Below are 57671 nucleotides of genomic sequence, written 5' to 3'. Positions count from 1 at the left end.
GGGCGAGCCTTACACGGAAGGGCAAGAAGTTGAGGTCGATCGGCTGGCCCCAGTTCTCACAGCAATACTGAGAGAAAGGATTTGGTGCAAGCTGAAATCGCCAGTCTGTGAGTTTCATTTTGGCTATGACTACTACATGTATTTAGTCTCGAGAATTGATGCAGACGTTTGCTTTCCGAGAGGAAACAGCAAACTGTATTTTGAGTTGTTTCAATCTCCATATCTGGATAGCCCTAACTAAGGGAAATATCATCGTCTGAATATCTCACCGAGACCTCGTGCCAACGTAACATCAGTACGATGCCAAGCAGGACGTGGACGCCATTTACCCTCACAACCAGTTCTGCAGAGGTACCGAGCGCATTTATCAATATCAGTTAGGGCTGGTCGTGCTCGGTTCTCGCCAACTGCTTGCCCTGAGTTACGTAAAGGCCCAGCCCATGGGCAATGTCGAAAACGCGCAGTGGGCGGCCCTGAAAAACACGCGGGTCTTTAACCAACACGCCTGAAGCCGTTCCTCCCTGCCTGACGCACATTTGACTGTGCGCCTGGGCGGTGTGTTGGAAGTGGCGCCCCCCCCCCAACTTGGAACGATTTCAGCCGTAGTGCTTCTGCCCCCACGCCAGAAAACCGTCCAACAACTGCTTCAACACCCCCCGCGTCGGCCCCGCCAAATCCTCGCGATAACGAAACGGCTCGAACTCCTCCATATACGTGCTCTGGCACAACTCCAACTGCACGGCATGGATATCCTGCGCCGGATTGCCGTAATGCCGGGTGATGTGGCCGCCCTTGAAGCGCCCGTTGAGTACATGGGTGTACTGCGGATGCGCGGCGCAGATGGTTTCCAATTGGTTGGCCAGTTCAGGAGCGCACGCGGCGCCGTTGAAGGTGCCGAGGTTGAAGTCCGGCAGCTTGCCGTCGAACAGGTGCGGGATCACCGAGCGGATCGAATGTGCATCGAACAACAGCGCGTAGCCGAATTCGGCCTTGAGCCGTGCCAGTTCGTCTTGCAGGGTGCGGTGGTATGGCGTCCAGATGTGTTCCAAGTAGGTGGCGCGCTCTTCCTTGGACGGCTCCAGGCCGTCGCGGAACAACGGCACGCCGTCGAACAGGATCGCGGGGTACAGGCCGGTGGTGGCGCCGACGTACAAGGGTTTATCGTCGGACGGCCGGTTCAGGTCGATGACAAACCGCGAGTACTCCGCTGCCAGGGTGCTGGCGCCGAGTTCTTCGGCAAAGTCATACAGCGCGGGGATGTGCCAGTCGGTGTCCGGCAGGCTTTGCGCCTCGAGGATCAACCCGGCCTGAACCGCAGGCGTCAGGCGCAGGCCGGCGTGGGGCATGCTGATCAGCAGCGGTACGCGGCCTTGTTTGAAGTTCAGAACCTTATCCACAGCGCGACTCCTTAAACAGTGACATCGACGCCGTGGCGCACGACGCGTTTTTCAAGCTCGCCGCCCAGCCAGTAGGCCAGGTCGGCGGGACGATCGATCTGCCAGGCGACAAAGTCGGCGACCTTGCCCACTTCCAGCGACCCATGGGTGGCGCCCATGCCCAGCGCGGTGGCGGCATGTTGGGTGGCGCCAGCCAGGGCTTCTTCCGGGGTCATGCGGAACAGGGTGCAGGCCATGTTCAGCATCAGGCGCACCGACAAGGCCGGCGAGGTGCCGGGGTTGAGGTCGCTGGCGATGGCGATCTTCACGCCGTGCTTGCGCAGGGCGTCCATCGGCGGCAATTGGGTTTCGCGCAGGAAGTAGAACGCGCCCGGCAGCAATACCGCGACGGTGCCGGCAGCGGCCATGGCGATGGCGTCTTCTTCGGTCATGAATTCCAGGTGATCCGCCGACAGCGCATGGTAACGCGCGGCCAGGCTGGAACCGTGCAGCGACGACAGTTGCTCGGCGTGCAGCTTCACCGGCAGGCCGAGTTGCCGGGCGACTTTAAACACGCGCTCCACCTGTTCGGGCGAGAACGCCAGGTATTCGCAGAACGCATCCACCGCATCCACCAGCCCTTCCGCGGCCAGGGCCGGGAGCATTTCGCTGCAGATGTGATCGATGTAGGCGTCGGCGCGGTCCTTGTACTCCGGCGGCAAGGCGTGGGCGGCCAGGCACGTGGCGCGCACGCTGACCGGCAGCGCGTCACCGAGGCGACGAATCACCCGCAGCAACTTGCGCTCGCTGGCCAGGTCGAGGCCGTAGCCGGATTTGATCTCCACCGTGGTCACGCCGTCGCGCAGCAAACTGCGCAGGCGCTTGTGGGCACTTTCGAACAGTTCATCCTCGCTGGCGGCGCGGGTGGCGCGCACGGTGCTGGCAATACCGCCGCCCTGGGCGGCGATGTCGGCGTAGCTGACGCCTTCGAGGCGTTGTTCAAACTCACCGCTGCGATTGCCGCCGAACACCGTGTGGGTGTGGCAATCGATCAGCCCGGGGGTGACCCACGCACCCTGCAGGTCATGCACCTGGGCGTAATCCGCCGTCGGCACTTCGTTGCCCGGACCGATCCACTCAATGAACTGACCGGCGGTGACCATGGCGGCGTCCTCGATGATCGAGTAGTTGCCGTGCGCCATGGTTGCGATGTGGCAGTGTTGCCAAAGGGCTTTCATCCCAGATTCCTCGGGTTACAGGCTCGGCAGCAACTTGGCCGGCACCAGCTCGTTCAGACAGCGGCTGGCGAGCAGTTCGGTGGCGGCGATGATGTCCGGGGCGAAGAAGCGGTCCTTGTCGTAGAACGCTACTTTGCCGCGCAGGATGGCGCGTGCTTTTTCCAGCTTCGGCGAGGTCTTCAGGCCTTCGCGCAGGTCCAGGCCCTGGCACGCCGCCAGCCATTCCACGGCCAAAATGCCGCGAACGTTTTCAGCCATTTCCCACAAGCGCTTGCCCGCAGCCGGCGCCATGGACACATGGTCTTCCTGGTTGGCCGAGGTCGGCAGGCTGTCGACGCTATGGGGATGGGCCAGCGCCTTGTTTTCGCTGGCGAGTGCCGCAGCCGTGACCTGCGCGATCATGAAGCCGGAGTTCACCCCGCCATTGCCCACCAGGAACGGCGGCAGTTGCGACATGTGCTTGTCCATCATCAGCGAAATACGCCGCTCGCTCAGGGAGCCGATTTCGGCGATGGCCAGCGCCATGTTGTCGGCAGCCATGGCCACCGGCTCGGCGTGGAAGTTGCCGCCGGAGATCACGTCACCTTCGGCGGCGAATACCAGCGGGTTATCCGACACCGCGTTGGCCTCGATCACCAGCACCTCGGCGGCCTGGCGGAACTGGGTCAGGCAGGCGCCCATGACTTGTGGCTGGCAGCGCAGGGAATAAGGGTCTTGCACCTTGTCGCAGTTCTGGTGCGACTGCGACACCTGGCTGCTTTCGCCCAGCAGGTCGCGATAAGCCGCCGCCGAATCGATCTGCCCACGCTGGCCGCGCGCGGCGTGAATGCGCGGATCGAACGGCGAGCGCGAGCCCAGCACCGCTTCCACGGTGAGGCTGCCGCACGCGAGGGCGCCGGCGAACAAATCCTCACCCTCGAACAGGCCACGCAGGGCATACGCCGTGGACACCTGGGTGCCGTTGAGCAGCGCCAGGCCTTCCTTGGCGGCCAGGGTCAGCGGCGTGAGGCCGGCGATTTTCAGCGCGGCGCTCGCCTCCAGCCATTCACCTTTGTAGCGCGCCTTGCCTTCGCCGAGCAGCACCAGGGACATATGGGCCAAGGGCGCCAAGTCACCGGAGGCACCGACCGAGCCTTTGAGCGGAATGTGCGGGTACACCTCGGCGTTGATCAGCGCGATCAGCGCGTCGATCACCTGGCGGCGAATCCCGGAAAACCCACGGCTCAGGCTATTGACCTTGAGCACCATGACCAGCCGCACCAGCGCATCGCTGATCGGCTCACCGACACCGGCGGCGTGGGACAGCACCAGGGAACGCTGGAGGTTTTCCAGGTCTTCGCTGGCGATGCGGGTCGAGGCCAGCAGGCCGAAACCGGTGTTGATGCCATAGGCGGTGCGGTTCTCGGCGAGAATCTGCTCTACACAGGCGACACTGGCCTCGATCTGCGCCGTGGCGCTGTCATCCAGGCTGAGGGTTACCGGCTGCTGGTAGATGGCCCGCAGTTGGGCAAGGGTCAGTTGGCCTGGAATCAGAGTTAGCGCAGTCACATTCATGCTCCTTGGAAATTATTGTTCAGTGCAATTCGGGAAACGTCTGGTGCAGCGCAGTGCTGTGCTTGAGCAGCGCGGCGGCGGTCGCGATGTCCGGCGCCAGCCAGCGGTCCTGCGCGTAAGGCGCGACCTGCTCACGCAGCAGGCGCCAGGCACGGTCGGTGCCCGCGCCGAAACGCTGGCCCTTGAGAAACTCGAAGGCCTGGGCCGCGAGCAGGTACTCGATGGCGAGGATCTGGGTCACGTTGGCCAACAATTGGTGCAGCTTGAGCGCGGCGTTGGTGCCCATGCTCAGGTGGTCTTCCTGCAGGCCCGAGGTGACGAAGTTGTCGAGCACCGCCGGTTGCGCCAACTGGCGGTTCTGCGCGCATAAGGAAGCGGCAACGTATTGCACGATCATCATCCCGGAGTTGACTCCCGGGTTGCTCACCAGGAACGCCGGCAAGCCGCTGACGTGGGGGTTGATCAGGCGGTCCAGGCGGCGCTCGGCGACGGCGCCGATCTCGGCCATGGCAATCGCCAGCATATCAGCGGCCAACGCCACGGACTGCCCGTGCGGGTTGGCCTGGGACACCACGCGGTAGCGGTCCGGCGTGCCGAGCAGCAGCGGGTTGTCGGTGGCGCTGTTGAGTTCGGTCTCGACCTGCCGGGTCGCATGTTCCACTTGGTCGCGGGCCGCGCCGTGGATCTGCGGGATCGAACGCAGGCTCAAGGCATCCTGGGTGCGGACGCCTTTACTGCTCGCGATCACTTCACTGCCGTCGAGCAACGCCCGCAGGTTGATGCCGACCTGCTGCATGCCGGGGTGCGGTTTGAGGGCGAGGATTTCGGCGTCGAACGCATCGATCTGGCCGCGCTGGGCCTCGAAACTCATGGCGCCGATCACGTCGGCCCATTGCAACAGGTGATGGGCATCGGCCAAGGCCAGGCAGCTCAGGCCGGTCATGCACGGCGTGCCGTTGACCAGGCACAGGCCGTCCTTGGCGCCGAGCACCACCGGCTGCAACCCTTCTGCGCTCAGGGCCTGTTGCGCCGCGACGATTTGGCCCCGGTAGCTCACGTCGCCAATACCCAGCAACGCTACGCCGACATGGGCCATGTGAGTCAGATAGCCCACCGAACCCTGGGACGGCACTTGCGGCGTGATGCCGTGATTGAGCAGCGCCAGCAGCGCATGCACCACCTGCGGATGCAGGCCGGATTTGCCCTGGCTGTAGTTGACGATCGCCGCGCAGATGATTGCGCGGGTCTGTTCGTCGTTGAGCACCGGGCCGACACCACAGGCGTGGCTCAACAGGGTGTTGCGCGACAACTGGCTGAGTTGCTCGCCCTCCAGCGACACATTGCACAGCGCGCCCAGGCCGGTGTTCACGCCATAAGCGCGCTCGCCGCGGCTGACAATGCGCTGCACGATGGCCTGGGCATTGTCGATGCGTGCCCAGGCCTGGCCCGAGAGTTCGAGCACCGCGCCGTGACAGGCCACGGCGACCACGTCCTGCCAGCGCAGGGGGGCGTTGGTGATGATGACTTTTGCTGCCTGGGACATCTTCATACCTTCTTCAGTTCTTGAGCAGCCTTACCGGCCCTATCGGGAGCACGCCCCCTCCCACAGGGGAATGCATTCCAAAGGTGGGAGGGGGCTTGCTCCCGATGAGGCCAGCAGCCGCCCCACATAATCCGGATCAGACCACCGCCGCCCGCCGCTGAACGAACCGGTTCACATACTCATCCGCCGGCGAATGCAGGATCTCACGGGGCGTGCCGACCTGGATCAGCTTGCCGTCCTTGAGGATTGCAATGCGGTTGCCAAGACGCACCGCCTCGTCGAGGTCGTGGGTGATGAACACGATGGTCTTGTGCAGGGTCTTTTGCAGTTCGAGCAACTGGTCCTGCATCTCGGCGCGGATCAGCGGGTCGAGAGCACTGAAGGCTTCGTCCATCAGGATGATCTCGGTGTCCGCCGCGAGTGCGCGGGCCAGGCCGACCCGTTGGCGCATGCCGCCGGAGAGCTGGTGCGGGTATTTGTTTTCGTAGCCTTTGAGGCCCACGGTGTCGATCCAGTGCAGCGCGCGCTCGGCGCAGACCTGCTGGGTTTCGCCGCGCACTTTCAGGCCGTAGGCGACGTTGTCGAGCACGTTCTTGTGGGGTAGCAGGCCGAAGCTCTGGAACACCATGCTGATCTTGTGCCGACGGAATTCGCGCAGGGCATCCATGTCCAGCTGCAGGATATCTTCGCCGTCGACCAGGATCGCGCCGCTGGTGGGGTCGATCAGGCGGTTGAAGTGGCGCACCAGGGTGGACTTGCCCGAGCCCGACAGGCCCATGATCACGAAGATCTCGCCGGTGCCGATGCTCAGGGACAGGTCGTTGACGCCGACCACGCAACCGGTCTCGGCCAGCACCTGATCCTTGGTCTTGCCCTGGCCGATCAGCCCCAGCGCGTCCTTGGCGCGGTTGCCGAAGATCTTGAAGACGTTTTTCACTTCGATTTTGCTGACAGTCGTCATTTGCTCGCCTCATGCCGTGGACGGCCGTAGGCCTGGGTAATGCGGTCGATGACCACGGCGAGAATCACGATGGCCAGCCCGGCTTCCAGGCCGCGCCCGACGTTGAGGGTCTGGATGCCGACAAGTACGTCTTCGCCCAGGCCACGGGCGCCGATCATCGAGGCGATCACCACCATCGACAACGCCATCATGGTGGTCTGGTTGATGCCGGCCATGATGCTCGGCAGCGCCAGCGGCAGTTGCACGCCGAACAGCTGTTGCCAGCGGTTGGCGCCGAAGGCGTTGATGGCTTCCATGACTTCGCCGTCGACCTGGCGAATCCCCAGGTCGGTCAGGCGGATCAGCGGCGGCGCGGCGTAGATCACCGTGGCGAAAATCGCCGGCACCTTGCCCAGGCCGAACAGCATCAGCACCGGGATCAAATACACGAAGCTGGGCATGGTTTGCATGATGTCGAGCAGCGGCATCAGCACCGACCGCAGGCGATTGCTGCGCGCCGACAAGATGCCCAGCGGAATGCCGATCAGCACCGAGATCAGCGTGGCGACCAGCATCAGGGCCAGGGTCTGCATCAGTTTGTCCCACAGGCCGACCGCGCCGACCAGGAACAACAGGCCGACGATCACTGCCGTGGTCACCACCTTGCGCGTGGCATGCCAGGCCACGGCGCCGACGATGGCCAGCATCAGCCACCAGGGCGCGGCGCGCAGCAGGCCTTCCAGGTTGACGATGGCCCATAGCAGGGTGTCGGAGATGTGCCGGAACACATCGCCGTAGTTGGTCACCAGCGAATCCACCCAACCGTTGACCCAGTTGGCAATGGAAAACGTAAAACTCTCAGGAAACATAGCGTGCTCTCGATCCAGTGGGTTGTGGCCAGGCGCCCGGCTGCCCCTCAGGGTAGCCGGGTACGCATGACCTACAAGGCCGCGTCGATTTTCTTGGCAGCGTCGTCGCTCACCCAGGCGTGCCAGACTTCAGGGTGTTCCTTGAGGAATAGCTGCGCCAATTTCGGTGATTCGATACGCTCTTTGGCCATGCGACCGAGGTTCTGGTTCAGCAGATCGATCGGCAGGTTGACCTTTTCCAGCATGGCCACCAGTTCCGGCGCTTGCTCGTGGAAGGTCTTGGACAGGCCGACCTTGATGCTCACGCTTTTATCCACGCCGGGTTTTTCTTCCAGCTTGACCAAATCGACCTGGCCCATCAGCGGCGTTGGCGACCAGTAGTAGAACAGGATCGGCTCGCCGCGCTTGTAGCTCGACAGCACAGCCGCATCCAGCGCCGGGCCGGTGCCGGGGCGGAAGTTGGTGTAGGTGCTTTCCAGGCCGTAGCTCTTGAGCATCGCGCTGTTGTCCAGCTCGCAGGTCCAACCGGCCGGGCAGTTATAGAAACGGCCTTTGGACGGTTCTTCCTGGTCCTTGAAAACGGCGGCGTACTTGGCCAGGTCGGCGATGTTCTTCAGTTCCGGCGCCTTGGGCTCCAGCTTGCGCTTGGCATCGCCTTCGATCACGTAACGCGGCACGTACCAACCTTCGATCGCACCCACCACCGGCGCGCCGACGCCGACGACCTTGCCGGCCTTCTCGGCCTTGTTCCACACCTCGCTGCGACCGACCCACTCTTCGGCAAACACTTGAATGTCGTTGCTGCTCAGGGCGTTTTCCATGGTGATGGAATTGCCCGGCAGGCTGTCGGTTTTGCAGTCGTAGCCCTTTTCCAGAACGGTTTGCAGGATGTCGGTGAGCAACATGCCGCTTTCCCAGTTCAGGCCGGCGAATTTCACCGGTTTACCGGACTCGCACCAACCGGCCGCCTGGGCGCCGGTGCTTGCCAGCAAGCCCAGGGAAAGCAATGTGGTCAGCAGGGTCTTGTTCGATTTCATTGTGTGACGCTCCTAATCATGAATTGGCTTACGGCAGTCAAGAGGCATCCTGCCCGGTGCACATCCAATCAGGCCTGCGCCGCAGCGCGACCGGCCCCGCTCGTTGCAGGTGGTACTGCACTGTTCTGCTCGAGCGGCAGAATCAGTTGATCGGGCACGGCGCCGTGCCATTTTTTCGCACACACGTAGTACATGGCTGCCGGAAGTATCAGACCGATGATCCAGGAAATATCCACATCACCCAGGGCGGCCACCAGTGGACCGGTGTAGAACTTGGTGGAGATGAACGGCAATTGCACCAGCACGCCGAACACATAGACGCTGATACCGAGCGGGTTCCAACGCCCGTAGCGCCCGTTCGGATCGGCCAGCGCGGTCACGTCATAACGCTCGCGGGTGATGCAGTAGTAGTCCACCAGGTTGATCGCGCTCCAGGGCGTAAAGAACGCCAGCAGGAACAGGATGAAAGACTTGAACGCACCGAGGAACGAGTGCTGACCGAGCAACGCGATCAGGGTCGCGGTACCGACGATGGCCAGCACGAAAGCCAGGCGCTGCAAGCGCGTGACTTCCAGGCGACCCCGGAAGCCGCTGATGATGGTCGCAATGCACATGAAGCTGCCGTAGGAGTTCAGCGTGGAGATGGTGACCTTGCCGAACGCGATGCTGAAGTACAGCAGCGCAGCGGTGGCCCCCGTACCGCCCAGGCCCACGATGTAGGCCACTTCGTGACCGGCGAATTGCCCGTTGGACAGGGCGGCGGCAAACACACCGAGGACCATCGCCACCTGTGCGCCAATCACTGAACCCGCGCCAGCGGCCAGAAAGGTTTTCACCGAGGACGTCTTGCTCGGCAGGTAGCGTGAATAGTCCGCCACGTAGGGGCCGAAGGCGATTTGCCAGGAGGCCGCGAGCGACACCGCGAGCAGGAAACTGCTCCAACTGAAGTGGCGGATTTGCAGGAGTGCGCCAATGTCGGCCTGGCTCATCAGGCGACTGAACAGGTAGGCAAAGGCAATCACACCAATGACGCTGGCGACCCGGCCGATGAAGTGGATCACCCGGTAGCCGAGCACCGTGACCAGCACGATGACACTGGCAAAGATAAGGATACCGACGCTGTCGCTGACACCGAACAACTGGCCCAGCGCCTGACCGGAAAGCACGGTGCCGGTGGCGGTGAAACCCAGGTACATCAAACACACCAGCACGATCGGGATGGCCGCACCATAAACCCCGAACTGTACCCGGCTGGAGATCATCTGCGGCAGGCCAAGTTTCGGCCCTTGCGCCGCATGCAACGCCATAACGCCGCCGCCGAGCAGTTGGCCGATCAACAGACCGATCAACGACCAGAACACATCACCGCCGAGCACCACGGCCAGGGCCCCGGTGACAATCGCGGTGATTTGCAGGTTGGCGCCCATCCATAGGGTGAACTGGCTAAACAGACGACCGTGTCTTTCCGCTTCCGGGATGTAGTCGATCGAACGCCTTTCGATCAACGGGGTGGTGCTTGCACGCGCGTCATTTGCAGCCATGGGTGTTCAACCTCTGATGGATTGTTTACAGGTTCAGTGTGGGAGGGACGGTGCGACGATTCGACTTGCTCCCGATGGCGGTGTGACAGCCGGAACATCTGGCACTGACCCACCGCTATCGGGAGCAAGCCCCCTCCCACATTTGTTACTTGATCATTGGGAGATTGAGGCCCTGCTCTTTGGCGCAATCGATCGCGATCTGGTAACCCGCATCGGCGTGACGCATCACCCCGGTGGCCGGGTCGTTGTGCAGCACGCGGGCAATGCGCTCGGCCGCTTCGTCGGTGCCGTCGCAGACAATCACCATCCCGGAGTGCTGCGAGAAGCCCATGCCCACGCCGCCGCCGTGATGCAGCGAAACCCAGGTCGCACCGCTGGCGGTGTTGAGCAAGGCGTTGAGCAGCGGCCAGTCGGACACGGCGTCGGAGCCGTCCTGCATCGATTCGGTTTCGCGGTTGGGGCTGGCCACCGAGCCGGAGTCGAGGTGGTCGCGGCCGATCACCACCGGCGCGGACAGCTCGCCGCTACGCACCATTTCGTTGAACGCCAGGCCCAGCTTGGCGCGCTGGCCCAGGCCGACCCAGCAGATACGCGCCGGCAGGCCCTGGAAGCTGATGCGTTCGCGGGCCATGTCCAGCCAGTTGTGCAGGTGCGCGTCGTCGGGGATCAGCTCTTTGACTTTGGCGTCGGTCTTGTAGATGTCTTGCGGGTCGCCCGACAGCGCGGCCCAACGGAACGGGCCGATGCCACGGCAGAACAGCGGGCGGATGTAAGCCGGTACGAAACCCGGGAAGTCGAACGCGTTTTCCACGCCTTCTTCCTGCGCCATCTGACGGATGTTGTTGCCGTAGTCGAAGGTCGGAATGCCTTGTTTCTGGAAGGCCAGCATCGCTTTGACGTGAACGGCCATCGACTGCTTGGCGGCCTTGATCACGGCAGCCGGTTCGGTCTTGGCACGGGCGCGGTATTCGTCCCAGGTCCAGCCGGCCGGCAGGTAACCGTTGAGGGGGTCGTGGGCGCTGGTCTGGTCGGTGACCATGTCCGGGCGCACGCCGCGCTTGACCAGTTCCGGCAGGATTTCGGCGGCGTTGCCCAGCAGGGCGATGGAGATCGCTTTGCCTTCCTGGGTGTACTTGGCGATGCGCGCCAGCGCGTCGTCGAGGTCGCTGGCTTGTTCGTCGACATAGCGGCTGTTCAGGCGCAAATCGATGCTGACCTGCTGGCATTCAATGTTCAGCGAGCACGCGCCGGCCAGGGTCGCGGCCAACGGTTGCGCGCCGCCCATGCCGCCGAGGCCGGCGGTCAGTACCCAACGGCCTTTGAGGTTGTTGTCGTAATGCTGGCGGCCGGCCTCGACGAAGGTTTCGTAAGTGCCCTGGACAATGCCCTGGCTGCCGATGTAGATCCAGCTGCCGGCGGTCATCTGGCCGTACATGGCCAGGCCCTTGGCGTCCAGTTCGTTGAAGTGTTCCCAACTGGCCCAGTGCGGCACCAGGTTGGAGTTGGCGATCAGTACACGCGGGGCGTTGCTGTGGGTCTTGAACACGCCGACCGGCTTGCCGGACTGCACCAGCAGGGTTTCGTCGTCGTTCAAATGGGTGAGGCTCTCGACGATCTGGTCGTAGCACTCCCAGTTGCGCGCCGCACGACCGATGCCGCCGTACACCACCAGCTCTTTCGGGTTTTCGGCCACTTGCGGGTCAAGGTTGTTCATCAGCATGCGCAGCGGCGCTTCGGTCAGCCAGCTTTTGGCGGTGAGCGTGTTGCCGCGAGCGGCGCGGATTTCGACGTCACGGTATTTTGTAGGCTTAGCGTTAGAAAAATCGGTCACAACCAGAACTCCTCAGCGATCGATGCGCGAACTGGATGCGTGCGAAGTTGACTCTTACGCACACACCTTTACTTGTACATACAAGCATATGCAATCGAGCGGCCAACTTGATGAGTGAGTCGTGGGGATTTTTTTTGCGAACACGTGGGAGCCTTGGAAATTAAGGCTTCGAGGCTTGATGAAATTTCTTGCGAGGGCGGTTTGCAGCGAGGAGGTTTGACAGCAACGCTGCGGGTTTGCGCCACGCTGGGGCGTTCGGTAACAAAGTGGTGCGGGGTGCTGGAAACAGATCGCAAAAACAGTGGGAAACAATGTGGGAGGGGGCTTGCCCCCGATTGCAGTGGGTCAGCTACAGATAAGCTGACTGGTCCACCGCTATCGGGGGCAAGTCGAATCGTCGCACCGCCCCTCCCACATTTTTTAACCGAGTCGAGTCAGTTCGATCAGGCAGCAGCGGCCCGTGACCGAGATATCCAGCAAGCCGGTATTACCGTCCACCTGCAGGCAGTCATGATGGCCCAACACCTGGCCGAGCACCTTCACTTCATCGGCCACGCTGAACACCAGCACAGTCTGCGCCGTGCTGAAAAACCGCTGCACCCCATCGATCCACTGCAACCGCGCCTGGAAACGCTGGGGCGAATAGATCAGGTTGAAATCGCGGATCGGCCCGCTGATCAGACGGCACGACACCTGGCTGTCACCCTTGAACGCGAACGGTTGCAGCGGCAACAACCCACGCTGTTCCTCGCCGTCCACGGTCAGGACCATGCCCGCGCCGTTGATCACCGTGATCACGCGCTGGTAACCGGCGAAGGTGGAAAACCCGCCCGACTCGCCAATATCGGCAATCGACAGGCGCCAGCCAAAGCCCTCCAGGCCGTGGCCGGCATCGCGGCTGATTTCTTCGGTGCTGCCGCCACCGTTTTTCCATGGCATGCGCACATAATTCGCGGCGCGCCAGACGGTCACGGCACTCATTTACTGAAACGTCCTTCCAGGCTATGACGCGAACCTGGGTGGATCAGGCGCGCGGCGGTCACCGGCTGGCGACCGGACCAGGTGCGTCGACGAATCAACAGGCACGGCTCGCTCGGTTCGATCTGCAGCAACTTGCACTCGGCCGCATCGGCGAGGATCGCTTCGACCACGTGCTCGCCCTCGGTCAACGGTGCGACCTGGTTCAAATAGGCGTAGGGCGTTTGCTGAGTGAAATCCTGCTGCAGGTATTCCGGCGCGACCAGGGCGTTGACGAAACGGTCTTCGATTTGCACGGGAATATCGTTTTCAAAGTGAACGATCAGCGAGTGGAATACCCGCCCGCCTTCGCGCATTTCCAGGGCAACGGCGCGCTCGGAACCGGCCGCCTCTTCGCCCAGGGTGATGACCTGGCAGGTGTGCCGATGACCACGGGAGGCGATCTCATCGGCAATGTTGTGGACTTCAAACAGCGCCGACTGGCTCTTGGGCTCGGCGACAAACGTGCCGACGCCTTGCATGCGCACCAGCAAACCTTCGGCGGTGAGTTCGCGCAGGGCGCGGTTGATGGTCATGCGGCTGAAACCCAGCTGGCTGACCAGTTCACTCTCCGACGGCACGCGGTAATGCGGCGGCCAGTTGCCGCTGAGGATCTGCTGGCTGATCATCTGTTTAACGCGGGCATACAAGGGCGCCGGACTTTCGTCCAGGTGGGCAGCCAGTGAAGACTTGGCGGGCGGAGTCGGCACGGGGAATCCTTGCAGGGGAAAAAGATGCATAGATTGCCGGAGTTTACCGAGCAGGCAAACGTCTGTATATGTATATACAAATAAACACACGACCGGAGCGCCCTGAACATGTCCGCTTTCTTTGCCGAACGCGCACTGCTGCCTGATGGATGGGCCAACGATGTACGTCTTGAAGTCGGCGCTGATGGCCTGCTGACCCACGTTGCGGCCAATGCCAGTGCAGATGGCGCCGAACGGCTCAGGGGCCCGGTGTTGGCGGGCATGCCGAACCTGCACTCCCACGCGTTCCAGCGCGCCATGGCGGGCTTGGCCGAAGTGGCCGGCAACCCGAATGACAGCTTCTGGACCTGGCGCGAGCTGATGTACCGCATGGTCGGCAAGATCAGTCCGGAGCAACTGCAGATCATTGCGCGCCAGTTGTATATCGAGATGCTCAAGGCCGGTTACACCTCGGTGGCGGAGTTTCATTACGTCCACCATGACGTCAGCGGCCAGCCCTATGCCGACCGCACGGAACTGTCGCGGCAGATCAGCCAGGCGGCCGCCAGCAGCGGGATCGGCCTGACACTACTGCCGGTGCTCTACACCCACGCAGGGTTTGGTGGCCAGGCACCCAATGAAGGCCAGCGACGGTTTATCAACAGCAGCGAACATTACCTGGACCTGCAGGCGCGCCTGAAACCGATCCTCGCCGCACAACCGGCGCAGCAGTTGGGCTTGTGTTTCCACTCCCTGCGCGCCGTCACGCCGCAACAGATCAACGAAGTACTGGCCGCCAGCGACAAGGCCTGCCCGGTGCATATCCACATCGCCGAGCAACAGAAAGAAGTCGACGACTGCCTGGCCTGGAGCGGCAAACGCCCGCTGCAATGGTTGTACGACAATGTCGACGTCGATGAACGCTGGTGCCTGGTACACGCCACCCATGCCGATCCCGCGGAAGTGACGCGCATGGCCAGCAGCCGTGCAATTGCCGGTTTGTGCCTGACCACCGAAGCCAACCTGGGCGACGGGATTTTTCCGGCGGTGGATTTCCTCGCCCAGGGTGGGCGCATGGGCATTGGTTCCGACAGCCATGTGTCACTGAGCGTGGTGGAAGAACTGCGCTGGCTGGAATACGGCCAACGCCTGCGCGATCAGCGGCGCAATCGCCTGTATCGCCACGATCAGCCGATGGTCGGCCGCACGCTGTTCGATGCCGCGCTGGACGGCGGCGCCCAGGCGCTGGGCCAGCCGATTGGTCGGCTGGCAGTGGGCAAGCGCGCCGATTGGCTGGTGCTGGACGGTAACGATCCGTACCTGGCGACGGCGACGGCGGACGGGATTCTCAATCGCTGGCTGTTCGCCGGCGGCGATCGGCAGGTGCGCGATGTGATGGTCAACGGCCAGTGGGTGGTGCGCGACGGGCGGCATGCCGGTGAAGAAGAGAGCCGCCGAGCGTTCACCCAGGTTTTGAGAGAGTTACTCGGTTAAAAATGTGGGAGGGGGCTTGCTCCCGATAGCGATGTATCAGTATCAGATGTGCTGACTGACACACTGCAATCGGGAGCAAGCCCCCTCCCACAATTGGATTTGTGCTGATCCAGGATTATTGCGAGGTCTTCGCCATCTGTTTGTCCGACGTGCGCCAGATCAAACGTGTGGTGTCATAACCCTGCTGCCGCGCCCTGCTCAGCAGGTCTTCGCGGGTGTCGGCGCTGACCGTCGGCGTGCGCGACAAGATCCACATATAGCGCCGGCTCGGGCTGCCGACGAGGGCGGTCTTGTAGTCATCGCTGACGTACAGCACCCAGTAGTCGCCCTTGGCGACGCCCGGCAACAGCGCGGTAAACCAGTTATTGAATTCCACCCAGAGCTTGTCGGTCTTGCCCGGCACTTGCGGCGTGGCCGTGCCCTTGGCTTCTTCCCACTTCCATTCTGTCGTCAGGCAGCGGTTGAACACCGACATATCGCCATCTGGCAGCAGTGTGTAGCGGGCCTCGGACTGCGCGCAGTTGCGCTGGAAGTACATCGGTAATCGCGCCAATTCGTACCAGGTGCCCTGGTAACGCTTGAGGTTGACGTTACTCGCGGTCTTGGGTTGCAGATCATCGCCAGAATGGCTGGCGCAGCCCGCCAAAAACAGGCTGGCGTAAAGAAACAAAACAAAACGCATCATTCTTCTTCTCCCGCAGGCTTTCGCCCCGGTTTACTTCAGGCCTTGCCCGGAAAACATCAGAACCTTGTCACCGGCATATTGAACGCTGATAAAGCTGTTTTTATCGCCCCAGGTGCAGCTGGACATGCCCAGCGCGCCGGAACAATCGGTCGGCTTACCCAGCAACGACTCCACTTCGGTCTTGGCCATGCCAGCCGACAGCTTCGCGTAATTTTCCTGATTGACCTTGCTGCAAGCGGCCAACAGCACGCAAAAAGCCAGCAAAGCGAGACGGCGTAACGACATGGAATAACTCCTGGAGGGACAAAGCAGGTTGGGGATCTGCCAGAAGCTTAGAAGGGAAAACAGGTGTCTGGTTCCCGACGAACGAAAACAAAAAAGCCCCGAAAACGCTGAAACGTTTCGGGGCTTCTTATCGTTCAAGACTTCACGTCTTAAACCAGGCGAGAGCGCTGGCTCCCTTCCACCGTTACTGCTTGTGGTAGCCGGTCACACGCTCAACTTCTTCCTTCGAACCCAGGAACACCGCCACTCGCTGGTGCAGGCCTTCGGGCTGGATGTCGAGGATACGCTGGTGGCCGTCGGTGGACACACCGCCCGCCTGTTCAACCAGGAACGACATCGGGTTGGCTTCGTACATCAGGCGCAGTTTGCCCGGTTTGGACGGCTCGCGGCTGTCACGGGGGTACATGAACACGCCACCCCGGGTCAGGATGCGGTGTACGTCACCAACCATCGCCGCGACCCAGCGCATGTTGAAGTTTTTCTTCAACGGGCCGTCTTCGCCTTCCATCAACTCGTTGACGTAGCGCTTGACCGGTTCTTCCCAGTGGCGCTGGTTGGACATGTTGATCGCAAATTCCTGGGTAGCCGCAGGAATCACGATGTCTTCGTGAGTCAGGACGAAACTGCCCATTTCGCGGTCCAGGGTGAAGCCTTTGACGCCGTCGCCCAGGGTCAGGACCAGCATGGTCTGCGGGCCGTAGATCGCATAACCGGCGGCAACCTGCTGGGTGCCCGGTTGCAGGAAGGCCTTTTCGTTCAGGGCTTCGTTCTGGCTCAGGTGTTCGTTCGGGCAACGCAGTACCGAGAAGATGGTGCCGACCGGGGCGTTGATGTCGATGTTGGACGAACCGTCCAGTGGGTCGAACACCAGCAGGTAGGCGCCTTTCGGGTATTTGCCCGGGATCTGGTAGGCATTGTCCATTTCTTCGGACGCCATGCCGGCCAGGTGACCGCCCCATTCGTTGGCTTCGAGCAGGATCTCGTTGGAGATCACGTCGAGTTTCTTCTGCACTTCGCCTTGGACGTTTTCAGTGCCCATGCTGCCCAGGACACCACCCAACGCGCCTTTGGACACGGCATGGCTGATTTCCTTGCAAGCACGCGCCACCACTTCGATAAGGAAGCGCAGATCGGCAGGCGTGTTGTTGCTGCGGGTCTGCTCGATCAAATAGCGACTCAGGGTAACGCGGGACATGGAAGGCTCCGATGTATGGGGGGGGCTAAAAACCCGCGCAGTTTAACGCGAGTTGGGGCGTATTTCCTCCTATCAGAGGATTTAAACCCAATAGAGTTCATGGACTTTATTTAACGCGCCGCCGCTGGCTTGCGCAGCAAACTGTAGGCCATGGCCCCCAGCGCCGCCACGCCGAGCAGCAATACGGCCCAGAGCCCGAGTTTTTTCCAGTTCGGTTCGGTGTCGACAGCAGCTACGAGCGCAGGCGACGTGACCGCGATTTCCCCGGCCACCTTCGCCTGCCCCAAGGTGTTAAGACGCTCGGTGCTGTAGTCAGGGATCAGGGTCGACAGCGGCAGGTTCGCCGCCTTGGCCGACGCGTTCCCCAGCGCCAGGGTGAACGGCGGCTCACCTCGCGCCAGGAACACCAACTGCGTGGCGCGCACGGCAACCCGCAGGGTCGGCGCGGCAGCGCCCAGGCCACCGCCGCGCTCATCCACCTGCAACTTGAGTTCGGCGACCGCCTGGCCCGGCAACTGCAATTGATCCTGCACCACGTCCTGGCCGTTCTGGGTCAGGCGGTACAGCAAACCGTTGCTCAGCGGCTGCCAGGCTTGCTTGCTGTCACGCCGCCCCGACAGGGTCACGGGCGCCAGCGTATTGGGTTGTGTCAATTCGACGCGCAGGCGCTCGACATTCAGCCCCGCCGGTAACTGCCAGGTGTATTCCCCCGCCTGCAGCCGCGTGCCGGAAAGCGGCTGCGACCACACCCATGGCGTCGGCTGGCTACTGCGGGTGGCACTGGCCAATTTGGCCGAGGTCAACAGCGGCGCTGCCTGACCCTGCCACAACAGGCGCAGGTAACGCGCCGGTTGCCCCGGCAGGCTGACGTCATGCTGCTCGACGCGCTCGTCGGCAAACGACAAGCGCGCCACTTGCCCGTCGCCCCAGGGCGTCCAGTGCTGCAAGTCATCGCTGGCTTCAATGCTGAACCGCTGGAAGCCTTCTTGCTCGTGACTCCAGTCCAGGCTCAGTTGCTGCAACGGGGCCTTGATCGCACTGGCGTCGAGCACCCAGCCGCGCAGCACCTGCTGGCCGGCCGCGGAGGCTGTGGAGGGGCGCACTTCCAGCAAGGTGCCTTCGGCGCTGGACTTCATCACCACCGCCGGCAAGGTTTCGCGGGTGTCGGCAGCGTACAGCGGGAACCACTTCACATCGGCAACGTTACGGTTTTCGGTGTGTTGCGCGGATTGGCGCGACAGCGCATAGGCCTGGGGCTCGCCGGCGGCATTGAACACGCGCAGATCGCTGAGGTCGGTCTGGCGGGCGCTCAGTTGCACGGCCAACGGCAATTCGAGGCGATACCACGGGCCATTGCCGCTGACGCTCAGCGGTACCTGGGTGGTGAAGTCGGCGGGTGTTTCCTGGGCCCACACCGACAACGTCGCACACACGCCCACTACCGCCACGCTCAACTTACCGATCAAGAGGATGCTCCTTCAGTTTCCAACACAGGTTCGGCACGCTTGGGCGGCAGCGGTGCGAAATAACCCACCACCAGCAACAACCCGCCTACGCCAATGAACGACACGATCCGCGCCAAGCCGCCACGATTGCTCAGCTCGACAAAAAACAGCTTGGCCACCACCACGGCAATCAGTGCCGCGCCGATCAGCCACACTTCGCGACGATGGCGCAGGTGACCGCCGATCATCAGGCCGAGGGCGATCAGGGTCCAGACGATCGACAAGCCGGCTTGCACCAGCATCGACTCCAGCAACGCGTCCAACTGGAACGGCACGCCGCCCCAATGGTGGGCTGTGCGCATCACCAGCGCGGTGAAGAACGCAAACAGCGAAACCCCCGCCACACCCTGCGCGATCCATTGCGCACGTGGCCCGCGCTGCGGCGCCACACTGCGCGACCACAGATACACACCGAGCAGGGCAAACAGCAGGCCCAGGTCCAGCGGGTTAATCAGTGGTACATAGGGCAAAGGCTCGGCCGTACCGTCGCTGAAACTATTGGCCAGCCAGAACCAGCCGAGCATCAGCAGCGCCAACGGCAGCGCCGCCAGCACTCGATACTCGTTGGGATAGGCCGACACCGGCCACGGCCAACTGCGTGGCGCAGCCGCCAGCACCAGGTAGAGACTCGGCAGAAGCGCCCAGCCCAGCCAGCGCCAGGCGTTGTATTCGCTCGACAGCAACAACAGGCCGTAGCGCAGCTCCAGCGCCAGGACGCCGATCAACATCCAGCTCCCCAACACGTGGGCAACGCTCAATACGTTGGCCGGCGCCACCGCCGCCAAGCGCCGCAACGAGATGAAATGCACCGCGAACACCGCCAGCCAGGCCAGCCAGCCGAACTGCGCCGCCGGGTGATAGTAGCTATGCGCGGATACCAACAACACCGCAGCCGCAGCCGGCATCAGCAAGGTGCAGAGCATACCCAGCGAGGCCCAGCGCAGACGCGCCGCGAACAGCGTCCAGATCGCCACGCTCACCGCTGCGATACCCAGCAGGAAGGCGCCCTGCAGCTCTTGCGGGATGAACCGCAGCACTTCGCCGATCAGCGCCAGCGCCCACCAGGCCGCGCCCCACACCAACAACAAGTCGGACAGGCGTTGCAGCTTCAGCACGGCAAACACCGGCGCATGGGGTTCGCGCTGCAAGCGCCAGGCGCCGACCAGGGCGGCCAGGCCCAGCACCATCGGCGTCCAGAAACCGCTGTGCCCCAACGGACGCAAACCTTCATGGGTCAAGGGCCCGAGCAGTTCCGGCACCGCCAACAGGAACGAAGCGCCGCCGAGCAGTTGCAGCAGCAAACCGAAGACGAAACTGACGCGCTGTTGCAGGTACAGGCTCAACCAGATGACCAGCAAACCACTCGCCGCCCACACCCCGCTGGCGCTGTCCCAGGGCAGCACAAACAGCACGGCCAGGTTGATCAACACCAGGCCGGCCAGCAGCACCACCGACAACCCGCGCAACAGCCGCACATCGCTGCGCACCATGTCGTCGCGGGCCGCCAGCAGCATGCCGCCGATCAACGCCAGCCCGATCAGCGACGCCGTCAGCAAACCGCCCCAACCTGCGCTGAATACCGCCGCCCCTTCACCGCCTTGCAGGCGCAGCAGGAACAGCGCGCCGCCCAGCAGTTGCACGGCGAACGCGGTGAACAGGAAGGTCCGCGAGCCAATGCGCAAGCCGACAGACAGCGTCACCAGGCCAGCAAGCGCCCAACTGATGGCGGTGCCTTGGGTCAGCAACAGCAGCGGTGCGAGCAGGTACACGCAGGTCAGCCCGAGGCTGGCCAATACCGGCAGGCCCTTGCGCTCCCACGCCGCCGCCTGTTCTGTGGATGCTTTGCGCAACTGCGCGAAGCTGAACAACAACGCAGCGCCCAGCAACAGCGCACCCAATGGCGCGCCGTCCAACAATGTGTGTGTGCCGACGCGCAGTTCGCTGAGGAACGCCAGCGCCGAGCCCAGTTGCAACAACAGGCCAAACGCCCGCGCCAATGGCCGTTGCTGGCGCAAACCGAGCCAGAAGATCCCGGCGCCTTCCACGGCCCAGGCCGCTGCGGTCCAGCGCGCATCGAGGCCCAGGGGAATCGCCAGGCTGGCGAAGATCACGCCCAGGGCCAGGCAGGTTTCCGCCAGCAGCAAGGCGCGCCCGCCACTGAGTAAGCGGGCCAGGCCCATATAAATAATGCCCAGGCCAAGGGCACTGAACGCAGCGGCAAACTCCAGGTGCTGTACCAGTGCGAACTGCAAGCCGAAGCCCACCAGCGGCGGGCCGAACAGCAGGCTGCCGTCGACATAATCGCCCTTGGCTGCCGACCAGCGCAGCAGCGCGCCCCGGCTGTCGTCCTCGGGCGCGTCGTTCATCTCCAGCAATTTGCGCCGGGTGAACAGCAGGCCGATCGCCAGGTACATCAGGAAAAACAGGATCAGGAACGGCTCGGTGCTCCACAGCAGCTGCGGCGCATACGAGCGCAGGCCCCAGGCGAAGCCGATGCCGAAGGTGCCGACAAAGCCGATCAGGTTGAGCAGGCGCCAGGCCTTGAACCAGGCGATGGCGAGGATGCCCGCATTGAGCAGGGCGAAGTAGCTGAACAGCGCCACATGGTTACCGGCGCCGGTGGAGGTCAGGATCGGCGCGGCAAAACCGCCCAGCGCCGCTGCGCAGGCGAGGCCCAACGCATCCTGGGTAATCGCCAGGATCGCCGAAAACAGCGTGACCGCCACCAGCAGGCCCAACGCCGCACTCGGGTCGATCAACGGGTGCAGGCGCATCGCGGCAAACACCGTCAGGTACAGCACCGCAATGCCAGTGCCTTGTAGCATCAAGCCGTAATTGCTGTTGCGCAGCCGCAACCACCAGCCCAGGCCCAGCAGGCCCACGGCGGCGGCGGCAACCCCGGCATAACGCAGTTCGATCGGCACCACCATGCCTTCAGTGGCATAGCGCAGCAAAAAGGCCAAGCCGAGGAACAACAGCACCACGCCGACGCGCAGAACGGTATTGCCACCGAACAGCCAATTGCGTGCGCCGCTGATGGCGCGCTCGATCAGGTTGGGGCCTCGGGGGATTAGTGGTTCATGCGCATGCGGTTTCTCGGCAGGTGTCCAGACATCCGCCGGCAATGCCTGGCTTGGCTCGGCAACGATGGCGACGGGCGTTGGCGCCAGTTCAACGGGCAACTCCCAGACAAGTTCGGGTGCCTCGGCTGGCAGGGCAGATTCGGCAACGGGGGATTCGACCAACACACTGTGTGCGAGCGGCGCAGGTTCTGGTGCGGGTTTTTCCAACTGCGCCAGGCGTTGCTCCAGCGCGGTGAGCGCTTTCTGCGCGGTCTCCAACTGACGGCCTTGTTCATCCGTGCGCGAAGCCAGCATCGACAGGCGAATCGCCTGGCCAATGCCCAACCCCAGCAGCGCGCCGATGCCCGCGTCGCTGAACGACTCATCGAGTGTCCAGCCAAGCGCCAGCCCAATCAGCATGAAAATCCATTGCATGGTCGATATTCCCTAAGCAAACCGGGGCCTAGTATATCGACGCGAGACCAATGTGGGAGGGGGGCTTGCCCCCGATAGCGGTGTGCCAGTCGACATATCTGCAAACTGACAGTCCGCTATCGGGGGCAAGCCCCCTCCCACACTTGTACTGCGGGGCTTAGTCGAGCGCTTTCCAGATTTCGGTGGCGTACTCGCGGATGGTGCGGTCCGAAGAGAACCAGCCCATTCGCGCGGTATTGAGCACCGCCGAACGCCACCATTCCTTGGAGTCATGCCAATGCGCGTCGACCCGGGCCTGGGCATCCCAGTAGGAATCGAAGTCGGCACACACCAGGAAGCGGTCGTAGTCGATCAGCCCATCGATCAAGCCCACATAACGGCCCGGATCATCCGGCGAGAACACCCCGCCGCGAATCGCTTGCAACACATCGCTCAAACGATGGGACGCGGCGATTTCCGGCCCGGCGTTGAATTCACCGGCATGCTTGCGGGCTTCCACCTGCTGGGCGCTGAGGCCGAAGATGAACATGTGCTCGGCGCCCACGCGCTCGTGCATCTCCACGTTGGCGCCGTCCATGGTGCCGATGGTGAGCGCGCCGTTAAGGCCGAACTTCATGTTGCTGGTGCCCGACGCTTCATAGCCGGCGGTGGAGATCTGCTCCGACAAGTCCGCCGCCGGAATGATGCTTTCCGCCAGGCTGACGTTGTAGTTGGGCAGGAACACCACCTTGAGCAAGCCGCGCACGGTGGGGTCGTTGTTGACGGTGCGAGCGATGTCGTTGGTCAGCTTGATGATCAGCTTGGCCTGGTGATAACTCGCCGCCGCCTTGCCGGCGAAGATCTTCACCCGTGGCACCCAGTCGGTCTCAGGCTCGGCACGGATCGCCTGGTACAGCGCCACGGTGTGCAGCAGGTTGAGCAACTGGCGCTTGTATTCGTGGATGCGCTTGACCTGCACGTCGAACATCGCCGCCGGGTTGACCGCAATGCCCAGGCGCTCGTGGATGATCTCGGCCAGTGCGCGCTTGCTGTGCAGGCGCTGCTCGGCGAAGGCCTTGCGGAAGGCCTGCTTCTCGGCAAAGGTTTCCAGTTCGACCAGACGGGTTTCCATGTTGTCGAGAATATCCGGGCCCAACGCATCCACCAGCATCGACGTGAGCTGGGGGTTGGCCTGGTACAGCCAGCGGCGGAAGGTGATGCCGTTGGTTTTGTTGTTGATGCGCTCCGGGTACAGCTTGTGCAGTTCGGAGAACACCGTGCTGCGCATCAGTTGGGTGTGCAGGCCGGATACGCCGTTGACGCTATGGGAGCCGAGGAACGCCAGGTTGCCCATGCGCACGCGGCGGCCGTTGTCTTCTTCGATCAGCGACACGGCGCGCAGCACGTCGAAATCGTGGATGCCCTTGGCGCGCAGCGAGTCGATGTGCTGCGCGTTGATCAGGTAGATGATCTGCATGTGCCGGGGCAGCATGCGTTCCATCAGGCCGACCGGCCAGGTTTCGAGGGCTTCGGGCAGCAGCGTGTGGTTGGTGTACGACAGGGTTTCGACGGTGACATCCCACGCCGCTTCCCAGGGAACGTCGTGCAGGTCCACCAGTTGCCGCATCAACTCGGCGACGGCGATGGACGGGTGGGTGTCGTTGAGCTGAATCGCGGCGTGTTCGCCCAGGCTCAGCACCGAGCCGTGCATGTTCTTGTGGCGGCGCAGCAAGTCTTGGAGCGAGGCCGAGACGAAGAAGTATTCCTGGCGTAGGCGCAGTTCCTGCCCCGCTTCGGTGCTGTCGGCCGGGTAAAGCACTCGGGAGATGCTTTCGGCGCGGGCCACTTCGGCGACGGCGCCCAAGTGATCACCGGCGTTGAAGCGCTCCAGGTGCAGGTCTTCCACGGCGCGCGCGCGCCACAGCCGCAGGGTGTTGACGCTGGCACCGCGCCAGCCCACCACCGGGGTGTCGTAGGCCACGGCCCGCACGGTTTCGCTGGGCGACCACACCTGAATCAGCTTGCCGGCGGCATCCGGCAGGGTTTCGACGCTGCCGCCAAAACCGATCGGGTAAATCACTTCGGCCCGCTCGAACTCCCACGGGTTGCCGAAATCCAGCCAGCGCTCGGTCTGTTCCTGCTGCCAGCCATCGACAATCGCCTGGCGGAACAGCCCGTGCTCATAACGAATGCCATAACCGTGGCCGGCAATGCCCAAGGTCGACATGCTTTCCATAAAGCACGCCGCCAGTCGACCCAGGCCCCCGTTACCGAGCGCCGCATCGGGCTCCAGCAGGCGGATGCGCTCCAGGTCTACCCCGAGGTCCACCAGCGCTTCGCGGGCGATCTCCAGCAGGCCGAGGTTGCTCAGGCTGTCGTAGAGCAAGCGGCCGATGAGAAATTCGAGGGAGAGGTAATACACCCGCTTCTGGCCTTTACGGTAGATACGCCGCGTGTGGTCCATCCAGTGTTCGACCATCTGGTCGCGGGCGGCCAGGGCAATGGCTTCGAACCAGTCGTGGTCGAAGGCATGATCCGGGTCTTTGCCCACCGCGTAGGTGAGTTTGGTCAAGACAGCATCGCGAAATGCGGCTACCTCTGCTTCTCGTGCAAGCGGTTCCTGAGACATCGGTGCGACCTCGGGCGAGATTGAAGGAGTTGCTAGAGACTAGTCGGTCTGACAGACGGCCGACGCTCTGGTTCGGCAGTTTTTTAACTCATTCACCTTGGCATAAATCTGATGCAGGGGTCGTGCCCGATCACCACTCGATCGGCCTTCCAGCTGAAAACCCGAAAATATTGTTCAAAAAACCATCAATCCCGGTATGATCGCGCGCCCGGATACCGCCCCACCTTGGAACCCTGATGAAGCCTCAACTGATCGCCGCCGCGGAACTCGACCGTCTCGAGACCTGGCAGAAATATTCCGCCCACATGTGCGGGGGCTGCGTGTCCAGTTGCTGCACGCTGCCGGTCGAAGTGAAGATCAAAGACTTGATCCGCATTGGCATCGTCGATGAATTCGAGCGTGGCGACCCGCCGAAGAACATCGCCAAGCGCTTGCAGAAGGAAGGCATAGTCGAGCGCTATAACAGCAAATCCGAGATCTTCACCCTGCAGCGCATGAGCAACAACGACTGCCTGTACCTGGATCGTAAGACGCGCTTTTGCACTATTTATGACAAGCGCCCGGATACCTGCCGCAACCACCCGAAAATCGGCCCACGGCCAGGGTATTGCGCGTACAAGCCGAAGGAAGTGGTGCGCGAGACCAATTTCAAGACGCTCGATAAGTTCTGATTCACGTTTTGCAGGGTTCTTAAGGGCCCTATCGGGGGCAAGCCCCCTCCCACATTTTGAAGGCGTTCACAAATCAAACTGTGGGAGGGGGCTTGCCCCCGATGAGGCCCGCATAGTCACCACAAAAATCCCAGACATAAAAAAACGCCCCCGGCCTTTCGACCGGGGGCGTTTTTCATTCAGCCTGAGTTAACTCAGTTCTTGGCTTTCTTGGCAGCGCGGGTACGCTCGCCTTCGTCCAAGATCTTCTTACGCAGGCGGATCGACTTAGGCGTGACTTCGCACAGCTCGTCGTCCTGGATGAATTCCAGGGCCTGTTCCAGGGAGAACCTCACCGGTGGAACCAGAGCGATGGTTTCGTCTTTACCCGAAGCACGCATGTTGTCGAGCTTCTTGCCTTTGGTTGGGTTGACGCCCATGTCGTTGTCACGGCTGTTCAGACCAACGATCTGACCGTTGTAGATCTCTTGACCGTGTTCAACGAACAGCTTGCCACGCGCCTGGAGGGTTTCCAGGGAGTAGGTCAGCGCCTTGCCGGTTTCAACCGAAACCAGAACACCGTTCTGACGGCCGGACATGTCGCCGGACTTCATGGTGTCGTAGCGATCGAAGATCGAGGTCAGGATGCCAGCACCGTTGGTCAGGGTCAGGAACTGGTTACGGAAACCGATCAGACCACGCGCAGGGATGTTGTATTCCAGACGCACACGGCCTTTGCCATCCGGCACCATGTTGGTCAGGTCGCCCTTACGCAGGCCCATCTCTTCCATGACCTTGCCCTGGGATTCTTCAGGGGTGTCGATGGTGACGTTTTCGAACGGTTCCTGCTTCACGCCGTCAACAGTACGGATGATCACTTCAGGACGACCAACGCCCATTTCGAAGCCTTCGCGACGCATGGTTTCGATCAGTACCGAGAGGTGCAGCTCACCACGGCCGGAAACCTTGAACTTGTCAGCCGAGTCGCCTTCTTCAACGCGCAGTGCCACGTTGTACAGCAGCTCTTTGTCCAGACGTTCCTTGATGTTACGGGAAGTCACGAACTTGCCTTCTTTACCGCAGAAAGGCGAGTCGTTTACCTGGAAGGTCATGGAAACGGTTGGCTCGTCAACGGTCAGAGGCTTCATCGCCTCGACAGTGTCCGGCTGGCAAAGGGTGTCGGAGATGAACAGCGAGTCCATGCCGCTGACGCACACGATGTCGCCGGCGAACGCTTCTTCAACGTCGATACGGTGCAGGCCGTGGTGACCCATCAGCTTCAGGATACGACCGTTGCGTTTCTTGCCGTCGGCGCCGATAGCGACAACCGGGGTGTTCGGCTTGACGCTACCACGAGCGATACGGCCAACGCCGATAACACCCAGGAAGCTGTTGTAGTCCAGTGCCGAGATTTGCATCTGGAACGGACCGTCACGGTCAACCTTCGGTGGTGGAACGTGGTCAACGATCGCCTGGTACAGCGGGGTCATGTCTTCCGCCATGGCGGTGTGTTCCAGACCGGCAATACCGTTCAGGGCCGAAGCGTAGATCACCTGGAAGTCCAGTTGTTCTTCGGTAGCACCCAGGTTGTCGAACAGATCGAAGATCTGGTCCAGAACCCAGTCCGGACGCGCGCCTGGACGGTCAACCTTGTTGATGCACACGATCGGACGCAGGCCGGCTTCGAAAGCCTTCTTGGTCACGAAACGGGTTTGCGGCATAGGGCCGTCTTGAGCGTCAACCAGCAGCAGAACGGAGTCAACCATCGACATTACGCGTTCTACTTCGCCGCCGAAGTCGGCGTGGCCCGGGGTGTCCACGATGTTGATGTGGTAGCCGTTCCAGTTGATAGCGGTGTTTTTAGCCAGGATGGTAATACCGCGCTCTTTCTCCTGGTCGTTGGAGTCCATCACGCGCTCGTCGTTGAGCTCGTTGCGCTCCAGGGTGCCGGATTGACGCAAGAGTTTGTCTACCAGGGTGGTTTTACCATGGTCAACGTGAGCAATGATGGCGATGTTACGTAGATTTTCGATCACTTGTGTATCTCGATCAGAGGATTCGGTGTGCTGACAGGTCGTGGCAGCGATTAACAGTAGAGTCAGGCCTTGCCGTTACGGCTTGACGGCAGAGTCGGGGGGCCGGTGACGCAGGCCACAGGCGTACAGCCCCGGGCTCTTAGCTCGGTCGATAAACGCGCACATTGGCATGCCCCTCACTGAGCAAATGGTGGGCATGCAGGCGACTCATCACGCCTTTGTCGCAATACAGCAGGTACTGACGGCTGTTATCCAGTTCCTTGAAACGCGCGTTCAATGCATAGAACGGCAGCGTTTGTACGTCGATGCCAGCGATGCCCAGCGGCTCATCTTCAGCGGCATCCGGGTGACGGATGTCGATGACGATCTGGCCCGCCAGGGCTTCGCTGACTTCTTCGATCTGCACATCCTGGCCCAACTCGTCGATGACACGATCGATCGGGACCAGTTTGGCGTTCTCGAGCGCACGCTCCAGAATCGCCATGTCAAACTGTTGTTCTTCATACTCCACGCGGTTGCGCTTGGCGTGGGTCTTGGGGTTCACCGAAATGACCCCGCAATATTCAGGCATGTGCTTGGCAAAGTCGGCGGTGCCGATTTGTTCTGCCAGGTCGATGATGTCCTGCTTGTGGCTGGCGATCAGCGGGCGCAGCACCAGCTTCTCGGTAACGCAGTCGATCAGCGACAGGTTCGGCAGCGTTTGGCTGGCCACCTGGGAAATCGCTTCGCCGGTCACCAGCGCGTCGATCTGCAGTTGATCGGCAATTCGGGACGCCGCGCGCAACATCATACGCTTCAATACTACGCCCATATGACTGTTATCGACTTTACCGAGAATTTCGCCCAGCACTTCCTCGAACGGCACGCTGACAAACAGCACGCGTTGGGAGCTGCCGTACTTCTTCCAGATATAGTGCGCGACTTCCATCACGCCCAATTCGTGTGCACGCCCGCCCAGGTTAAAGAAGCAGAAGTGGCTCATCAGGCCGCGGCGCATGATCTGGTAGGCCGCCACCGTGGAATCGAAACCGCCGGACATCAATACCAGAGTCTGTTCCAGGGCGCCCAGCGGGTAGCCGCCGATGCTATTGTGCTGGTTGTGGATCACAAACAACCGTTGGTCGCGAATTTCCATGCGCACTTCAATTTGCGGCGCTTTGAGGGAAATTCCGGCGGCGCCGCACTCGCGACGCAGCTTGCTGCCGACGTATTTTTCCACATCCATGGAGCTGAACGGATGCTTGCCGGCACGCTTGCAACGCACCGAAAAAATCTTGCCTTCCAGCTCACTGCCGAAGTGTTGTTTGCACTTTTCGGTAATGTCGTCGAAGTCGCCCAGCGGGTACTCGTCCACCTGCAGGAAATGCGCGATACCCGGCATGCAGCTCAGGCGCTCGGTCATATCCTTCAAGGCCTTGGCGTCGGTGACACGGGTTTCCAGCTCGAGATTGTCCCACACACCGTTCACCACCACCGCCGGGTCCAGATCGCGGAGCACGGTACGGATGTTCTTGGCCAACTGACGGATGAAACGCATCCGTACCGGTCGGCTTTTGATGGTGATCTCGGGGAAGACTTTAACGATTAATTTCATGGAAACAGCGCGCGCCGGGCCTGCCGAAAAAGGGGGGCGCGGATTATAGCGGAAATCGCTCAAGGTTTAACCAGTTAATATGCATCACCGACGCAACGCACCAAAACGGGTCGTTTCTGCGAGGCGTCGCTACATTGAGGTGCGTTATTTATTCCAATTCAGCAGTTTGCACCTTTATAGGGGCCATTTTGACGCAAAAAAGCCATGTTGGCGCACTGGCATGCAATTTGCTCTCTTGTGAGGCAGGTTGCCATGGCGGACTATCCGCGCCGGCATCACCCACATTCTAAGGGCTAACTCCACTACCCAGCCCGAAGCCACCCCGGAGGACACCATGTCGAAGTCGGTTCAACTCATCAAAGATCATGACGTTAAATGGATTGATCTGCGCTTCACGGACACAAAAGGCACTCAGCACCACGTGACCATGCCGGCTCGCGACGCGCTGGATGACGCGTTCTTCGAAGAAGGCAAAATGTTCGACGGTTCCTCCATTGCCGGCTGGAAAGGCATCGAAGCCTCCGACATGATCCTGATGCCGGACGACAGCACTGCCGTGCTGGACCCGTTCACCGAAGAGCCAACCCTGATCATCGTCTGCGACGTGATCGAGCCGTCGACCATGCAAGGCTATGACCGCGACCCACGTGCGATCGCCAAGCGTGCCGAGGAATACCTGAAGTCGACCGGTATCGGCGACACCGTATTCGTAGGCCCGGAACCAGAATTCTTCATCTTCGACCAAGTGAAGTTCAAGTCCGACATCTCCGGTTCCATGTTCAAGATCTACTCCGAACAAGGTTCGTGGATGTCCGACCAGGACGTTGAAGGCGGCAACCATGGCCACCGTCCAGGCATCAAAGGCGGTTACTTCCCGGTTCCACCATTCGACCACGACCACGAAATCCGTACCTCCATGTGCAACGCCATGGAAGACATGGGCCTGGTCATCGAAGTACACCACCACGAAGTGGCCACTGCCGGCCAGAACGAAATCGGTGTGAAGTTCAACACCCTGGTGGCCAAGGCTGACGAAGTTCAGACCCTGAAGTACTGCGTACACAACACTGCCGTTGCCTACGGCCGTACCGCGACCTTCATGCCTAAGCCACTGTACGGCGATAACGGTTCGGGTATGCACGTTCACCTGTCCATCGCCAAAGATGGCAAGAACACCTTCGCTGGCGAAGGTTATGCCGGCCTGTCCGACACTGCCCTGTACTTCATCGGCGGTATCATCAAGCACGGTAAGGCCCTGAACGGCTTCACCAACCCATCGACCAACTCCTACAAGCGTCTGGTCCCAGGTTTCGAAGCACCGGTAATGCTGGCCTACTCGGCCCGTAACCGCTCCGCCTCGATCCGTATTCCTTACGTGTCCAGCCCTCGCGCTCGCCGTATCGAAGCTCGCTTCCCGGACCCGGCAGCCAACCCATACCTGGCCTTCGCTGCGCTTGTAATGGCCGGCCTGGACGGTATCCAGAACAAGATCCACCCTGGCGACGCCGCCGACAAAAACTTGTACGACCTGCCGCCTGAAGAGGCCAAAGAGATCCCACAAGTGTGCGGCAGCCTGAAAGAAGCCCTGGAAGAGCTGGACAAAGGCCGTGCGTTCCTGACCAAAGGCGGCGTGTTCAGCGACGACTTCATCGATGCCTACATCGAGCTGAAAAGCGCAGAAGAAATCAAGGTGCGTACCTTCGTGCACCCACTGGAATACGAGCTGTACTACAGCTGCTGATCCGGTAGCGTCGCTTAACGTGGCGTGATCGAAAAAGACCTCCTTCGGGAGGTCTTTTTTTGCCCGCGGATTACACAGCTCCGCACCTGCAAACCCAATCAAAAAGGTGGGAGGGAGCTTGCTCTCGATAGCAGTGGATCAGTTGATACAGGTGCTGACGGACACTCTGCTATCGGGGGCAAGCCCCCTCCCACAAGGAGATCAGCATTGAAACGTAGACTTGTGTTCGCTCTGTTATTGGTCAGTGCCAGTGCGAGCGCTGCGCCGCCCAGCCTCGAACCTTTACTCAACAGCGTCGCCGAACGCCTGGCAATCGCCGACCAGGTCGCCCTGAGCAAGTGGGACAGCCACAAGCCCGTGGAAGACAAGAAACGCGAGCAAGAGGTAATCGCCAGCGTCGTCGCCCTGGCACCGAGCTACAAGCTCGACCCTGCCGCTGCCGGGCAATTTTTCTCGGCGCAGATCGAAGCGAACAAACTGGTGCAGTACGCCCACCTGTCCGACTGGCAGTTCCAGGGTAAGGCACCCGACGATCCACGCCCGGATCTGGTCAAGCAGATTCGCCCGCAACTGGACCAACTGCAAAAGCGCCTACTACAGCAGTTGGCCGACTTCACCCCCCAGCGCAGTGACCCGCAGTGCCCGCAATGGTTGGTCGAGACGGTGCATGAGCGGCGCAATGAGCCGCTGCGCCAGCTGGCGATGATTCGCGCTACCGCCGAACTGTGCCGCCACCCAGATTAAGGCAGCGTACCCAAGCGGAAAGGGGCCTGGGCCCGATAGCCGTGTGTCAGCTACCTCATGGGTAACTCGGCCATCGCCATCGGGAGCAAGCCCCCTCCCACGTTGGTATTGCGTGCAATCGGAGGTTCACGCGGCATATTTCTGAACAAACGTCACAAAACCGCACTACATTGGTGCAAAGCATTGCACCCTTCCCACCGGCCCAGCCCATTTTGGTTCGAAACTACCCGACAAAGCTGGCAGAACGCCACAGTTTCGAGCCTTAAACCCCTATTTCACGGCTTCAACGCTTCTTTTCGGAGCCTTGGTTTGGTTTTTGCATTTTCCTTGTATCAGCGTGTGCCTCAAGCCCGCGCCTTGCTCCAAAAGAGGTCCTGATGACCATCAGCGATGCACTGCACCGTTTGTTACTCGACAACCTGACCACCGCGACCATCCTGCTCAATGACGATCTGCGCCTTGAGTACATGAACCCGGCGGCAGAGATGCTCCTGGCCATCAGCGGCCAGCGCAGCCATGGGCAGTTCATCAGCGAATTGTTCACCGAGTCGGCCGAAGCCTTGAGCTCGTTGCGCCAGGCGGTGGAGCAGGCACACCCGTTCACCAAGCGCGAAGCGATGCTCACCGCCCTGACCGGCCAGACCCTGACCGTCGACTACGCCGTGACCCCGATCCTGAGCAACGGCAGCACCCTGCTGCTGCTCGAAGTCCACCCGCGTGACCGCCTGCTGCGCATCACCAAGGAAGAAGCGCAGCTGTCCAAGCAGGAGACCAGCAAGATGCTGGTGCGCGGCCTGGCCCACGAGATCAAGAACCCGTTGGGCGGGATTCGCGGCGCGGCGCAGTTGCTGGCGCGCGAGCTGCCGGACGAGCACCTCAAGGACTACACCAACGTCATCATCGAAGAGGCCGACCGCCTGCGCAACCTGGTGGACCGCATGCTCGGCTCCAACAAGCTGCCGGCGCTGGCGATGACCAACGTGCACGAGGTGCTGGAGCGTGTCTGTCATCTGGTCGAGGCCGAAAGCCAGGGTTGCATCACCTTGGTGCGCGACTATGACCCAAGCATTCCCGACGTGTTGATCGACCGCGAGCAGATGATCCAGGCGGTACTCAATATCGTGCGCAACGCCATGCAGGCCATCAGCAGCCAGAACGAGCTGCGCCTGGGCCGCATCAGCCTGCGCACCCGCGCCTTGCGCCAGTTCACCATCGGCCACGTGCGCCATCGCCTGGTAACCAAGGTCGAAATTACCGACAACGGCCCGGGCATTCCTGCGGAACTGCAGGAAACCATTTTCTTTCCCATGGTCAGCGGCCGCCCGGACGGTACCGGGCTGGGCCTGGCCATTACCCAGAACATCATCAGCCAGCACCAGGGTCTGATCGAATGTGAGAGCCATCCTGGCCACACCACGTTCTCGATCTTTCTGCCTCTGGAACAAGGAGCCCCATCGACATGAGCCGTAGTGAAACTGTCTGGATCGTCGATGACGACCGTTCTATCCGCTGGGTCCTCGAGAAAGCCCTGCAACAGGAAGGCATGACCACCCAGAGCTTCGACAGCGCTGACGGGGTGATGAGCCGCCTGGCGCGCCAGCAGCCCGACGTGATCATCTCCGACATCCGCATGCCCGGTGCCAGCGGCCTGGACCTGCTGGCACGGATTCGCGAGCAGCACCCGCGCCTGCCGGTGATCATCATGACCGCGCACTCGGACCTGGACAGCGCTGTGGCGTCCTATCAGGGCGGTGCCTTTGAATACCTGCCCAAGCCGTTCGACGTGGACGAAGCGGTGGCGCTGGTCAAGCGCGCCAACCAGCACGCCCAGGAACAGCAGAACCAGGAAGCCCCGCCCGCCCTGACCCGCACCCCGGAAATCATCGGTGAAGCGCCGGCGATGCAGGAAGTGTTTCGCGCCATCGGGCGCTTGAGCCACTCCAACATCACCGTGCTGATCAACGGCGAGTCGGGCACCGGTAAAGAACTCGTGGCCCACGCCCTGCACCGCCACAGCCCACGGGCGGCGTCGCCGTTTATCGCGCTGAACATGGCGGCGATTCCCAAGGACTTGATGGAATCCGAGCTGTTCGGCCACGAGAAAGGTGCCTTCACCGGCGCGGCCAACCTGCGACGCGGGCGCTTTGAACAAGCGGACGGCGGCACACTGTTTCTCGATGAAATCGGCGACATGCCGGCCGATACCCAGACCCGCTTGCTGCGCGTACTGGCGGACGGCGAGTTCTACCGTGTGGGCGGGCATACGCCGGTCAAGGTCGACGTGCGCATCATCGCCGCGACTCACCAGAACCTGGAAACCCTGGTGCATGCGGGCAAGTTCCGTGAGGACTTGTTCCACCGCCTCAACGTGATCCGCATCCATATCCCGCGCATGTCGGACCGTCGCGAAGACATCCCGACCCTCGCGCGCCACTTCCTCAGCCGCGCTGCCCAGGAGCTGGCCGTCGAGCCGAAGCTGCTGAAAAGCGAGACCGAGGAATACCTGAAGAACCTGCCGTGGCCCGGCAACGTGCGCCAACTGGAGAACACCTGCCGCTGGATCACGGTGATGGCGTCCGGGCGCGAAGTGCATATCGGCGACCTGCCACCGGAATTGCTCAGCCTGCCGCAGGATTCGGCGCCCGTGACCAACTGGGAACAGGCGCTACGCCAATGGGCCGACCAGGCCCTGGCACGCGGCCAGTCGAACCTGCTGGACAGCGCCGTGCCGGCCTTCGAGCGGATCATGATCGAAACCGCCCTCAAGCATACCGCCGGTCGCCGCCGCGATGCGGCCGTGCTGCTGGGTTGGGGCCGCAACACCCTGACGCGCAAGATCAAGGAGCTGGGGATGAAGGTGGATGGCGGGGATGATGACGAAGGTGATGAGGGCTGAATCTCAGGTCCACTGAAGATCCAATGTGGGAGGGGGCTTGCCCCCGATGCCGGAGTGTCAGTCGACATCTATTTGACTGACCCACCGCCATCGGGGGCAAGCCCCCTCCCACATTTAGATCTTCACAAGGTTTCACAAGCATGCACCGCTTCAATGCAGCATGAACCGGCATCGAGCACGGCACCAACACCTGAAACCTCAGCCTCACTGAATAAAATCTGAAAACCGAAAACACCAAAGCCCCGTATACCGGGGCTTTGCGCTGTCTGGAGCGCTTTTTTTGGGCAACTTGGCCACTGTGGCACGCACCCTGCAATAACCCAGATACAACCCAGTTTCGGGGACCTTGGTACAGGCAGGCCGAGAATCCCCTCTTTACACCCGGGGTGCTTGATGCGAACCGCGTCGCGCTCCACACCGCTTTGGGGAACCTCGGTACAGGCAGGCCGGGGATTCCCTCTTTAACACCGAAGCCCACTGGCTTCACCCCGTTTTGGGAGCCCTGGTACAGGCAGGCCGGGAACTCCCTTCTTTACACCCGGGGCTTATGCGGCACAGCGCCCATAGCCCCAGCCCGTTTCGGGAACCTTGGTACAGGCAGGCCGGGGATTCCCTCTTTTATTGCTCTTGGAGATGGATCTCCAGCCGCCAGCGGCCTTCAGCCTTCTCTCCCGACCATTCCCCACGCAACGGCCGCGCCGCCACCAGGCTGAGCAACAGACCGCCATCGGTCTTGCGCACGCGCCAGTTCACATCCTTGTCATTGACCTTGAGCTGCCCGCTGGCAGCCTGGCCCTGCGCGTCGAACAACAGCGCCACGGTGCCGTCGATATGCTCGCCATGCAGCTTGGGTTCGCTGTTGAACCACACCACCGCACCGTCAGTTGCCGGCGTCACCTGCAGCAACTCGACCGGGTCCGGGGTAGTCAGACGACCGATCATCAGGCCGACCATCAGGCCGACAATCGCCAAAGAGCCCAAAACCCTCGGCAATAGCTTCGGCCTGGGGTCCTCTTCGAGGGTAGAATGCAGCGCATCTTTGCCTTCGGAGCCGTGCATGTTTCACGTCATCCTTTTTCAACCAGAAATTCCGCCGAATACCGGCAACGTTATCAGGCTGTGCGCCAACAGTGGCTGCCACCTGCATTTGATCGAGCCCCTGGGCTTCGACATGGACGACAAGCGCCTGCGCCGCGCCGGGCTGGACTACCACGAGTACGCCACCCTCAAGCGCCACGCCGACCTCGCCAGTTGCCTGGAAAGCCTGGGCCACCCTCGGTTGTTCGCGTTCACCACCAAGGGCTCGCGGCCGTTCCATGATGCCAGCTTCGCCGACGGCGACGCCTTCCTGTTCGGCCCGGAAAGCCGTGGCCTGCCCGCCGAGGTGCTCGACGCCCTGCCCGACGGCCATCGCCTGCGTCTGCCGATGCGCGAAGGTTGCCGCAGCCTGAACCTGTCCAACACCGTCGCCATAGCCGTCTACGAAGGCTGGCGCCAACTCGGTTTCAAGTAACGCACAAAACAAATGTGGGAGGGGGCTTGCCCCCGATGCCGGAGTGTCAGTCGACATCTACCTGACTGATCCACCGCAATCGGGGGCAAGCCCCCTCCCACATTTTTTACCGCATCGACTTATTGAACAGTCGGTGCGCCTTCCTGTTGCATGCGCTGCAGCTCTTGCGCGTACAGGGCATCGAAGTTCACCGGAGCCAGCATCAGCGCCGGGAACGAGCCACGGGTGACCAGGCTGTCCAGGGTCTCGCGGGCATACGGGAACAGGATGTTCGGGCAGAACGCACCCAGGGTGTGGCTCATGGACGCTTCGTCCAGGCCCTGGATCAGGAAGATACCGGCCTGTTGCACTTCAGCGATGAAGGCCACTTCTTCGCCATTCTTGACGGTGACCGACAGGGTCAGCACGACTTCGTGGAAGTCGCCTTCCAGCGCTTTTTGACGGGTATTCAGGTCCAGCGCAACGCTTGGGGTCCATTCCTGACGGAAGATGGCCGGGCTTTTCGGTGCTTCGAACGACAGGTCGCGCACATAGATGCGCTGCAGCGAAAACTGTGGGCCTTGGGCTTCTGCTGCTTCGGTGTTCTGTTGGTCAGTCATCGCAGATCCTTCTTGATCTTGGGGTCTTTTAGGGTTTAGGAGTCAGACGTGAAGCAGCGCGTCCAGCTTTCCGGCGCGCTCAAGGGCAAACAGGTCATCGCATCCGCCGATGTGCTTGGCGCCGATCCAGATCTGCGGCACGGAAGTGCGCCCCGCCTTCTGGGCCATTTCGGCGCGCACCTGGGGTTTGCCGTCGACCTTGATCTCTCCGAAGGCAACACCCTTCTTCTCCAGCAAGGCCTTGGCCCGCATGCAGTAAGGGCACCAATCGCTGGAATACACGACAACCTGGCTCATATCACTTCACCAGCGGCAGGTTATCGGCGCGCCAGCTGCTGATACCACCAGACAGCTTGGCGGCGGTGAAGCCGGTCTTGAGCATTTCGCGGGCGTGAGTGCCGGAATGCTGGCCTTGGGCGTCGACCAGGATGATGGTCTTGGCCTTGTGCTTTTCCAGCTCGGCCAGGCGCGCGATCAGCTTGTCCTGGGGAATGTTCAGGGCGCCGACGATATGACCGGCGGCAAAATCCTTGGCCGGACGGATATCCACGACAACGGCCTCATCCTTGTTGACCAGCGCGGTCAGCTCCGACGTGCTCAGGCTGCGGCCACCGCGGCTCATTTCATGAGCGATCAGCAGCGCCAGCAGGATGACGAAGGCACCCGCGAGCAGGTAGTGGGCAGTGGCAAATGCAATCAGGTGATCAACCATCAAGGAGGTTCCAGGGCGTTAAAATGGCGGTAAGTATACACAGCCGTCAGGGGGGGCCAACCCCCGTAAAGCGGTGACGTGGTCGGAACTTCGCTTTAAACTGCCACTCCCTTTTCAATCCCCTTCATTAATTACCGCCGCGAGAGGATCTATGACTACGACGCCTAAACCTTTGGTCCTGATAATTCTCGATGGCTTCGGACACAGTGAAAGCCACCACGACAACGCCGTGTACTCGGCCAACAAGCCGGTGCTGGACCGCCTGACCGCCACCCTGCCCAACGGCCTGATCTCCGGTTCGGGCATGGATGTGGGCCTGCCGGACGGCCAAATGGGCAACTCGGAAGTCGGCCATATGAATCTCGGCGCCGGACGAGTGGTCTATCAGGACTTCACCCGCGTGACCAAAGCGATCCGCGATGGCGAGTTCTTCGAGAACCCGACCATCTGCGCGGCAGTCGATAAAGCCGTCGCCGCCGGCAAGGCCGTTCACTTCATGGGCCTGCTGTCCGACGGTGGCGTACACAGCCACCAGGACCATCTCGTGGCCATGGCCGAACTGGCCTTCAAGCGCGGCGCCGACAAGATCTACCTGCACGCCTTCCTCGACGGCCGCGACACGCCGCCGAAAAGCGCGCAGTCGTCGATCGAACTGCTGGACGCCGCCTTCGCCGCCCTGGGCAAGGGCCGTATCGCCAGCCTGGTCGGTCGCTATTTCGCCATGGACCGCGACAACCGCTGGGACCGCGTGTCCCAGGCCTACAACCTGATCGTCGACGGCCAGGCCGAATTCAACGCCGCCACCGCCCAGGAAGGCCTGGAAGCCGCCTACGCGCGTGGCGAGAGCGATGAGTTCGTCAAAGCCACGACCATCGGCGAGCCGGTGAAAGTCGAAGACGGCGATGCCGTAGTGTTCATGAACTTCCGCGCCGACCGTGCCCGCGAGCTGAGCCACGTATTCGTCGATGCCGGTTTCAAGGACTTCGAACGCGCGCGCCAGCCGAACGTCGAGTTCGTCATGCTCACCCAATACGCCGCCAACATCCCGGCCCCGTCGGCTTTTGCCCCGGGCAGCCTGGAAAACGTGCTGGGCGACTACCTGGCGAAAAACGGCAAGACCCAGCTACGCATCGCCGAAACCGAGAAATATGCCCACGTGACCTTCTTCTTTTCCGGTGGCCGCGAAGAACCGTTCCCGGGCGAAGAGCGCATCCTGATCCCGTCGCCAAAAGTCGCGACCTACGACCTGCAGCCGGAAATGAGCGCGCCGGAAGTGACCGACAAGATCGTCGATGCCATTGATCACCAGCGTTATGACGTGATCGTGGTCAACTACGCCAACGGCGACATGGTCGGCCACAGCGGCAACCTGGCCGCCGCGGTCAAGGCGGTGGAATGCCTGGACCTGTGCGTGGGCCGCATCGTCGAAGCCCTGGAAAAAGTCGGCGGCGAAGCGCTGATCACCGCCGACCACGGCAACTGCGAGCAAATGTCCGACGAATCCACCGGACAAGCCCACACTGCCCACACCACCGAGCCGGTGCCGTTCATCTACGTCGGCAAGCGCGACTTCAAAGTGCGCAACGGCGGCGTGCTGGCCGATGTGGCGCCGACCATGTTGATGTTGATGGGGCTGGAGAAGCCGAAAGAGATGACCGGCACCTCAATCCTGGTCTGATCTAAGCAACACCGAAAATCAATGTGGGAGGGGGCTTGCCCCCGATAGCAGTGGACCAGTCAACTCATCAGGTGACTGACACACCGCAATCGGGGGCAAGCCCCCTCCCACATTGGACTCTTCGTGTTTGGTGGATGTCTTTTCGCCATACCAGCGCCACTCGGCACCTATCTTGCCCAGAAGCCCCAAATGGGCGTTTTTTTTGCAGCGCTTGGCGGGCATACTAGGCCGTCCATTTCCCTGGTGTCGCCCGCCTCTATGCTTCGCGCCTTGATTACCCTCGCTCTTGTCTGCTTGCTCCAACCGGCATTTGCCGATGAGCGCGCACAAACCCAACAACAGTTGGACGCTACGCGTCAGGACATTACCGAGCTGAAAAAACTGCTCGGCAAGCTCCAGGAAGAAAAATCCGGGGTGCAGAAAGACCTGCGCGGCACGGAAACCGAAATGGGCCAGCTGGAGAAACAAGTCCAGGAGCTACAAAAAGAATTAAAGAAGAGCGAGTCGGAACTGGAGCGACTCGACGCTGAGAAAAAAAAACTCCAGAGCGCACGCGTTGAACAGCAACGCCTGATCGCGATCCAGGCCCGCGCCGCCTACCAGAGCGGCCGCCAGGAATACCTCAAGCTGCTGCTCAACCAGCAGAACCCGGAAAAATTCGCGCGCACCCTCACCTACTACGATTACCTGAGCAAGGCCCGCCTGGCTCAATTGAAGGGTTTCAACGAAACCCTGCGCCAACTGGCCAACGTCGAACAGGAAATCGCCGACCAGCAGTCACAGTTGCTCGACCAGAAAAGCGCCCTCGACACCCAGCGCGACCAGCTCGACAAGGTGCGCAAGGAACGCCAACTGGCCCTGGCCAAGCTCAATGACGACGTGAAGGCCCGTGACGCTAAGCTGCAAGCCCGCGAGCAGGACCAGGCCGACCTCGGCAAAGTGTTGAAAACCATCGAAGAAACCCTGGCCCGCCAGGCACGCGAGGCCGAGGAAGCGCGACAAAAAGCGCTGATCGCCCAGCAGGAAGCAGAAAAAAAGCGTCAGCGTGAGGCCGAACTGGCAGCCACTACCGACGCTCCGGCCCCACGTAAACCGGCGCATGCAGCGCCTGGCCCGCTGGTTTCCAGCGCGGGCGAATCCTTCGGCGGCCCTTTTGCTTCAGCTCGCGGCAAACTTCCATGGCCCGTTGATGGTCGACTACTGGCACGCTTTGGGGAAACCCGTGGCGATGACACCCGCGCCAAGTGGGATGGGGTGATGATCAGTGCCGCCGCCGGCAGCCAGGTCCACGCCGTCCACGGCGGTCGCGTGGTGTTTGCCGATTGGTTGCGGGGCGCCGGTCTATTGGTGATTCTCGACCACGGTAATGGCTATTTGAGTCTTTATGGCCACAATCAGACTTTACTCAAGTCGGCAGGTGATGTGGTAAAAGCCGGTGAATCCATCTCCACTGTCGGTAACAGTGGCGGCCAGGACACCCCGGCGCTGTACTTCGCTATTCGTCAGCAGGGCCGCCCGAGCGACCCTGCACAATGGTGCCGCACCCAAGGATAGGGTCGCATCTACATTAGGAGTTCGTTCGACATGCTGCATTTGTCCCGCCTCACTTCGCTGGCCCTGACGATCGCTCTGGTGATCGGCGCGCCTCTGGCTTTCGCCGACCAGGCCGCACCGGCTGCACCCGCTGGCACGGCCGCGACCACCAAGGCGCCGTTGCCGCTGGACGAGCTGCGCACCTTTGCCGAGGTCATGGACCGGATCAAGGCAGCCTATGTCGAACCCGTAGACGACAAGACCCTGCTGGAAAATGCCATCAAGGGCATGCTCAGCAACCTCGACCCGCACTCCGCGTACCTCGGCCCGGAAGATTTCGCCGAGCTGCAGGAAAGCACCAGCGGTGAGTTCGGTGGCCTGGGCATTGAAGTCGGCGCCGAAGATGGCCAGATCAAAGTGGTCTCGCCGATCGACGACACCCCGGCGTCCAAGGCCGGCATCCAGGCCGGTGACCTGATCGTCAAGATCAACGGCCAACCGACCCGCGGCCAGACCATGACCGAAGCCGTCGACAAGATGCGCGGCAAGATCGGCCAGAAAATCACCCTGACCCTGGTGCGCGACGGCGGTAACCCGTTCGACGTGACCCTGGCCCGCGCGACCATCACGGTCAAGAGCGTGAAGAGCCAGTTGCTGGAGTCGGGCTACGGCTACATCCGCATCACCCAGTTCCAGGTCAAGACCGGCGACGAAGTGGCCAAGGCCCTGGCCAAGCTGCGTAAAGACAACGGCAAGAAGCTCAACGGCATCGTGCTCGACCTGCGCAACAACCCCGGCGGCGTGCTGCAGTCGGCGGTGGAAGTGGTCGACCACTTCATCACCAAAGGCTTGATCGTCTACACCAAGGGCCGTATCGCCAACTCCGAGCTGCGCTTCTCAGCCACCGGCAACGACCTCAGCGAAAACGTGCCGCTGGCTGTGCTGATCAACGGCGGCAGCGCCTCGGCCTCGGAGATCGTCGCCGGCGCCCTGCAAGACCAGAAGCGCGGCGTGCTGATGGGCACCACCAGCTTCGGCAAAGGCTCGGTGCAAACCGTGTTGCCGCTGAACAACGAGCGCGCCCTGAAAATCACCACCGCGCTGTACTACACGCCGAACGGCCGCTCGATCCAGGCCCAGGGCATCGTGCCGGACATCGAAGTGCGCAAGGCCAAGATCACCAACGAGGCCGACAGCGAGTACTACAAGGAAGCCGACCTGCAAGGTCACCTGGGCAATGGCAACGGCGGCGCCGACCAGCCTACCGGCAGCAGCACCAAAGCCAAACCAATGCCGCAGGACGATGATTATCAACTGGCCCAGGCGTTGAGCCTGCTCAAGGGCTTGAGCATCACGCGCAGCCGTTGATATGCGCGCTGCCCTGATCATCGCTGCACTGTGCAGCCTGGCCGGGGTCGCCCACGCGACCCCGGCCGGCGAGCCGCACAAAGCCTACCTGACCCTGATCATCGACGACCTGGGGCAAAACCTGCCCCGGGATCGCCGCGTGCTGGCCCTGCCCGGCCCGGTGACCACGGCGATCATGCCCGACACGCCGCATGCCGCCGAATTCGCCCGCGAAGCGCACAAGGCCGGCAAGGTCGTGATCCTGCACATGCCCATGGACCCGGCCACCGGCCCGTTCGCCTGGCACCCCGAGCTGCCTATCGAAGAACTCGGCAAACGCCTGGACGCCGCGTTCAAGGCCGTGCCCTACACCGCCGGCATCAACAATCACATGGGCAGCCGCATGACCGCCCAGCCCGAAGCCATGGCCTGGCTGATGGGCGAGTTGCAACGGCGTCACAAGTTCTTTGTCGACAGCCGCACCAGCGCGCAGACCGTCGGTGCCGCCGAAGCGCAGAAGATCGGCCTGGCCAGTATCTCGCGGGATGTGTTCCTCGACGATGAACGCACCGAAGCCGCGATCACCACGCAATTGCAGAGCGCAATCAGACTGGCCCATAAACAGGGCTCAGCGGTGATGATCGGCCATCCTTATCCACAGACCCTGGCGGTGCTCGAACGCGAACTGCCCAAGCTCAAGGCCCAGGGCGTGGAATGGATTGATATCAAGCTGATGATCAGCGTGCGCAGCAATCAGGCGATGGCGGCGCACGGCAAGAACGGCACCTATCGCTACAAATAGCGCGCCATGATCTGGTCCAGCAGGCCTTCCTGGCGCAATTGATCCAACGCCGCCTGCAGCTTGGCCACCGTCTCATCCGGCACGTCCTTGTTCAACGCCAGGTACAACTGGGCACTGTTGAAACGCAGGACTGTCTTGAGCCCGGTCACACCGACCTGGCGCGCCAGGTAGCGGCCGGCCGGGTCGCCGGTGGCCCATAGGTCGATCTGACCATCCAGCAGCTTTTGCGCGTTGTCCTGGTCACGCAACACCAGCACGGGCTTGAGGCCACGCCTTTCCAGGGTCTCGGCAATCGCGTCGCCCCTGTAGGCGCCAATCTTGTAGCGCCGCGCCTGCGCCAGTTCGCCAAGTTGGATCTTGCTGTCGGCCTTGGCCAGCATCACCCAGTCGTCCGGGCCGATAGGGCCGACCCATTTGAACAGCGCTTCACGCTCTGGCAGACGAGCCATCACGAACACGCCATAGCCGGGTTTTTCCAGGGCGAGTTTGTAGATCCGCTCCCAAGGAAAGCGCAGGGTGAGGTTGTAGGAAATGCCTGCACGCTTGAAGGTTTCGCGCACGATGTCCACGGCGATGCCTTCGATGTTCTCGTCTGTGGCGAAGTTCTTGCCGTTTTTCGCCATGTTGTAGGGCGGGAAGTTTTCCGTCAGCAACACCAGGGAGGCGTCAGACGATTCTTCGGCTTGAACCGCACCGATCATGAGCACGGAAGTACTGGCGAGGGCGAGCAGCAGGTCTTTGAACATGAAAGTTACCGGAATCCATGGCAAGCGCAGAGAGTGCCGCGCACTTGCCATGGTGTCCAGCAGCGTTTAGCGCACCACGATACCGCGCGCGGCCATGTATGCCTTGGCCTCGGGGACGGTGTATTCGCCAAAGTGGAAAATACTCGCCGCCAGCACGGCGCTGGCGTGGCCTTCGATCACGCCGTCGGCCAGGTGCTGCAGGTTGCCGACGCCGCCAGAGGCGATCACCGGAATGCCCAGCGCATCGCTGATGGCGCGGGTCACGCCGAGGTCGAAGCCGTTTTTCATGCCATCCTGGTCCATGCTGGTCAGCAGGATTTCACCGGCGCCCAGGCCTTCCATCTTCATCGCCCACTCCACCGCGTCCAGGCCGGTCGGCTTGCGCCCGCCGTGGGTGAAGATCTCCCAGCGCGGGGTTTCGCCGGGGCCGGAGACTTTCTTGGCGTCGATGGCCACCACGATGCACTGCGAGCCGAAGTGCTGCGCGGCTTCGCCGACGAACTCCGGGTTGAACACTGCAGCGGTGTTGATCGAGACCTTGTCCGCACCGGCATTGAGCAGGTTGCGGATGTCTTGCACGGTGCGCACGCCGCCGCCCACAGTCAACGGGATGAACACCTGGCTGGCCATGCGCTCGACGGTATGCAGCGTGGTGTCGCGACCGTCGACGCTGGCGGTGATGTCGAGAAAGGTAATCTCGTCGGCACCTTGCTCATCGTAGCGACGGGCGATTTCCACCGGGTCGCCGGCGTCACGGATGTTCTCGAACTTGACGCCCTTGACCACGCGACCGTTGTCGACGTCCAGGCAAGGGATGATGCGTTTGGCCAGCGCCATGGTCAGTCCTCAGCCGTTGTAGGCATCGCAGTAAGCCTGGGCTTCAGCGACGTCCAGGGTACCTTCGTAGATCGCACGGCCGGTGATGGCGCCGATGATCCCAGGGGCCCGGGCGTCCAGCAGCGACTTGATGTCACCCAGGTTATGGATGCCACCGGAAGCGATCACCGGGATCTTAGTGGCTGCCGCCAGCGCAGCGGTGAACGGCACGTTGCAGCCCTGCATCATGCCGTCTTTGGCGATGTCGGTATAAACGATGGCGGACACGCCGCAGGCTTCGAACTGCTTGGCCAGGTCGATCACCTGCACCGTGCTGATTTCAGCCCAGCCGTCGGTGGCGACGAAACCGTCCTTGGCGTCCAGGCCGACGATCACTTTGCCCGGGAACGCACGGCAGGCCTCGGCGACGAAGGCTGGGTCTTTCACGGCCTTGGTGCCGATGATCACGTAGCTCACGCCAGCCTTGACGTAGTGTTCGATGGTTTCCAGGGAGCGGATACCGCCGCCGATCTGGATCGGCAGGTTCGGGTAACGCTTGGCGATCGCGGTCACCACTTCACCATTGACCGGCTGGCCTTCGAAGGCGCCGTTCAAGTCCACCAGATGCAGACGACGGCAACCACCTTCCACCCATTTGGCAGCCATGCTCACCGGGTCGTCGGAGAACACCGTGGAATCTTCCATGCGGCCCTGGCGCAGACGCACGCAAGCGCCGTCCTTGAGATCGATAGCGGGGATAATCAGCATCTGGCAAACCTTATTCGATATTCAGCAATGCTTGGGAAATCAGGGTTTCTCAAGCGACCACAGGTCGCTTTCGATACTTTCGAACCTTTCTCTAAGGAGCGTCTGCGTATCGAAAATCGCCCTGTTGTAATAGTGCGGCGCAACTTCAAGGGTGAACAACTCAAGGATCTCAGCGACCTCGAACGAGCCCAGCTTGAGCTCGAAACGGTCCTCCATGAAGCGCTTGATCTTGTTGGTAGCCTCACGCTCCTGTTCGGGCGTGAGGTTCAGGATCGGCAGCTTCGGCTTCTTGGCCATTTACCAGCGACCGTCCCACGCAGCGAAGTTCTGCAGCAATTGCAGACCATGGGTATGGCTCTTCTCCGGGTGGAACTGCACCGCAAAACGCGAACCTTCGGCCAGCGCGGCGGCAAAGTCGACGCCGTAGTGCCCGCCACCCACCACCTGGCGCGGGTTACCGGCGGCGATGTAATAGCTGTGGACGAAGTAAAAGCGCGCCATGTCCGGGATTTCATGCCACAGCGGGTGATCGACGGTGCGACGCACTTCGTTCCAGCCCATGTGCGGGACTTTCAGATGCTCGCCGTCTTCATGCAGGTCCTTGCCGAAGAACTTCACCTGGCCTGGAAACAGGCCGATGCAGTCCACGCCGTCGTTCTCTTCACTGCTGTCGAGCAAGGCTTGCATGCCCACGCAGATACCCAGGAACGGTCGGTCCTGGCTGACTTCACGCACCAGGCTGTCAAAGCCCAAACGACGAATTTCAGCCATGCAATCGCGAATCGCGCCAACGCCTGGGAACACCACGCGGTCGGCTTCGCGAATCACATTGGCATCGCTGGTGATCAGCACCTTGCCGGCACCTACGTGTTCGAGGGCCTTGGCCACCGAGTGCAGGTTACCCATGCCGTAATCGATAACCGCGACCGTCTGCATTACAGGACGCCCTTGGTCGATGGCATTTGCCCGGCCATACGGTCATCCAGCTCCACCGCCATGCGCAGCGCGCGACCGAATGCCTTGAACACGGTTTCGATCTGGTGGTGGGTGTTGGTGCCGCGCAGGTTGTCGATGTGCAGGCTGACGAGTGCGTGGTTGACAAAACCCTGGAAGAATTCCTGGAACAGGTCAACGTCGAAACCGCCCACGGTGGCGCGGGTGTAGGGCACGTGCATCTGCAGGCCTGGGCGGCCGGAGAAGTCGATGACCACACGCGACAGCGCTTCATCCAGCGGGACATAGGCGTGGCCGTAGCGACGGATGCCTTTCTTGTCGCCGATGGCCTTGGCAAACGCCTGGCCGAGGGTGATACCGACATCCTCCACCGTGTGGTGGTCGTCGATATGCAGGTCGCCCTTGCTGACGATATCCAGGTCGATCAGCCCATGACGGGCGATCTGGTCCAGCATGTGCTCAAGAAAAGGTACACCGATATCAAATCGGGCCTTTCCGGTGCCATCCAGGTTGATCGAGGCTTTGATCTGGGTTTCCAGAGTGTCGCGCTCGACGGACGCCTTACGTTCGGCCATCACCAGCTCCGCAAAATCATTGGGCGAAAAAGGCAGCCATTATAGGGGCGCGGGCGCTAAACAGAAACATCGAAGGGGATAAGACTGACGAGTTGAAGCGAGGAGGGTCGGGGATAGACATGTGCGTACAAGTAGGGGGGCGGGCTTGCGTGGCGAGGGAGCTTGCTCCCGCTGGGCTGCACAGCAGCCCCAAAACCTGTCACCGCGACCTGCCTGAGGCATGCGGTAAATCGATTGGGGTCGCTTCGCGACCCAGCGGGAGCAAGCTCCCTCGCCACAACAAGACTGCCCACAGGGGCAGACGGTCTTAGTGGAACAGTACCGCCGTCTTCTGCAGGGTCACCCACACACCCCACGCCAACGGAATACCCACGACCAACCATGCCGCGACAGCCAGCGGCTTGCTGCCGGCGGAGGCTTGCCATTCGAGCACGGTGCTCGAATCGGCGCCCTTGTCATGGCCCAGCGCCTGTTCGGCGGCCAGTTCGGCGTCGGTCATGAAGTACTTGTCGTCCACCGGGCGCACCAGCAAGTTGCAGATGAAACCCAGCACCAGCAGGCCGGCGAGGATGTACAAGGTGATGTCGTAGGCAGCGGCGCGTTCGACGCCGATGCTCAACTGATACTCACGCAGGTAGTTCACCAACACCGGGCCCAGCACGCCCGCCGCAGCCCAAGCGGTCAGCAGGCGACCGTGGATCGCGCCGACCATCTGGGTGCCGAACAGGTCGGCCAGGTAAGCCGGAACGGTCGCAAAACCGCCGCCGTACATCGACAGGATGATGCAGAACGCCGCCACGAACAGCGCCACGTTGCCCAGGTGCCCCAGGTTCGGGATCAGTGCATACAGGGCAAAGCCCAGGGCGAAGAACACGAAGTAGGTGTTTTTACGGCCAAGGTAGTCGGAGAACGACGCCCAGAAGAACCGGCCACCAATGTTGAACAGGCTCAACAACCCGGTAAAGCCCGCCGCAATCGCCGCGATCGACGCCAGTTGCCCGGCATTCAGTTGACCGAACGGCACATCCACACCCAGCAACTTGCCGCCGAACACTTCCTGCAGCAGCGGCGAAGCCATGCCGAGGATGCCGATACCGGCAGATACGTTCAGGCACAGCACCAGCCATACCAGGCGGAATTGCGGAGTTTTCCAGGCCACGTTCACGTGAACGTGACGGTGGGTGATCATCGCGTTGCTGGCTTTTTTCTCCGGTGCGGTCCAGCCCTCAGGCTTCCAGCCGGTCGGCGGGACGCGGTACGACAGTGCGCCACCGATCATGAACACGAAGTAAATCGCCGCCATCACCAAAAAGCTCTGCCACACGCCCACGCTGGTTGGCGAAGCGAAGTGCCCCATCAGCGCCGCCGCCAGGGGCGCACCCACCATTGCGCCGCCGCCGAAGCCCATGATCGCCATGCCGGTAGCCATGCCGCGCTTGTCCGGGAACCACTTGATCAGGGTCGACACGGGCGAGATATAGCCCAGCCCCAGGCCGATACCGCCAATGACGCCGGAGCCGATCCACATCAACCAGATCTGGTGGGTATAAATCCCCAGCGCCGAAATCAGCAGGCCACCACACCAGCACAATGCCGAGACGACGCCCGCCTTGCGTGGCCCGGCATGTTCCAGCCAGCCGCCCCAGATCGCTGCCGAGCAGCCCAGGAAGATGAAGAACAGGGTGTAGATCCAGCCGAGCATGGAGATCGGCCAGTCGCACTGGGACGAGAAGACCTGGGCGATAAAGCTCATATCCGGCGCGCAGGCGACCGGCGTGGTGATCCCCAGCGCCTTGGACAGCGGCAGCCAGAACACCGAAAAGCCGTAGGCCATGCCGATACACAGGTGGATGGCCAGGGCGGCCGGTGGAACCAGCCAACGGTTGAACCCGGGCTTGGCGATGATGCGCTCCTTGGACAGGAACGCAGGCTGCGCGGCAGTGATACCCGCCGCAGTGCTAGTGCTCATTGGTGTTTCCCCCAGTTATTAGTATGTGTTCGTCAGGCGCGCTCTCCTTCGGCCTTGCACGCAAAGCGTGGCCGTTTTGTTGAATAGAACTCCATTTAAAGCGCGACGTTACGTCGCAGAAGGCGGACGAACGCGCAGAGATTAGCATCAACGGCGTACAGAAAAACCAAAGTGCCACTACCTTTTGGGAATTATTTGTGTTTTTTGACGCCAGAATACCGTCCCGACGCTAGATACAATGTAACGATCCGTGAACTGACGCAGGCCATCGGGCGCTATACTCTGCGGCTAAATTTTGAAATCGACATACAAGGACTCGCCCATGAAAGCGTTCGGCAAAATCCTGGGTCTGGTACTTCTCGGGCTGTTGCTGATCATTGTGGCTCTCGGCTTTGCCCTGACCCATCTCTTCGATCCCAACGACTACAAAGACGAGATTCGCCAGATTGCCCGCGACAAGGCCCACATCGAGCTGACGCTCAATGGCGACATCGGCTGGAGCCTGTTCCCCTGGCTGGGCCTGGAACTGCACGAAGCCAGCGTCGCGACCCTGACCACCCCGACCCAACCGTTCGCCGATCTGCAGATGCTCGGCCTGTCGGTACGCGTGCTGCCGCTGCTGCGCCGCGAAGTACAGATGAGCGATGTGCGTGTCGAAGGCCTGAACCTGCGCCTCAACCGCGACAAGCAAGGCCACGGCAACTGGGAAGACATCGGCAAGAACGCCCCCGAGGCGACCACCGATACCCCAGCCCCAGCGCAACCGGCGGAACCGGCGACCGAGGTGAAGGCAGAGAAACCGCCGCAGCCCATCCGCCTGGACATCGACAGCCTGACCATCAACAACGCCCGCATCGAATACAACGATGAACAGACCGGCAAGCAGTTCAGCGCCGAAAGCATCCAACTGAGTGCGGGCGCCATCCACGAAGGGGCAAGTATTCCGCTGAAGCTCACCGCGTTCCTCGGCAGCAACCAGCCGGTCATGCGCGTCAAGACCGAACTCAACGGCAACCTGCGCATTCAGCGTGCGCTCAAGCGTTATCAGCTCGAAGACATGAGGATCAGTGGTGAAGCCACCGGCGAGCCGCTGCAAGGCAAAACCGTGACCTTCTCCACCCAAGGCCAACTGCTGGTGGACCTGGCGGCCAACATTGCCGAATGGACCAACCTGAAACTCTCGGCCAACCAGTTGCGCGCCCTCGGCGAACTGAAGGTCAACGACCTGGACAAGACCCCGCAGATCAGCGGCGCGCTGTCCATCGCCCAGTTTGACCTGGCCAAGTTCCTCGACAGCATCGGCAACCCGCTGCCACCGATGGCCGAGGACAGCCTGAGCAAGGTCGAGCTGGTCAGCCGCCTCCAAGGCACGCCCACCCGCCTGGCCCTGGAAGACCTCAACCTGAAACTCGACAGCAGCACCTTCACCGGCCGCGTCGCCGTGGACGATTTCGCCAAGCAATCGCTGCGCGTGCAACTCAAGGGTGACACCTTCAACGCCGACGACTACCTGCCGGTCAAGTCCGAATCCGCCAAGGGCGCAACCGCCGCACGCCAAGCCGAAGTTCAGGACAGCGAAGCCGGCGCCATGGCCGCCGGCGGCACCACACCGCTGCCGGACGCCCCCACCAAAGGCGCCTGGAGCACCGACAAGCTGCTGCCGTTGACCCGCCTGCGCACACTGGACGTGGAGGCCGACCTGGCCTTCGGCCAACTGACCCTGAGCAAGCTGCCGATCCAGAACGCCGTGCTCAAGGCCAGCGGCCTCAACGGCCAGCTCAAGCTCGACAGCCTGAGCGGCGGCCTCTACAACGGCAGCTTCCAGGCCAATGGCAGCCTCGATGTACGCCAGGATATTCCAGTGCTGGCGCTGCAAAGCCATATCAAGCAAGTGCCGGTCGAACGCATCCTGCAAGCCCAGGGGCAGACGCCGCCGATCAAGGGCCAGATCACCCTCGACAGCAACCTCAGCGGCCGAGGCAACAGCCAAAAGGCACTGATCGATAGCCTCAACGGCAACGCCAGCTTCGTGATCAACAACGGCGTGCTGCTCAATGCCAACCTTGAACAGCAACTGTGTACCGGCATCGCCCTGCTCAACCGCAAGACCCTGAGCAGCGAGCCACGCGCCAAGGACACACCGTTCCAGGAATTGAAGGGCAACCTGACGTTCCGCAACGGCGTGGCCAATAACCCCGACCTGAAGGTGCGCATCCCGGGCCTCACGGTCAACGGCAACGGCGACATCGATCTGCGCGTGCTGGGTATGGATTATCGCGTCGGCATCGTCGTCGAGGGTGACCAGCGCGAAGTGCCGGACCCTGCGTGCGAGGTAGGCGCCAACTTCCAGGGCATCGAAGTCCCGCTGCGCTGCCGTGGCCCGCTGGAGCTGGGCGCCAAGGCGTGCCGCCTGGACAAGGACGGCCTCGGCCAGGTCGCCATCAAGGCCGCCGGCAACCGCCTCAACGAGAAGCTGGAAGAGAAGCTCGACAAAGTTAACCCACAGTTGAAAGACGCGTTGAAAGGCCTGTTCAAACGATGAAAAACGAGCAGTTTTCCGAGGCGGTACTGAACTGGTACGACCGCCACGGTCGCCATGACCTGCCTTGGCAACAGGGCATCACGCCCTACCGGGTGTGGGTCTCGGAGATCATGCTGCAACAGACCCAGGTCAGCACCGTGCTCAATTACTTCGACCGCTTCATGGCCTCCCTGCCAACGGTCGAAGCCCTGGCCGCCGCACCGGAAGACGAGGTACTGCACCTGTGGACCGGCCTGGGTTACTACACCCGCGCGCGCAACCTGCAGAAGACCGCGAAGATTGTCGTGGCCGAGTACGCCGGCGAGTTTCCCCGCGACGTGGAGAAACTCACCGAACTGCCTGGCATCGGCCTGTCCACCGCCGGCGCTATCGCCAGCCTGAGCATGGGCCTGCGCGCGCCGATCCTCGATGGCAACGTCAAACGCGTGCTGGCACGCTTTACCGCGCAGGAAGGCTACCCAGGCGAACCCAAGGTGGCCAAACAACTCTGGGCCACCGCAGAGCGCTTCACGCCCCACGACCGCGTCAACGCCTACACCCAGGCGATGATGGACATGGGCGCCACCCTTTGCACCCGCAGCAAGCCCAGTTGCCTGCTATGCCCGCTGGAAAAAGGCTGCGAAGCCCACATGCTCGGCCTGGAGACGCGCTACCCGATCCCCAAGCCGCGCAAGACCATCCCCCAGAGGCGCACGCTGATGCCCATGCTCGCCAACGGCGACGGCGCGATCCTGCTTTACCGTCGCCCGTCCACGGGCCTGTGGGGCGGTCTGTGGAGCTTGCCGGAGCTGGACGACCTGCAAGACCTCGAACACCTCGCCCACCAGCACGCGCTGGAACTGGGTAAACAACAGGAACTGCCGGGGCTGATCCACACCTTCAGCCACTTCCAACTGGCCATCGAACCCTGGCTGGTCCAGGTCGAGGAATCTGCCCACCACGTGGCCGAGGCCGACTGGCTCTGGTATAACCTCGCCACCCCGCCGCGCCTGGGCCTTGCCGCCCCGGTGAAAAAACTGCTGAAGCGCGCGGCCGACGTATTGAACGCAGGAGTTTCGTCATGACCCGCACCATCATCTGCCGCAAGTACCACGAAGAACTGCCCGCCCTGGAGCGCGCCCCGTTCCCGGGTGCCAAGGGCCAGGACATTTTCGATCACGTCTCCGCCAAAGCCTGGGCCGACTGGCAGAAACACCAAACGCTGCTGATCAACGAAAAGCGCCTGAACATGATGAACGCCGAAGACCGCAAATACCTGCAAGGCGAGATGGACAAGTTCTTTTCCGGCGAGGATTACGCCAAGGCCGAAGGCTACGTGCCGCCTGCTCAATAATTGAGCAAAAATCGGGGTCGGCACGTAAGCGACGGTAATAATTAAATATTTTTTGAAAACTTGCTTGACGACCCCCTGAAAAACCAGTTTAATGCGCCCCGTTGCCCAGATAGCTCAGTCGGTAGAGCAGGGGATTGAAAATCCCCGTGTCGGCGGTTCGATTCCGTCTCTGGGCACCACTATTAAGTTTCAGGTGGTGCAAGTATCATCTGAAGCACACAAAAAACCCGCCCAGTGCGGGTTTTTTGTTGTCTTCGTTTTACCGATCCAAAGCGGGGCGGCTCACCGCCGCCCCAGCATGCAATACCCGCCTCGCGCCGTCTACTTGAGCAAAAACACCAACAACGGATTGTCGTTCAGTCGTCCGTTGAACATCGGTGCCAGGTGCTCCACTGGAGTCCCCTTCAACTGCTCGGTTTCCTTGCGCGCCACGATCACCCAGGACGGCCGCGGCAGTGCCTCCAACTGATCCAGTTGGTTGCGCCCGATAAACAGCGGCTGCTCGTCGTGATCCAGGTTCATCATGTAGCGCACCCCCCAGGTGTCCCGCCCAAGGCCGACAAACACCAACGTTCCCGGTTCTTCTGCGCGAAGCGCTTCCACCTGACTGACAAACTGCCGGGTGTCGAACTGCAGGTCCTTGGCCGGCTCCACCACCGTCACCAGCAACAACCACTGCGCGGCCAGTGCGATCGCACTGAGCCACACCAAGCGCCCCTCCCGGCGCCAGGCGATCAATGCCGCCACCTGCAGGATCACCAACACGCCGATCAGCAACGGCAACGAAACGTCCGGCCAGTAACCGTGCTTTTGCCACCCGTGCCGACACACAAAGACTGCAACCACGCACAACGCCGGCAGCGCTGCGACGAGCCACGTGTAACAGCGACGCAGCCCGACAAACCCTTTCTGCGCGTGGAGCAGCCCATAGGCGGCGACAGCGGCAAACATCGGCACCATGGGCAGGATGTAATAAGCGCGCTTGAAGTGCGGCACCGACAGCCCGAGCAGAATCATCAAGCCGCAGGCGCCGAGCCGTGCGACCAGCTGCACGTCGTCGCTGCCCCAGCGTTCCGACCAGCGATGCCGCAGCGCAACCATGCTCGCCAAGGCCAGGGGCACCACGGGGAAGTAACGGTACAGGCTCAGTTGGAAGTAGAAATAGAACGGTTCGCCGGTTTCATCGAGGCGCCCACCGACTTGCATCTTGAACACTTCATCGGCAAAGGCCTGGCCCCCACTGATCCGTGCCAATTGCATCAGCAGCCACCAGCAACACGCCAACAGCAGCAACCCGAGAACGCCGTGGATCAGCACTTGCTTGAGCCGCTCTCCCGGGCGACCCAACGCCCAGTACACGCAGACCACACCGCAGACTTCGATCAAGCCCAACGGCCCGCGAATCGCAAAGCCCAGGATGAACAGCGGGAACACCGCCAGCCGCCGTAGGCGCGAGCCAAGGCGTTCGCCACTGTGCAGCAGGTAGAAGCTGCCGACGCATAACAGCGCCACCATCTGATCCAGGCACACCGAGCGCGACTTTTCGAGCAACTGGGTGGTGAGCAAGGTCAGCAGCACCGTCAGCAGCGCCCAGGGGCGACTGGAAGGGACCAGCAAGCGATAGATCAGCGCCACCACTCCGGCAGAGGCCAACGCGGTGGGCAGGATATTCGCCAGGTGGTTGGGCGCGCCGAACAACCGGGCGAATACAAAACTGAAGAACGTCGCGGTACCGGGATAGTCAGCGTAAGGCTGGCCGTAGGTGGTCGGAAAAAGACTCGCCCCATGACGAAACATTTCCTGCAGGAACAGCGCCCAGCGTCCGTCAAACCCTTGGGGCTGCTGATCCCAGATTCCCAAGGTAAACAGCAACAAAGCAATCAGGAAAATGCCCAGGGACTCCAGGCGAAAACGGTTGCGGTGATCCATCGATTTTCCTGCCAGGTGGGAAGCGCCGGGTTATGGTGCCGAACGCATCCCAAATAGCGCCTGAACAGACCTGAACATTCATGCTTCTGGCCGATCTGCGCGCCACACCAACGCCGGGATCAGGCGAACGTAGATCAACTCGCCAATCAACTCGACCAGGGTTTGCAGGATCACCGCCGTCGCAGCCAACCCGCGCACGCCTTCGGGCAACGCCAGCGCCAGGGGCAACACCACCAGCGAGTTACGCGTCGACGCGCTGAACGTTACCGCGCGCGCCGTGACCGCCGGCAGCGCGAACAATCGCGCGGCGAACATCCCCATCAATGGCGCCAGCAGCACGAAGCCGACGTAGACCGGAATCACCGGCAGCAGCAGGCCGATATCGCGCACCACCGAGGTGATTTGCGAGCCGATCACCACAAACAGCACCGCTGCCATCGCCGGCACCGGTAACCAGGCCCAGGCACTGTTCCAAGCGTTGACGACCGGGGATCGCCCCGCCAGCGACGTGGTGCTCACCGCCAGCACCATCGGCACGACGATCAACAACAAGAACGCCTCGACAAACGGCCACACCTCCACCACCACCGCAGACTGCGCACCCAGGATCAAACCCAGGTACACCGGCAACAGCACCAACTGCAGCAACAACAGCACCGGCGTCGCGGCCAGCATCAAGCGCGAGTCGCCCTTGCCGATATGGGTAAACACCACCACGTAGTCGATGCACGGCGTCAGCAACACCAGCAACGCGCCCACCAGCAAGGCCGGGCGCTCCACCAGGCCACGCGTCAGTAGCCACACCAGCATGGGCACGAGGATGAAATTGGCCAGCAGCAACGCCGCCAGGAAACGCTGGTTGCCCACGCCTTGGCGCAGCGCCAGAAACGGGATTTGCAGGAACATCGCATACATCAGCACCGCGATGGCCGGCGTGACCAGCAAGCCGAGGCCATGCGCCCATGACGGCGCGAGCAGACCGAAAGCGGCGGCCAGGAGGACGGCGACGAAGTAGATGGGGATCTGGTTGTGTTCGAGGGTGTCGCGGGTCATGGGCTGACTCAGCTCGATCGAAAGATCGCCAGCCTAAGCACCCAAGAGGATAACGTCGAGCAACGTGACAGTCTTCGTGCCCATGACGGCCTAAATTTGGTAGTTTCGACTTCTTATAAAAAGCGCGCGGGCCTACACGCCCACAACAAAAGCGCAGATATCGAGTTGACCTATGGACCTGCCCACCAGACCCACCCCCGAAGCATTCCTCGACCCCGCCGCAGACGGCTACCCGCTTGGCGGCTTCACCTGGCGTCATATCCGAACCGACCCTACACGCCCGGTCGTCATCATCAACGCCGCCACCTCCGTGCGCTGTCGCCACTATTCACGCTTTGCCGACTACCTGTTCGCCAACGGCTTCGACGTCATCACCTACGACTATCGCGGCATCGGCGAGTCTCGCTGCGGCTCGCTGCGAGGCTTCAAAGCCTCATGGTCGGATTGGGGCAGCCTGGATTTCGAGGCGATATTGCAGCGGGCGCAGCGCGAGTTCCCGGGGCAGCCGATCGACGTGGTCGGTCACAGCTTTGGCGGTTGTGCGGCGGGGCTGGGGGCGTCGGGCGCGGTGATTCGGCGCCTGGTGACGGTGGGCGCACAATTCGCCTATTGGCGCGATTACGCGGCGAGCGGGCGTTGGCGGATGGTTGGCAAGTGGCATGTGCTGATGCCACTGGTAACGGCGCTGTTCGGCTACTTCCCGGGCAAGCGCCTGGGCTGGCTGGAGGATACCCCGGCCGGCGTGGTGCGGGACTGGAGTACGCCGACACCCAGCTATGAAACACGGCCCAGCGCGCGCGACTTGGGCGAACTGGCCTTTGCTCGGGTAACGGCGCACGTGCTGGCGATCAGCATCACCGACGATCCCTTCGGCACCGTGCCGGCCATCGAGCGGTTGCTGAACTACTTCGACCGCAGCGAACGCACTCACCTGCGCATCGCTCCTGGTGATATTGGAGAAACGCAGGTCGGGCATTTCGCATTCTTTCGCAGCGAATATAAGGATCGCTTGTGGCCGATTGCACTGGCGTGGCTAAAGCATGGCGAGCTGACACCCGGCACACCGGGCCAACGCATGGCGACGCGTGCTTAGAACTCCTTGGGATTTTCCCCAACCTGCGCTTCAATACCCGATCCAGATCCTGAACCAAGGACGTGAGCCCATGGCCTCGCCAGACAAGCAGCAAAAACGCGCCCACCGGGCAAAGGCCAAGGCCAAGCAAAACCGCACCCAACGCGCCGTCGCAACCAAGCCGGATGCGTTTGCCGGCGATGACAGCCGCATCGATCTTGAGTCGGTGGATTTGACCGAACTGTTTGTCGAGATGCGCACTGCCGGCGAAATCAGCCAGCAAGCGCTGTGCGCGGTGTTCCTGGCGCACCCGCTGTTGGCATTGGTGCTGGAGCAGGAAGGCGAAGAAGACGCCACCGACTTTATCCTGGCGGCACTGATCGAATATCGGCAGTGGGCCACCGACACCGAGGATGAAGCGGCCGCGCTGGCGTGGATCGAGTCGCCGCAGTTCCAGGCGGACTACGTCGCCGCATCCCAGGCGCTGGTGCCTTCCCAAGACTGACGCAAAAAAAATGTGGGAGGGAGCTTGCCCCCGATTCCAGTGTGTCAGTCGATATCTAATTGACTGATACATCGCTATCGGGGGCAAGCCCCCTCCCACATTTTAACTGCGGCGCAATCAAGCACCGCATTCCATCACATCAATTCAGCGCGCCGTCGCAACCAAGCCGGATGCGTTTTGCGCGGTGTTCCTGGCGCACCCACTGTTGGCATTGGTGCTGGAGCAGGAAGGCGAAGAAGACGCCACCAACTTCAAGACTGACGCAAAAAAAATGTGGGAGGGGGCTTGCCCCCCGATTCCGGTGTGTCAGTCGACATCTAATTGACTGATACACCACTATCGGGGGCAAGCCCCCTCCCACATTTGAACTGCGGCGCAATCAAGCACCGCATTCCATCACATCAATTCAGCGCGCCGTCGCAACCAAGCCGGATGCGTTTGCCGGCGAAATCAGCCAGCACGCGCTGTGCGCGGCGTTCCTCGCGCACCCACTGTTGGCATTGGTGCTGGAGCAGGAAGGCGAAGAAGACGCCACCAACTTCAAGACTGACGCAAAAAAAATGTGGGAGGGGGCTTGCCCCCGATTCCGGTGTGTCAGTCGACATCTAATTGACTGATACACCGCTATCGGGGGCAAGCCCCCTCCCACATTTGAACTTC

Annotated in this window: 50 protein-coding genes and 1 tRNA gene (1 of these 51 cut by a window edge); 18 read left to right on the top strand and 33 right to left on the bottom strand. The window is 61.8% G+C overall.

Annotated elements, in window-relative coordinates:
* On the top strand, window positions 1–241 hold the 3' portion of the coding sequence (locus tag ACP7CJ_RS26530) for a hypothetical protein (RefSeq protein ID WP_426102721.1). 197 nt of this gene lie to the left of the window's left edge; 241 of the gene's 438 nt are visible here — the last part of the coding sequence; the start codon falls outside the window, past its left edge; the stop codon is at window positions 239–241.
* Window positions 242–596: 355 nt separating this feature from the next.
* Here ACP7CJ_RS26530 and hutG read toward each other — a convergent pair whose 3' ends face one another.
* From hutG to hutC, 11 genes are all read right to left on the bottom strand, one after another.
* Window positions 597–1397, bottom strand: a complete 801-nt coding sequence (hutG, locus tag ACP7CJ_RS26525) for an N-formylglutamate deformylase (RefSeq protein ID WP_426102719.1) — start codon at window positions 1395–1397, stop codon at window positions 597–599.
* An 11-nt stretch (window positions 1398–1408) separates the two neighbouring features.
* Window positions 1409–2614 (bottom strand): imidazolonepropionase, encoded by a 1206-nt coding sequence (gene hutI / locus ACP7CJ_RS26520; protein WP_426102717.1) that lies wholly within the window; start codon window positions 2612–2614, stop codon window positions 1409–1411.
* Between the two features lie 15 nt (window positions 2615–2629).
* A complete protein-coding gene (gene hutH, locus ACP7CJ_RS26515; protein WP_426102715.1) occupies window positions 2630–4168 on the bottom strand; it encodes a histidine ammonia-lyase in 1539 nt (512 codons plus the stop codon).
* 19 nt (window positions 4169–4187) lie between these two features.
* On the bottom strand, window positions 4188–5711 hold the full coding sequence (locus ACP7CJ_RS26510; protein ID WP_426102713.1) for an HAL/PAL/TAL family ammonia-lyase: 1524 nt from the start codon (window positions 5709–5711) through the stop codon (window positions 4188–4190).
* 136 nt (window positions 5712–5847) lie between these two features.
* A complete protein-coding gene (locus tag ACP7CJ_RS26505; protein ID WP_276195898.1) occupies window positions 5848–6672 on the bottom strand; it encodes a quaternary amine ABC transporter ATP-binding protein in 825 nt (274 codons plus the stop codon).
* Window positions 6669–7520, bottom strand: coding sequence for an ABC transporter permease (locus tag ACP7CJ_RS26500; RefSeq protein WP_017849906.1), 852 nt, complete (start codon window positions 7518–7520; stop codon window positions 6669–6671). The genes ACP7CJ_RS26505 and ACP7CJ_RS26500 overlap by 4 nt, the downstream gene beginning before the upstream one ends.
* Window positions 7521–7591: 71 nt before the next feature.
* On the bottom strand, window positions 7592–8557 hold the full coding sequence (locus ACP7CJ_RS26495; protein WP_426102711.1) for an ABC transporter substrate-binding protein: 966 nt from the start codon (window positions 8555–8557) through the stop codon (window positions 7592–7594).
* A gap of 68 nt (window positions 8558–8625) precedes the next feature.
* Window positions 8626–10098: a purine-cytosine permease family protein gene (locus ACP7CJ_RS26490; protein WP_276195894.1), complete on the bottom strand. Its 1473-nt coding sequence runs from the start codon at window positions 10096–10098 to the stop codon at window positions 8626–8628.
* 145 nt (window positions 10099–10243) lie between these two features.
* Window positions 10244–11929, bottom strand: coding sequence for a urocanate hydratase (gene hutU, locus ACP7CJ_RS26485; RefSeq protein WP_426102709.1), 1686 nt, complete (start codon window positions 11927–11929; stop codon window positions 10244–10246).
* A gap of 420 nt (window positions 11930–12349) precedes the next feature.
* Window positions 12350–12910, bottom strand: a complete 561-nt coding sequence (locus tag ACP7CJ_RS26480; RefSeq protein ID WP_426102707.1) for a HutD/Ves family protein — start codon at window positions 12908–12910, stop codon at window positions 12350–12352.
* Window positions 12907–13686: a histidine utilization repressor gene (gene hutC, locus ACP7CJ_RS26475; protein ID WP_247400535.1), complete on the bottom strand. Its 780-nt coding sequence runs from the start codon at window positions 13684–13686 to the stop codon at window positions 12907–12909. The genes ACP7CJ_RS26480 and hutC overlap by 4 nt, the downstream gene beginning before the upstream one ends.
* 78 nt (window positions 13687–13764) lie before the next feature.
* Here hutC and ACP7CJ_RS26470 point away from each other — a divergent pair, with 78 nt between their 5' ends.
* Window positions 13765–15129, top strand: coding sequence for a formimidoylglutamate deiminase (locus tag ACP7CJ_RS26470; RefSeq protein ID WP_426102705.1), 1365 nt, complete (start codon window positions 13765–13767; stop codon window positions 15127–15129).
* 115 nt (window positions 15130–15244) lie between these two features.
* On the opposite strand, the gene ACP7CJ_RS26465 is transcribed toward ACP7CJ_RS26470, so the two are convergent.
* From ACP7CJ_RS26465 to ACP7CJ_RS26440, 6 genes are all read right to left on the bottom strand, one after another.
* Window positions 15245–15814 (bottom strand): lipocalin family protein, encoded by a 570-nt coding sequence (locus ACP7CJ_RS26465; protein ID WP_426102703.1) that lies wholly within the window; start codon window positions 15812–15814, stop codon window positions 15245–15247.
* A 30-nt stretch (window positions 15815–15844) separates the two neighbouring features.
* Window positions 15845–16099: an outer membrane protein assembly factor BamE gene (locus tag ACP7CJ_RS26460; protein WP_247400529.1), complete on the bottom strand. Its 255-nt coding sequence runs from the start codon at window positions 16097–16099 to the stop codon at window positions 15845–15847.
* Window positions 16100–16283: 184 nt separating this feature from the next.
* A complete protein-coding gene (locus ACP7CJ_RS26455; RefSeq protein WP_276195885.1) occupies window positions 16284–17294 on the bottom strand; it encodes a class 1 fructose-bisphosphatase in 1011 nt (336 codons plus the stop codon).
* A gap of 110 nt (window positions 17295–17404) precedes the next feature.
* Complete coding sequence (locus ACP7CJ_RS26450; protein WP_276197884.1) at window positions 17405–18757, bottom strand: DUF3999 domain-containing protein; 1353 nt, start codon at window positions 18755–18757, stop codon at window positions 17405–17407.
* Window positions 18757–22296 carry a DUF2339 domain-containing protein gene (locus ACP7CJ_RS26445; RefSeq protein ID WP_426102701.1) on the bottom strand — a complete coding sequence of 1180 codons (3540 nt, stop codon included), beginning with the start codon at window positions 22294–22296 and terminating at the stop codon, window positions 18757–18759. The genes ACP7CJ_RS26450 and ACP7CJ_RS26445 overlap by 1 nt, the downstream gene beginning before the upstream one ends.
* 157 nt (window positions 22297–22453) lie before the next feature.
* The gene (locus tag ACP7CJ_RS26440; protein ID WP_276195882.1) at window positions 22454–24904 is read right to left on the bottom strand and encodes a glycogen/starch/alpha-glucan phosphorylase; all 2451 of its coding nucleotides are present in this window, start codon (window positions 24902–24904) and stop codon (window positions 22454–22456) included.
* Between the two features lie 236 nt (window positions 24905–25140).
* Between ACP7CJ_RS26440 and ACP7CJ_RS26435 the strand changes: the two genes are divergently transcribed.
* Window positions 25141–25575: a YkgJ family cysteine cluster protein gene (locus tag ACP7CJ_RS26435; protein ID WP_017849920.1), complete on the top strand. Its 435-nt coding sequence runs from the start codon at window positions 25141–25143 to the stop codon at window positions 25573–25575.
* A gap of 194 nt (window positions 25576–25769) precedes the next feature.
* Here ACP7CJ_RS26435 and typA read toward each other — a convergent pair whose 3' ends face one another.
* Both typA and thiI read right to left on the bottom strand, forming a co-directional pair.
* Window positions 25770–27590, bottom strand: a complete 1821-nt coding sequence (gene typA / locus ACP7CJ_RS26430) for a translational GTPase TypA (protein WP_247397328.1) — start codon at window positions 27588–27590, stop codon at window positions 25770–25772.
* 139 nt (window positions 27591–27729) lie between these two features.
* Window positions 27730–29184, bottom strand: coding sequence for a tRNA uracil 4-sulfurtransferase ThiI (thiI, locus tag ACP7CJ_RS26425; protein WP_276195881.1), 1455 nt, complete (start codon window positions 29182–29184; stop codon window positions 27730–27732).
* Between the two features lie 334 nt (window positions 29185–29518).
* Here thiI and glnA point away from each other — a divergent pair, with 334 nt between their 5' ends.
* From glnA to ntrC, 4 genes are all read left to right on the top strand, one after another.
* Window positions 29519–30925, top strand: a complete 1407-nt coding sequence (gene glnA, locus ACP7CJ_RS26420) for a type I glutamate--ammonia ligase (protein ID WP_003171128.1) — start codon at window positions 29519–29521, stop codon at window positions 30923–30925.
* Window positions 30926–31132: 207 nt separating this feature from the next.
* Window positions 31133–31669, top strand: coding sequence for a chorismate mutase (locus ACP7CJ_RS26415; protein ID WP_426102699.1), 537 nt, complete (start codon window positions 31133–31135; stop codon window positions 31667–31669).
* Window positions 31670–32046: 377 nt separating this feature from the next.
* Window positions 32047–33132, top strand: coding sequence for a nitrogen regulation protein NR(II) (gene glnL / locus ACP7CJ_RS26410; RefSeq protein ID WP_247397324.1), 1086 nt, complete (start codon window positions 32047–32049; stop codon window positions 33130–33132).
* Window positions 33129–34565 (top strand): nitrogen regulation protein NR(I), encoded by a 1437-nt coding sequence (gene ntrC, locus ACP7CJ_RS26405; RefSeq protein ID WP_247397323.1) that lies wholly within the window; start codon window positions 33129–33131, stop codon window positions 34563–34565. The genes glnL and ntrC overlap by 4 nt, the downstream gene beginning before the upstream one ends.
* 618 nt (window positions 34566–35183) lie before the next feature.
* Here the strand turns inward: ntrC and ACP7CJ_RS26400 are convergent.
* On the bottom strand, window positions 35184–35624 hold the full coding sequence (locus ACP7CJ_RS26400; RefSeq protein WP_276195878.1) for a hypothetical protein: 441 nt from the start codon (window positions 35622–35624) through the stop codon (window positions 35184–35186).
* Between ACP7CJ_RS26400 and ACP7CJ_RS26395 the strand changes: the two genes are divergently transcribed.
* Complete coding sequence (locus ACP7CJ_RS26395; protein ID WP_247397321.1) at window positions 35623–36078, top strand: tRNA (cytidine(34)-2'-O)-methyltransferase; 456 nt, start codon at window positions 35623–35625, stop codon at window positions 36076–36078. The genes ACP7CJ_RS26400 and ACP7CJ_RS26395 overlap by 2 nt on opposite strands.
* Before the next feature lie 119 nt (window positions 36079–36197).
* On the opposite strand, the gene secB is transcribed toward ACP7CJ_RS26395, so the two are convergent.
* Genes secB through ACP7CJ_RS26380 form a run of 3 tightly spaced genes read right to left on the bottom strand, consistent with a single transcriptional unit; the run spans window position 36198 to window position 37389 of the window.
* Window positions 36198–36677: a protein-export chaperone SecB gene (gene secB / locus ACP7CJ_RS26390; RefSeq protein WP_014716520.1), complete on the bottom strand. Its 480-nt coding sequence runs from the start codon at window positions 36675–36677 to the stop codon at window positions 36198–36200.
* 42 nt (window positions 36678–36719) lie between these two features.
* Complete coding sequence (grxC, locus tag ACP7CJ_RS26385; protein ID WP_276195874.1) at window positions 36720–36974, bottom strand: glutaredoxin 3; 255 nt, start codon at window positions 36972–36974, stop codon at window positions 36720–36722.
* A gap of 1 nt (window position 36975) precedes the next feature.
* Entirely contained in the window at window positions 36976–37389 is a 414-nt protein-coding gene (locus ACP7CJ_RS26380) for a rhodanese-like domain-containing protein (RefSeq protein WP_017849931.1), read from the bottom strand.
* 151 nt (window positions 37390–37540) lie between these two features.
* Here ACP7CJ_RS26380 and gpmI point away from each other — a divergent pair, with 151 nt between their 5' ends.
* The 4 genes from gpmI to ACP7CJ_RS26360 all read left to right on the top strand — a co-directional run bounded on the left by gpmI (window position 37541) and on the right by ACP7CJ_RS26360 (window position 42749).
* Window positions 37541–39067, top strand: a complete 1527-nt coding sequence (gene gpmI, locus ACP7CJ_RS26375; RefSeq protein ID WP_276195871.1) for a 2,3-bisphosphoglycerate-independent phosphoglycerate mutase — start codon at window positions 37541–37543, stop codon at window positions 39065–39067.
* 258 nt (window positions 39068–39325) lie between these two features.
* Window positions 39326–40621, top strand: a complete 1296-nt coding sequence (locus ACP7CJ_RS26370) for a murein hydrolase activator EnvC family protein (protein WP_247397316.1) — start codon at window positions 39326–39328, stop codon at window positions 40619–40621.
* A gap of 30 nt (window positions 40622–40651) precedes the next feature.
* Window positions 40652–41968, top strand: coding sequence for a S41 family peptidase (locus ACP7CJ_RS26365; protein ID WP_276195870.1), 1317 nt, complete (start codon window positions 40652–40654; stop codon window positions 41966–41968).
* 1 nt (window position 41969) lies between these two features.
* Window positions 41970–42749, top strand: a complete 780-nt coding sequence (locus ACP7CJ_RS26360) for a divergent polysaccharide deacetylase family protein (RefSeq protein ID WP_426102697.1) — start codon at window positions 41970–41972, stop codon at window positions 42747–42749.
* Here the strand turns inward: ACP7CJ_RS26360 and ACP7CJ_RS26355 are convergent.
* The 7 genes from ACP7CJ_RS26355 to ACP7CJ_RS26325 form a co-directional block, all read right to left on the bottom strand.
* Entirely contained in the window at window positions 42740–43495 is a 756-nt protein-coding gene (locus ACP7CJ_RS26355) for a substrate-binding periplasmic protein (RefSeq protein ID WP_426102695.1), read from the bottom strand. The two genes, ACP7CJ_RS26360 and ACP7CJ_RS26355, sit on opposite strands and share 10 nt — an antisense overlap.
* A 66-nt stretch (window positions 43496–43561) precedes the next feature.
* Window positions 43562–44332 (bottom strand): imidazole glycerol phosphate synthase subunit HisF, encoded by a 771-nt coding sequence (gene hisF / locus ACP7CJ_RS26350; protein ID WP_003171107.1) that lies wholly within the window; start codon window positions 44330–44332, stop codon window positions 43562–43564.
* A gap of 9 nt (window positions 44333–44341) precedes the next feature.
* Window positions 44342–45079, bottom strand: a complete 738-nt coding sequence (gene hisA, locus ACP7CJ_RS26345) for a 1-(5-phosphoribosyl)-5-[(5-phosphoribosylamino)methylideneamino]imidazole-4-carboxamide isomerase (RefSeq protein ID WP_276195865.1) — start codon at window positions 45077–45079, stop codon at window positions 44342–44344.
* A gap of 39 nt (window positions 45080–45118) precedes the next feature.
* The gene (locus ACP7CJ_RS26340) at window positions 45119–45376 is read right to left on the bottom strand and encodes a DUF2164 domain-containing protein (RefSeq protein ID WP_247397309.1); all 258 of its coding nucleotides are present in this window, start codon (window positions 45374–45376) and stop codon (window positions 45119–45121) included.
* Entirely contained in the window at window positions 45377–46015 is a 639-nt protein-coding gene (gene hisH / locus ACP7CJ_RS26335) for an imidazole glycerol phosphate synthase subunit HisH (protein WP_145159878.1), read from the bottom strand.
* Window positions 46015–46608 (bottom strand): imidazoleglycerol-phosphate dehydratase HisB, encoded by a 594-nt coding sequence (gene hisB, locus ACP7CJ_RS26330; RefSeq protein WP_003218037.1) that lies wholly within the window; start codon window positions 46606–46608, stop codon window positions 46015–46017. The genes hisH and hisB overlap by 1 nt, the downstream gene beginning before the upstream one ends.
* A gap of 307 nt (window positions 46609–46915) precedes the next feature.
* Window positions 46916–48577, bottom strand: a complete 1662-nt coding sequence (locus tag ACP7CJ_RS26325; RefSeq protein ID WP_247397308.1) for an OFA family MFS transporter — start codon at window positions 48575–48577, stop codon at window positions 46916–46918.
* A gap of 322 nt (window positions 48578–48899) precedes the next feature.
* Between ACP7CJ_RS26325 and ACP7CJ_RS26320 the strand changes: the two genes are divergently transcribed.
* From ACP7CJ_RS26320 to ACP7CJ_RS26305, 4 genes are all read left to right on the top strand, one after another.
* A complete protein-coding gene (locus ACP7CJ_RS26320) occupies window positions 48900–51119 on the top strand; it encodes an AsmA family protein (RefSeq protein ID WP_426102693.1) in 2220 nt (739 codons plus the stop codon).
* On the top strand, window positions 51116–52183 hold the full coding sequence (gene mutY, locus ACP7CJ_RS26315; RefSeq protein WP_276195863.1) for an A/G-specific adenine glycosylase: 1068 nt from the start codon (window positions 51116–51118) through the stop codon (window positions 52181–52183). Before ACP7CJ_RS26320 ends, mutY begins: the two co-directional genes overlap by 4 nt.
* Complete coding sequence (locus ACP7CJ_RS26310; protein WP_017849944.1) at window positions 52180–52452, top strand: oxidative damage protection protein; 273 nt, start codon at window positions 52180–52182, stop codon at window positions 52450–52452. Before mutY ends, ACP7CJ_RS26310 begins: the two co-directional genes overlap by 4 nt.
* Window positions 52453–52555: 103 nt before the next feature.
* Window positions 52556–52631 (top strand) — tRNA-Phe (locus ACP7CJ_RS26305).
* 142 nt (window positions 52632–52773) lie between these two features.
* Here the strand turns inward: ACP7CJ_RS26305 and ACP7CJ_RS26300 are convergent.
* Together ACP7CJ_RS26300 and ACP7CJ_RS26295 are read right to left on the bottom strand one after the other, a co-directional pair.
* Window positions 52774–54381, bottom strand: coding sequence for an ArnT family glycosyltransferase (locus ACP7CJ_RS26300; protein WP_276195862.1), 1608 nt, complete (start codon window positions 54379–54381; stop codon window positions 52774–52776).
* A 78-nt stretch (window positions 54382–54459) separates the two neighbouring features.
* Window positions 54460–55434, bottom strand: coding sequence for an arsenic resistance protein (locus tag ACP7CJ_RS26295; RefSeq protein ID WP_276195861.1), 975 nt, complete (start codon window positions 55432–55434; stop codon window positions 54460–54462).
* Window positions 55435–55606: 172 nt separating this feature from the next.
* Between ACP7CJ_RS26295 and ACP7CJ_RS26290 the strand changes: the two genes are divergently transcribed.
* A complete protein-coding gene (locus tag ACP7CJ_RS26290) occupies window positions 55607–56527 on the top strand; it encodes an alpha/beta fold hydrolase (protein WP_426102691.1) in 921 nt (306 codons plus the stop codon).
* Window positions 56528–56597: 70 nt separating this feature from the next.
* The gene (locus ACP7CJ_RS26285; protein ID WP_247405977.1) at window positions 56598–57011 is read left to right on the top strand and encodes a hypothetical protein; all 414 of its coding nucleotides are present in this window, start codon (window positions 56598–56600) and stop codon (window positions 57009–57011) included.
* 401 nt (window positions 57012–57412) lie between these two features.
* Here ACP7CJ_RS26285 and ACP7CJ_RS26280 read toward each other — a convergent pair whose 3' ends face one another.
* The gene (locus ACP7CJ_RS26280) at window positions 57413–57616 is read right to left on the bottom strand and encodes a hypothetical protein (protein WP_426244320.1); all 204 of its coding nucleotides are present in this window, start codon (window positions 57614–57616) and stop codon (window positions 57413–57415) included.
* Window positions 57617–57671 lie beyond the last annotated feature (55 nt).

The organism is Pseudomonas sp. PSPC3-2 (genome assembly GCF_049897085.1).
In the GTDB taxonomy this organism is placed as follows: domain Bacteria; phylum Pseudomonadota; class Gammaproteobacteria; order Pseudomonadales; family Pseudomonadaceae; genus Aquipseudomonas; species Aquipseudomonas paraveronii.
Note: the sequence above shows the minus strand (reverse complement) of the source record. Positions and strands in the feature narration are given on the sequence as shown.

Bases quoted from the DNA above. Each gene is read 5' to 3' on its own strand.
- ACP7CJ_RS26300 (WP_276195862.1), bottom strand. From the start codon at position 54,381: ATGGATCACCGCAACCGTTTTCGCCTGGAGTCCCTGGGCATTTTCCTG.
- mutY (WP_276195863.1), top strand. From the start codon at position 51,116: ATGAAAAACGAGCAGTTTTCCGAGGCGGTACTGAACTGGTACGACCGC.
- ACP7CJ_RS26505 (WP_276195898.1), bottom strand. From the start codon at position 6,672: ATGACGACTGTCAGCAAAATCGAAGTGAAAAACGTCTTCAAGATCTTC.
- hisH (WP_145159878.1), bottom strand. From the start codon at position 46,015: ATGCAGACGGTCGCGGTTATCGATTACGGCATGGGTAACCTGCACTCG.
- gpmI (WP_276195871.1), top strand. From the start codon at position 37,541: ATGACTACGACGCCTAAACCTTTGGTCCTGATAATTCTCGATGGCTTC.
- ACP7CJ_RS26340 (WP_247397309.1), bottom strand. From the start codon at position 45,376: ATGGCCAAGAAGCCGAAGCTGCCGATCCTGAACCTCACGCCCGAACAG.
- glnA (WP_003171128.1), top strand. From the start codon at position 29,519: ATGTCGAAGTCGGTTCAACTCATCAAAGATCATGACGTTAAATGGATT.
- ACP7CJ_RS26480 (WP_426102707.1), bottom strand. From the start codon at position 12,910: ATGAGTGCCGTGACCGTCTGGCGCGCCGCGAATTATGTGCGCATGCCA.
- ACP7CJ_RS26285 (WP_247405977.1), top strand. From the start codon at position 56,598: ATGGCCTCGCCAGACAAGCAGCAAAAACGCGCCCACCGGGCAAAGGCC.
- ACP7CJ_RS26295 (WP_276195861.1), bottom strand. From the start codon at position 55,434: ATGACCCGCGACACCCTCGAACACAACCAGATCCCCATCTACTTCGTC.
- hisA (WP_276195865.1), bottom strand. From the start codon at position 45,079: ATGCTGATTATCCCCGCTATCGATCTCAAGGACGGCGCTTGCGTGCGT.
- ACP7CJ_RS26395 (WP_247397321.1), top strand. From the start codon at position 35,623: ATGTTTCACGTCATCCTTTTTCAACCAGAAATTCCGCCGAATACCGGC.
- hisB (WP_003218037.1), bottom strand. From the start codon at position 46,608: ATGGCCGAACGTAAGGCGTCCGTCGAGCGCGACACTCTGGAAACCCAG.
- ACP7CJ_RS26495 (WP_426102711.1), bottom strand. From the start codon at position 8,557: ATGAAATCGAACAAGACCCTGCTGACCACATTGCTTTCCCTGGGCTTG.
- ACP7CJ_RS26470 (WP_426102705.1), top strand. From the start codon at position 13,765: ATGTCCGCTTTCTTTGCCGAACGCGCACTGCTGCCTGATGGATGGGCC.
- glnL (WP_247397324.1), top strand. From the start codon at position 32,047: ATGACCATCAGCGATGCACTGCACCGTTTGTTACTCGACAACCTGACC.
- ACP7CJ_RS26445 (WP_426102701.1), bottom strand. From the start codon at position 22,296: ATGCAATGGATTTTCATGCTGATTGGGCTGGCGCTTGGCTGGACACTC.
- ACP7CJ_RS26460 (WP_247400529.1), bottom strand. From the start codon at position 16,099: ATGTCGTTACGCCGTCTCGCTTTGCTGGCTTTTTGCGTGCTGTTGGCC.
- ACP7CJ_RS26310 (WP_017849944.1), top strand. From the start codon at position 52,180: ATGACCCGCACCATCATCTGCCGCAAGTACCACGAAGAACTGCCCGCC.
- secB (WP_014716520.1), bottom strand. From the start codon at position 36,677: ATGACTGACCAACAGAACACCGAAGCAGCAGAAGCCCAAGGCCCACAG.
- hutC (WP_247400535.1), bottom strand. From the start codon at position 13,686: ATGCATCTTTTTCCCCTGCAAGGATTCCCCGTGCCGACTCCGCCCGCC.
- ACP7CJ_RS26455 (WP_276195885.1), bottom strand. From the start codon at position 17,294: ATGTCCCGCGTTACCCTGAGTCGCTATTTGATCGAGCAGACCCGCAGC.
- ACP7CJ_RS26365 (WP_276195870.1), top strand. From the start codon at position 40,652: ATGCTGCATTTGTCCCGCCTCACTTCGCTGGCCCTGACGATCGCTCTG.
- ACP7CJ_RS26435 (WP_017849920.1), top strand. From the start codon at position 25,141: ATGAAGCCTCAACTGATCGCCGCCGCGGAACTCGACCGTCTCGAGACC.
- ACP7CJ_RS26440 (WP_276195882.1), bottom strand. From the start codon at position 24,904: ATGTCTCAGGAACCGCTTGCACGAGAAGCAGAGGTAGCCGCATTTCGC.
- ACP7CJ_RS26465 (WP_426102703.1), bottom strand. From the start codon at position 15,814: ATGATGCGTTTTGTTTTGTTTCTTTACGCCAGCCTGTTTTTGGCGGGC.
- ACP7CJ_RS26400 (WP_276195878.1), bottom strand. From the start codon at position 35,624: ATGCACGGCTCCGAAGGCAAAGATGCGCTGCATTCTACCCTCGAAGAG.
- ACP7CJ_RS26510 (WP_426102713.1), bottom strand. From the start codon at position 5,711: ATGTCCCAGGCAGCAAAAGTCATCATCACCAACGCCCCCCTGCGCTGG.
- ACP7CJ_RS26290 (WP_426102691.1), top strand. From the start codon at position 55,607: ATGGACCTGCCCACCAGACCCACCCCCGAAGCATTCCTCGACCCCGCC.
- ACP7CJ_RS26490 (WP_276195894.1), bottom strand. From the start codon at position 10,098: ATGGCTGCAAATGACGCGCGTGCAAGCACCACCCCGTTGATCGAAAGG.
- ACP7CJ_RS26355 (WP_426102695.1), bottom strand. From the start codon at position 43,495: ATGTTCAAAGACCTGCTGCTCGCCCTCGCCAGTACTTCCGTGCTCATG.
- ACP7CJ_RS26320 (WP_426102693.1), top strand. From the start codon at position 48,900: ATGAAAGCGTTCGGCAAAATCCTGGGTCTGGTACTTCTCGGGCTGTTG.
- thiI (WP_276195881.1), bottom strand. From the start codon at position 29,184: ATGAAATTAATCGTTAAAGTCTTCCCCGAGATCACCATCAAAAGCCGA.
- ACP7CJ_RS26360 (WP_426102697.1), top strand. From the start codon at position 41,970: ATGCGCGCTGCCCTGATCATCGCTGCACTGTGCAGCCTGGCCGGGGTC.
- ACP7CJ_RS26380 (WP_017849931.1), bottom strand. From the start codon at position 37,389: ATGGTTGATCACCTGATTGCATTTGCCACTGCCCACTACCTGCTCGCG.
- ACP7CJ_RS26370 (WP_247397316.1), top strand. From the start codon at position 39,326: ATGCTTCGCGCCTTGATTACCCTCGCTCTTGTCTGCTTGCTCCAACCG.
- ACP7CJ_RS26500 (WP_017849906.1), bottom strand. From the start codon at position 7,520: ATGTTTCCTGAGAGTTTTACGTTTTCCATTGCCAACTGGGTCAACGGT.
- hisF (WP_003171107.1), bottom strand. From the start codon at position 44,332: ATGGCGCTGGCCAAACGCATCATCCCTTGCCTGGACGTCGACAACGGT.
- hutI (WP_426102717.1), bottom strand. From the start codon at position 2,614: ATGAAAGCCCTTTGGCAACACTGCCACATCGCAACCATGGCGCACGGC.
- ACP7CJ_RS26280 (WP_426244320.1), bottom strand. From the start codon at position 57,616: ATGTCGACTGACACACCGGAATCGGGGGCAAGCCCCCTCCCACATTTT.
- ACP7CJ_RS26325 (WP_247397308.1), bottom strand. From the start codon at position 48,577: ATGAGCACTAGCACTGCGGCGGGTATCACTGCCGCGCAGCCTGCGTTC.
- hutH (WP_426102715.1), bottom strand. From the start codon at position 4,168: ATGAATGTGACTGCGCTAACTCTGATTCCAGGCCAACTGACCCTTGCC.
- grxC (WP_276195874.1), bottom strand. From the start codon at position 36,974: ATGAGCCAGGTTGTCGTGTATTCCAGCGATTGGTGCCCTTACTGCATG.
- ntrC (WP_247397323.1), top strand. From the start codon at position 33,129: ATGAGCCGTAGTGAAACTGTCTGGATCGTCGATGACGACCGTTCTATC.